The 52,877-nt window shown below is 72.3% G+C and carries 60 protein-coding genes and 3 pseudogenes (1 of these 63 running past the window's edge); 40 read left to right on the forward strand and 23 right to left on the reverse strand.

Annotated features, from left to right (window positions below; all coding sequences use genetic code 11):
* Positions 1-12: 12 nt before the first annotated feature.
* From ACGFMK_RS34520 to mptB, 4 genes are read left to right on the forward strand one after another with little or no spacing between them, the layout of a single operon-like run.
* The gene (locus tag ACGFMK_RS34520) at positions 13-1,008 is read left to right on the forward strand and encodes an ABC transporter permease (protein ID WP_392772483.1); all 996 of its coding nucleotides are present in this window, start codon (positions 13-15) and stop codon (positions 1,006-1,008) included.
* A complete protein-coding gene (locus ACGFMK_RS34525) occupies positions 1,005-1,910 on the forward strand; it encodes an ABC transporter permease (RefSeq protein WP_392772320.1) in 906 nt (301 codons plus the stop codon). Before ACGFMK_RS34520 ends, ACGFMK_RS34525 begins: the two co-directional genes overlap by 4 nt.
* Entirely contained in the window at positions 1,907-3,580 is a 1,674-nt protein-coding gene (locus ACGFMK_RS34530) for an ABC transporter ATP-binding protein (protein ID WP_392772323.1), read from the forward strand. The genes ACGFMK_RS34525 and ACGFMK_RS34530 overlap by 4 nt, the downstream gene beginning before the upstream one ends.
* A 13-nt stretch (positions 3,581-3,593) precedes the next feature.
* Positions 3,594-5,129 carry a polyprenol phosphomannose-dependent alpha 1,6 mannosyltransferase MptB gene (gene mptB / locus ACGFMK_RS34535; protein ID WP_392772325.1) on the forward strand — a complete coding sequence of 512 codons (1,536 nt, stop codon included), beginning with the start codon at positions 3,594-3,596 and terminating at the stop codon, positions 5,127-5,129.
* Positions 5,130-5,144: 15 nt separating this feature from the next.
* Here mptB and ACGFMK_RS34540 read toward each other — a convergent pair whose 3' ends face one another.
* From ACGFMK_RS34540 to ACGFMK_RS34550, 3 genes are read right to left on the reverse strand one after another with little or no spacing between them, the layout of a single operon-like run.
* Entirely contained in the window at positions 5,145-5,558 is a 414-nt protein-coding gene (locus ACGFMK_RS34540; RefSeq protein ID WP_392772327.1) for a TIGR03668 family PPOX class F420-dependent oxidoreductase, read from the reverse strand.
* Positions 5,555-6,460, reverse strand: a complete 906-nt coding sequence (locus ACGFMK_RS34545; RefSeq protein ID WP_392772329.1) for an LD-carboxypeptidase — start codon at positions 6,458-6,460, stop codon at positions 5,555-5,557. The genes ACGFMK_RS34540 and ACGFMK_RS34545 overlap by 4 nt, the downstream gene beginning before the upstream one ends.
* The gene (locus tag ACGFMK_RS34550) at positions 6,457-8,382 is read right to left on the reverse strand and encodes a prolyl oligopeptidase family serine peptidase (protein WP_392772331.1); all 1,926 of its coding nucleotides are present in this window, start codon (positions 8,380-8,382) and stop codon (positions 6,457-6,459) included. Before ACGFMK_RS34550 ends, ACGFMK_RS34545 begins: the two co-directional genes overlap by 4 nt.
* A gap of 76 nt (positions 8,383-8,458) precedes the next feature.
* On the opposite strand from ACGFMK_RS34550, the gene ACGFMK_RS34555 reads away from it, so the two are divergent.
* From ACGFMK_RS34555 to ACGFMK_RS34585, 7 genes are all read left to right on the forward strand, one after another.
* A complete protein-coding gene (locus tag ACGFMK_RS34555; protein ID WP_392772333.1) occupies positions 8,459-9,034 on the forward strand; it encodes a DUF3090 domain-containing protein in 576 nt (191 codons plus the stop codon).
* Positions 9,035-9,036: 2 nt separating this feature from the next.
* Positions 9,037-9,852, forward strand: coding sequence for an SCO1664 family protein (locus ACGFMK_RS34560; protein ID WP_392772334.1), 816 nt, complete (start codon positions 9,037-9,039; stop codon positions 9,850-9,852).
* Complete coding sequence (locus tag ACGFMK_RS34565; RefSeq protein ID WP_392772336.1) at positions 9,852-10,739, forward strand: aminoglycoside phosphotransferase family protein; 888 nt, start codon at positions 9,852-9,854, stop codon at positions 10,737-10,739. The genes ACGFMK_RS34560 and ACGFMK_RS34565 overlap by 1 nt, the downstream gene beginning before the upstream one ends.
* A gap of 51 nt (positions 10,740-10,790) precedes the next feature.
* Positions 10,791-11,603 (forward strand): DUF3097 domain-containing protein, encoded by an 813-nt coding sequence (locus tag ACGFMK_RS34570; RefSeq protein ID WP_392772338.1) that lies wholly within the window; start codon positions 10,791-10,793, stop codon positions 11,601-11,603.
* A gap of 84 nt (positions 11,604-11,687) precedes the next feature.
* On the forward strand, positions 11,688-12,122 hold the full coding sequence (locus ACGFMK_RS34575) for an NfeD family protein (RefSeq protein WP_392772340.1): 435 nt from the start codon (positions 11,688-11,690) through the stop codon (positions 12,120-12,122).
* Between the two features lie 11 nt (positions 12,123-12,133).
* Positions 12,134-12,607: an SPFH domain-containing protein gene (locus ACGFMK_RS34580; protein ID WP_392772342.1), complete on the forward strand. Its 474-nt coding sequence runs from the start codon at positions 12,134-12,136 to the stop codon at positions 12,605-12,607.
* Between the two features lie 88 nt (positions 12,608-12,695).
* Positions 12,696-14,060 carry an SPFH domain-containing protein gene (locus tag ACGFMK_RS34585; RefSeq protein ID WP_392772486.1) on the forward strand — a complete coding sequence of 455 codons (1,365 nt, stop codon included), beginning with the start codon at positions 12,696-12,698 and terminating at the stop codon, positions 14,058-14,060.
* 64 nt (positions 14,061-14,124) lie between these two features.
* Here the strand turns inward: ACGFMK_RS34585 and ACGFMK_RS34590 are convergent, their stop codons facing one another.
* From ACGFMK_RS34590 to ACGFMK_RS34600, 3 genes are all read right to left on the reverse strand, one after another.
* Positions 14,125-15,471 carry an MFS transporter gene (locus tag ACGFMK_RS34590; protein ID WP_392772345.1) on the reverse strand — a complete coding sequence of 449 codons (1,347 nt, stop codon included), beginning with the start codon at positions 15,469-15,471 and terminating at the stop codon, positions 14,125-14,127.
* Positions 15,472-15,553: 82 nt separating this feature from the next.
* The gene (locus tag ACGFMK_RS34595; protein WP_392772348.1) at positions 15,554-15,976 is read right to left on the reverse strand and encodes a hypothetical protein; all 423 of its coding nucleotides are present in this window, start codon (positions 15,974-15,976) and stop codon (positions 15,554-15,556) included.
* Positions 15,973-16,443 (reverse strand): MarR family winged helix-turn-helix transcriptional regulator, encoded by a 471-nt coding sequence (locus tag ACGFMK_RS34600; RefSeq protein ID WP_392772350.1) that lies wholly within the window; start codon positions 16,441-16,443, stop codon positions 15,973-15,975. Before ACGFMK_RS34600 ends, ACGFMK_RS34595 begins: the two co-directional genes overlap by 4 nt.
* A 75-nt stretch (positions 16,444-16,518) precedes the next feature.
* Here ACGFMK_RS34600 and ACGFMK_RS34605 point away from each other — a divergent pair, with 75 nt between their 5' ends.
* The 6 genes from ACGFMK_RS34605 to ACGFMK_RS34630 all read left to right on the forward strand — a co-directional run bounded on the left by ACGFMK_RS34605 (position 16,519) and on the right by ACGFMK_RS34630 (position 20,544).
* Positions 16,519-17,139: a TetR family transcriptional regulator gene (locus ACGFMK_RS34605; RefSeq protein WP_392772353.1), complete on the forward strand. Its 621-nt coding sequence runs from the start codon at positions 16,519-16,521 to the stop codon at positions 17,137-17,139.
* A gap of 80 nt (positions 17,140-17,219) precedes the next feature.
* Positions 17,220-18,743 carry an FAD-dependent monooxygenase gene (locus ACGFMK_RS34610; protein WP_392772356.1) on the forward strand — a complete coding sequence of 508 codons (1,524 nt, stop codon included), beginning with the start codon at positions 17,220-17,222 and terminating at the stop codon, positions 18,741-18,743.
* 26 nt (positions 18,744-18,769) lie between these two features.
* Positions 18,770-19,156, forward strand: a complete 387-nt coding sequence (locus ACGFMK_RS34615) for a VOC family protein (protein WP_392772359.1) — start codon at positions 18,770-18,772, stop codon at positions 19,154-19,156.
* Positions 19,156-19,476, forward strand: coding sequence for a metalloregulator ArsR/SmtB family transcription factor (locus ACGFMK_RS34620; protein ID WP_323328049.1), 321 nt, complete (start codon positions 19,156-19,158; stop codon positions 19,474-19,476). Before ACGFMK_RS34615 ends, ACGFMK_RS34620 begins: the two co-directional genes overlap by 1 nt.
* Positions 19,473-19,910, forward strand: coding sequence for an SRPBCC domain-containing protein (locus ACGFMK_RS34625; protein WP_392772362.1), 438 nt, complete (start codon positions 19,473-19,475; stop codon positions 19,908-19,910). Before ACGFMK_RS34620 ends, ACGFMK_RS34625 begins: the two co-directional genes overlap by 4 nt.
* A 19-nt stretch (positions 19,911-19,929) precedes the next feature.
* Positions 19,930-20,544, forward strand: a complete 615-nt coding sequence (locus tag ACGFMK_RS34630; RefSeq protein WP_392772365.1) for a TetR/AcrR family transcriptional regulator — start codon at positions 19,930-19,932, stop codon at positions 20,542-20,544.
* Here the strand turns inward: ACGFMK_RS34630 and ACGFMK_RS34635 are convergent.
* A complete protein-coding gene (locus ACGFMK_RS34635) occupies positions 20,524-21,300 on the reverse strand; it encodes an SGNH/GDSL hydrolase family protein (protein ID WP_392772368.1) in 777 nt (258 codons plus the stop codon). The two genes, ACGFMK_RS34630 and ACGFMK_RS34635, sit on opposite strands and share 21 nt — an antisense overlap.
* A gap of 99 nt (positions 21,301-21,399) precedes the next feature.
* On the opposite strand from ACGFMK_RS34635, the pseudogene ACGFMK_RS34640 reads away from it, so the two are divergent.
* Together ACGFMK_RS34640 and ACGFMK_RS34645 are read left to right on the forward strand one after the other, a co-directional pair.
* Positions 21,400-21,711: pseudogene (locus ACGFMK_RS34640) on the forward strand (class I SAM-dependent methyltransferase); the annotation flags it as partial.
* A 73-nt stretch (positions 21,712-21,784) separates the two neighbouring features.
* Complete coding sequence (locus ACGFMK_RS34645; RefSeq protein WP_392772492.1) at positions 21,785-22,063, forward strand: hypothetical protein; 279 nt, start codon at positions 21,785-21,787, stop codon at positions 22,061-22,063.
* Positions 22,064-22,222: 159 nt separating this feature from the next.
* Here the strand turns inward: ACGFMK_RS34645 and ACGFMK_RS34650 are convergent, their stop codons facing one another.
* Positions 22,223-22,732, reverse strand: coding sequence for a CGNR zinc finger domain-containing protein (locus ACGFMK_RS34650; protein ID WP_392772371.1), 510 nt, complete (start codon positions 22,730-22,732; stop codon positions 22,223-22,225).
* 25 nt (positions 22,733-22,757) lie between these two features.
* On the opposite strand from ACGFMK_RS34650, the gene ACGFMK_RS34655 reads away from it, so the two are divergent.
* The gene (locus ACGFMK_RS34655; protein ID WP_392772373.1) at positions 22,758-22,922 is read left to right on the forward strand and encodes a hypothetical protein; all 165 of its coding nucleotides are present in this window, start codon (positions 22,758-22,760) and stop codon (positions 22,920-22,922) included.
* Here ACGFMK_RS34655 and ACGFMK_RS34660 read toward each other — a convergent pair whose 3' ends face one another.
* Both ACGFMK_RS34660 and ACGFMK_RS34665 read right to left on the reverse strand, forming a co-directional pair.
* Complete coding sequence (locus tag ACGFMK_RS34660; RefSeq protein ID WP_392772374.1) at positions 22,923-23,969, reverse strand: site-specific integrase; 1,047 nt, start codon at positions 23,967-23,969, stop codon at positions 22,923-22,925.
* A gap of 9 nt (positions 23,970-23,978) precedes the next feature.
* Positions 23,979-24,500: pseudogene (locus tag ACGFMK_RS34665) on the reverse strand (alpha/beta fold hydrolase); the annotation flags it as partial.
* Positions 24,501-24,608: 108 nt separating this feature from the next.
* Between ACGFMK_RS34665 and ACGFMK_RS34670 the strand changes: the two are divergent.
* The 8 genes and pseudogenes from ACGFMK_RS34670 to ACGFMK_RS34705 all read left to right on the forward strand — a co-directional run bounded on the left by ACGFMK_RS34670 (position 24,609) and on the right by ACGFMK_RS34705 (position 29,740).
* Positions 24,609-24,953 (forward strand): YciI family protein, encoded by a 345-nt coding sequence (locus ACGFMK_RS34670; protein WP_392772376.1) that lies wholly within the window; start codon positions 24,609-24,611, stop codon positions 24,951-24,953.
* Positions 24,950-26,152 carry an RNA polymerase sigma factor gene (locus ACGFMK_RS34675; protein WP_392772379.1) on the forward strand — a complete coding sequence of 401 codons (1,203 nt, stop codon included), beginning with the start codon at positions 24,950-24,952 and terminating at the stop codon, positions 26,150-26,152. The genes ACGFMK_RS34670 and ACGFMK_RS34675 overlap by 4 nt, the downstream gene beginning before the upstream one ends.
* A 171-nt stretch (positions 26,153-26,323) precedes the next feature.
* Positions 26,324-26,855 (forward strand): annotated as a pseudogene (locus ACGFMK_RS34680) (class I SAM-dependent methyltransferase); the annotation flags it as partial.
* 192 nt (positions 26,856-27,047) lie between these two features.
* Positions 27,048-27,227, forward strand: coding sequence for a hypothetical protein (locus ACGFMK_RS34685; protein WP_392772495.1), 180 nt, complete (start codon positions 27,048-27,050; stop codon positions 27,225-27,227).
* Positions 27,228-27,432: 205 nt separating this feature from the next.
* On the forward strand, positions 27,433-28,509 hold the full coding sequence (locus ACGFMK_RS34690; RefSeq protein WP_392772381.1) for a hypothetical protein: 1,077 nt from the start codon (positions 27,433-27,435) through the stop codon (positions 28,507-28,509).
* Between the two features lie 24 nt (positions 28,510-28,533).
* Positions 28,534-28,881, forward strand: a complete 348-nt coding sequence (locus tag ACGFMK_RS34695) for an ArsR/SmtB family transcription factor (RefSeq protein ID WP_392772384.1) — start codon at positions 28,534-28,536, stop codon at positions 28,879-28,881.
* Complete coding sequence (locus ACGFMK_RS34700; RefSeq protein ID WP_392772386.1) at positions 28,878-29,306, forward strand: SRPBCC family protein; 429 nt, start codon at positions 28,878-28,880, stop codon at positions 29,304-29,306. The genes ACGFMK_RS34695 and ACGFMK_RS34700 overlap by 4 nt, the downstream gene beginning before the upstream one ends.
* Complete coding sequence (locus tag ACGFMK_RS34705; protein WP_392772389.1) at positions 29,303-29,740, forward strand: YybH family protein; 438 nt, start codon at positions 29,303-29,305, stop codon at positions 29,738-29,740. The genes ACGFMK_RS34700 and ACGFMK_RS34705 overlap by 4 nt, the downstream gene beginning before the upstream one ends.
* Here ACGFMK_RS34705 and ACGFMK_RS34710 read toward each other — a convergent pair.
* Entirely contained in the window at positions 29,706-30,644 is a 939-nt protein-coding gene (locus ACGFMK_RS34710) for an AraC family transcriptional regulator (protein ID WP_392772392.1), read from the reverse strand. The two genes, ACGFMK_RS34705 and ACGFMK_RS34710, sit on opposite strands and share 35 nt — an antisense overlap.
* An 82-nt stretch (positions 30,645-30,726) precedes the next feature.
* On the opposite strand from ACGFMK_RS34710, the gene ACGFMK_RS34715 reads away from it, so the two are divergent.
* Both ACGFMK_RS34715 and ACGFMK_RS34720 read left to right on the forward strand, forming a co-directional pair.
* The gene (locus ACGFMK_RS34715) at positions 30,727-31,548 is read left to right on the forward strand and encodes an NmrA family transcriptional regulator (RefSeq protein ID WP_392772395.1); all 822 of its coding nucleotides are present in this window, start codon (positions 30,727-30,729) and stop codon (positions 31,546-31,548) included.
* A gap of 17 nt (positions 31,549-31,565) precedes the next feature.
* A complete protein-coding gene (locus ACGFMK_RS34720) occupies positions 31,566-32,018 on the forward strand; it encodes a DUF1772 domain-containing protein (RefSeq protein WP_392772397.1) in 453 nt (150 codons plus the stop codon).
* Positions 32,019-32,072: 54 nt separating this feature from the next.
* On the opposite strand, the gene ACGFMK_RS34725 is transcribed toward ACGFMK_RS34720, so the two are convergent.
* Genes ACGFMK_RS34725 through ACGFMK_RS34745 form a run of 5 tightly spaced genes read right to left on the reverse strand, consistent with a single transcriptional unit; the run spans position 32,073 to position 36,037 of the window.
* Positions 32,073-32,558, reverse strand: coding sequence for an AraC family transcriptional regulator (locus ACGFMK_RS34725; RefSeq protein WP_392772400.1), 486 nt, complete (start codon positions 32,556-32,558; stop codon positions 32,073-32,075).
* Positions 32,558-32,893 (reverse strand): YciI family protein, encoded by a 336-nt coding sequence (locus tag ACGFMK_RS34730; RefSeq protein WP_392772402.1) that lies wholly within the window; start codon positions 32,891-32,893, stop codon positions 32,558-32,560. Before ACGFMK_RS34730 ends, ACGFMK_RS34725 begins: the two co-directional genes overlap by 1 nt.
* 1 nt (position 32,894) lies before the next feature.
* The gene (locus ACGFMK_RS34735; RefSeq protein WP_392772405.1) at positions 32,895-33,659 is read right to left on the reverse strand and encodes an alpha/beta fold hydrolase; all 765 of its coding nucleotides are present in this window, start codon (positions 33,657-33,659) and stop codon (positions 32,895-32,897) included.
* A complete protein-coding gene (locus ACGFMK_RS34740; protein ID WP_392772407.1) occupies positions 33,656-34,945 on the reverse strand; it encodes an RNA polymerase sigma factor in 1,290 nt (429 codons plus the stop codon). The genes ACGFMK_RS34735 and ACGFMK_RS34740 overlap by 4 nt, the downstream gene beginning before the upstream one ends.
* A gap of 21 nt (positions 34,946-34,966) precedes the next feature.
* Positions 34,967-36,037, reverse strand: a complete 1,071-nt coding sequence (locus tag ACGFMK_RS34745) for a TetR/AcrR family transcriptional regulator (RefSeq protein ID WP_392772410.1) — start codon at positions 36,035-36,037, stop codon at positions 34,967-34,969.
* An 85-nt stretch (positions 36,038-36,122) separates the two neighbouring features.
* On the opposite strand from ACGFMK_RS34745, the gene ACGFMK_RS34750 reads away from it, so the two are divergent.
* Positions 36,123-37,301: a cytochrome P450 gene (locus ACGFMK_RS34750; RefSeq protein ID WP_392772413.1), complete on the forward strand. Its 1,179-nt coding sequence runs from the start codon at positions 36,123-36,125 to the stop codon at positions 37,299-37,301.
* Here the strand turns inward: ACGFMK_RS34750 and ACGFMK_RS34755 are convergent.
* Positions 37,284-38,060 carry a TetR/AcrR family transcriptional regulator C-terminal domain-containing protein gene (locus tag ACGFMK_RS34755; protein ID WP_392772416.1) on the reverse strand — a complete coding sequence of 259 codons (777 nt, stop codon included), beginning with the start codon at positions 38,058-38,060 and terminating at the stop codon, positions 37,284-37,286. The genes ACGFMK_RS34750 and ACGFMK_RS34755 overlap by 18 nt on opposite strands.
* Positions 38,061-38,139: 79 nt before the next feature.
* On the opposite strand from ACGFMK_RS34755, the gene ACGFMK_RS34760 reads away from it, so the two are divergent.
* The 5 genes from ACGFMK_RS34760 to ACGFMK_RS34780 all read left to right on the forward strand — a co-directional run bounded on the left by ACGFMK_RS34760 (position 38,140) and on the right by ACGFMK_RS34780 (position 44,244).
* Entirely contained in the window at positions 38,140-39,072 is a 933-nt protein-coding gene (locus tag ACGFMK_RS34760) for an ATP-binding cassette domain-containing protein (protein ID WP_392772419.1), read from the forward strand.
* Positions 39,069-39,851, forward strand: a complete 783-nt coding sequence (locus ACGFMK_RS34765; protein WP_392772422.1) for an ABC transporter permease — start codon at positions 39,069-39,071, stop codon at positions 39,849-39,851. The genes ACGFMK_RS34760 and ACGFMK_RS34765 overlap by 4 nt, the downstream gene beginning before the upstream one ends.
* A 44-nt stretch (positions 39,852-39,895) precedes the next feature.
* Complete coding sequence (locus ACGFMK_RS34770) at positions 39,896-42,421, forward strand: DEAD/DEAH box helicase (RefSeq protein ID WP_392772489.1); 2,526 nt, start codon at positions 39,896-39,898, stop codon at positions 42,419-42,421.
* The gene (locus ACGFMK_RS34775) at positions 42,418-43,521 is read left to right on the forward strand and encodes an SWIM zinc finger family protein (RefSeq protein ID WP_392772425.1); all 1,104 of its coding nucleotides are present in this window, start codon (positions 42,418-42,420) and stop codon (positions 43,519-43,521) included. The genes ACGFMK_RS34770 and ACGFMK_RS34775 overlap by 4 nt, the downstream gene beginning before the upstream one ends.
* 144 nt (positions 43,522-43,665) lie before the next feature.
* On the forward strand, positions 43,666-44,244 hold the full coding sequence (locus ACGFMK_RS34780) for a DinB family protein (protein ID WP_392772428.1): 579 nt from the start codon (positions 43,666-43,668) through the stop codon (positions 44,242-44,244).
* 168 nt (positions 44,245-44,412) lie between these two features.
* Here the strand turns inward: ACGFMK_RS34780 and ACGFMK_RS34785 are convergent, their stop codons facing one another.
* Positions 44,413-45,624: an FAD-dependent monooxygenase gene (locus ACGFMK_RS34785; protein ID WP_392772431.1), complete on the reverse strand. Its 1,212-nt coding sequence runs from the start codon at positions 45,622-45,624 to the stop codon at positions 44,413-44,415.
* A gap of 77 nt (positions 45,625-45,701) precedes the next feature.
* On the opposite strand from ACGFMK_RS34785, the gene ACGFMK_RS34790 reads away from it, so the two are divergent.
* Positions 45,702-46,235 (forward strand): TetR/AcrR family transcriptional regulator, encoded by a 534-nt coding sequence (locus tag ACGFMK_RS34790; RefSeq protein WP_392772434.1) that lies wholly within the window; start codon positions 45,702-45,704, stop codon positions 46,233-46,235.
* Here the strand turns inward: ACGFMK_RS34790 and ACGFMK_RS34795 are convergent.
* From ACGFMK_RS34795 to ACGFMK_RS34810, 4 genes are all read right to left on the reverse strand, one after another.
* On the reverse strand, positions 46,232-47,854 hold the full coding sequence (locus tag ACGFMK_RS34795; RefSeq protein ID WP_392772437.1) for an acyl-CoA dehydrogenase family protein: 1,623 nt from the start codon (positions 47,852-47,854) through the stop codon (positions 46,232-46,234). The two genes, ACGFMK_RS34790 and ACGFMK_RS34795, sit on opposite strands and share 4 nt — an antisense overlap.
* Positions 47,838-48,443, reverse strand: a complete 606-nt coding sequence (locus ACGFMK_RS34800; RefSeq protein WP_392772440.1) for a TetR/AcrR family transcriptional regulator — start codon at positions 48,441-48,443, stop codon at positions 47,838-47,840. Before ACGFMK_RS34800 ends, ACGFMK_RS34795 begins: the two co-directional genes overlap by 17 nt.
* Before the next feature lie 63 nt (positions 48,444-48,506).
* Positions 48,507-49,151 (reverse strand): DUF1345 domain-containing protein, encoded by a 645-nt coding sequence (locus ACGFMK_RS34805; protein ID WP_392772442.1) that lies wholly within the window; start codon positions 49,149-49,151, stop codon positions 48,507-48,509.
* Between the two features lie 49 nt (positions 49,152-49,200).
* Positions 49,201-49,758: a helix-turn-helix domain-containing protein gene (locus ACGFMK_RS34810; RefSeq protein ID WP_392772445.1), complete on the reverse strand. Its 558-nt coding sequence runs from the start codon at positions 49,756-49,758 to the stop codon at positions 49,201-49,203.
* A gap of 42 nt (positions 49,759-49,800) precedes the next feature.
* Between ACGFMK_RS34810 and ACGFMK_RS34815 the strand changes: the two genes are divergently transcribed.
* Positions 49,801-50,316: a GNAT family N-acetyltransferase gene (locus ACGFMK_RS34815; protein WP_392772447.1), complete on the forward strand. Its 516-nt coding sequence runs from the start codon at positions 49,801-49,803 to the stop codon at positions 50,314-50,316.
* Positions 50,317-50,874: 558 nt separating this feature from the next.
* Positions 50,875-51,837: a tyrosine-type recombinase/integrase gene (locus ACGFMK_RS34820; RefSeq protein WP_392772450.1), complete on the forward strand. Its 963-nt coding sequence runs from the start codon at positions 50,875-50,877 to the stop codon at positions 51,835-51,837.
* Positions 51,838-51,865: 28 nt separating this feature from the next.
* Here the strand turns inward: ACGFMK_RS34820 and ACGFMK_RS34825 are convergent, their stop codons facing one another.
* Positions 51,866-52,252 (reverse strand): hypothetical protein, encoded by a 387-nt coding sequence (locus tag ACGFMK_RS34825; protein WP_392772452.1) that lies wholly within the window; start codon positions 52,250-52,252, stop codon positions 51,866-51,868.
* Positions 52,253-52,318: 66 nt separating this feature from the next.
* Here ACGFMK_RS34825 and ACGFMK_RS34830 point away from each other — a divergent pair, with 66 nt between their 5' ends.
* Positions 52,319-52,877: the 5' portion of a glycerophosphodiester phosphodiesterase gene (locus tag ACGFMK_RS34830; RefSeq protein ID WP_392772455.1), read on the forward strand. Its footprint extends 224 nt past the window's final position; 559 of the gene's 783 nt are visible here — the first part of the coding sequence; its start codon is at positions 52,319-52,321; its stop codon lies off the right edge, out of view.

The raw sequence follows: 52,877 nt of genomic DNA on the forward strand, positions 1-52,877 counted from the left end.
CACCCCCCGGGGGTGGTCGCCGCCCCGGCCGCCCCCCGCGGCGGGACCGGCACCGCCCGGTTCGTCCTCAAGAAGGTCGTCGAAGCGCTCGTCAGCGTCCTGCTGGTGATCGTGCTGTTCTTCTTCCTGTTCCGGATGCTGCCCGGCGACCCGGTCGCCACGATGATCCGCGACCGGCCCACCGACCCGAAGCAGATCGCGGAACTGCGGGAACGCCTCGGCGTCGACCGGCCCGTGTTCCAGCAGTTCGGCGACTACCTCTGGAAGCTGCTGCACGGCGACTTCGGCACGTCCTACCTGGAGCAGCGCCCGGTCGCCGACATGATCGGCGAACGCCTCTGGCCGACCATCCTGCTGGTCGGCAGCGCGACCGTGCTCGCCGTCGCGCTCGGGCTGTGGCTCGGCACGCGCGCGGCCTGGCGCCGCGACAGCGCGTTCGACCGCACCCAGACCGGCATCGCGCTGACGCTCTGGTCGGTCCCGCAGTTCTGGCTCGGCCTGATCCTGCTGGTCGCGACCAACGGCCTGTTCCCCAGCCGCGGCATGCACTCCCCGGACGCCGCGCCCGACGTCTTCTCCCAGACCCTCGACGTGCTGCACCACCTGGTGCTGCCGTGCGTGACGCTGCTGGCCGTGTTCTACGCCCAGTACATGCTGATCATGCGCTCGTCGCTGCTGGGGGAGATGAACGCCGACTACCTGACCACCGCGCGCGCCAAGGGGCTGAAGGACGACCTCGTCCGCCGCCGCCACGCCGTCCCGAACGCGCTGCTGCCCACCACCACGCTGGTGTTCATGCAGTTCGGCATGGTCGTCTCGGGCGCGGTGTCGGTCGAGGCGGTGTTCAGCTGGCCCGGCCTCGGCCAGCTGACCTACCAGGCCCTGCACGGCCCGGACCTGCCGGTGCTGCAAGGGGTCTTCGTCGTCCTCGCCACCGCCGTCGTGCTGATGAACCTGCTCGCGGAACTGCTCTACCGCGTGCTCGACCCGAGGGTGCGCACCTCATGACGACCACCGAGACGATCGAATCGCCGCGGACGATCGCCTGGCGCCGCCGCCGGCAGGCCGTGGCCCGCACCTGGAGCGAGTTCGCCACCCAGAAGGGCGCGCTCACCGGGCTGATCCTGCTCGCCATCACCGTCGTCATGGCGCTGCTGCTGCCGCTCATCAGCGACGAGAGCGGCCTCGACGTCACCAAGGCGAACGGCGGCGCCCTGCACCCGCCGAGCGGCCAGTACTGGCTCGGCACCGACATCGACGGCCGGTCCGTGCTGCTCATGACGCTCTGGGGCACCCGGATCTCGCTGCTCGTCGGGTTCTCCGCGACCGTCCTGTCCGTGCTGATCGGCACGCTCATCGGCATCACCGCCGCCCACTTCGGCGGCTGGACCTCGACGATCCTGCTGCGGTTCACCGACTTCTTCCTGGTGCTCCCGTCGCTGGTGCTGGCCATCGCGCTCTCGGCCGTGCTCCCGCAGGGCACCACCACGGTCATCGTCGCGATCGGCCTGACGGCGTGGCCCACCACCGCGCGGCTGGTCCGCGCCCAGACGCTGACCATCGAAAGCCGGCCCTACATCGAACGCGCCCGGGCCCTGGGCGGGGGACACCGGCACGTCGTGGGCAAGCACGTCCTGCCCGGGGTGCTGCCGCTCGTGCTGGCCAACACCACCCTGGTCGTCGGCAACGCCGTCATCGCCGACGCCACCCTGGCCTTCCTCGGCGTCGGTGACCCGAACGCCGTCTCCTGGGGCGCGATGCTCGAGACCGCCCTCAACAACGGCGCCGTCACCCGCGGCGCCTGGTGGAACCTGCTCCCGCCGGGCATCGCCATCGTGCTCGTCGTGCTCTGCTTCACCCTGGTCGGCCGGGGACTGGAGACCGTGCTCAACCCGAGGTTGAAGAAGTGACCCCGCTGCTGCAGCTCAAAGATCTCACCGTCACCTACGAGACGGCCGGCGGCGACATCCCCGCCGTGCGCGGGGTCGACCTCACCCTCGACCCCGGCGGCACGCTCGGCGTCGCGGGGGAGTCCGGCTCCGGCAAGTCCACCGTCGCGATGAGCGTGCTGCGGCTGCTGCCGCGTACCGCGAAGATCAGCGGCGAGATCCTCCTCGACGGCGAAGACGTCACCGAGATGAAGTGGGGACGGCTGCGCGCGGTCCGCTGGGCCGAGGCGTCGGTGGTGTTCCAGGGCGCCATGCACGCGCTCAACCCGGTCCGGAAGATCGGCGAGCAGATCGCCGAGCCGATCCGGCTGCACCCGCCGGAGGGCAAGACCCCCACCGACGCCGAGGTCGACGCCCGCGTCGCCGAACTGCTCGCCCAGGTCGACCTGCCCCCGGGCCGCGCCGGCGCCTACCCACACGAGCTGTCCGGCGGGCAGAAGCAGCGCGTGATGATCGCGATGGCCCTGGCCTGCTCGCCCCGGCTGATCATCGCCGACGAGCCGACCACCGCCCTCGACGTCATCGTCCAGGCCCAGGTCCTCGCCCTGCTTTCGCGCCTGGTCGCCGAGCAGGACATCGGGCTGATCATGATCAGCCACGACCTGTCCGTGCTCGCCGCCACCTGCGAGCGCATCGCCGTGATGTACGACGGCGAGATCGTCGAGGAACGGCCCAGCGCCGAACTGATGTCCGACCCGCGGCACCCGCACAGCCAGGCGCTGGCCGCGGCGTTCCCGACCGTCGGCGACCCGGTGTCCCGGTTCGCCCCGGCCACCAGCACCCCGCTGCCGCCGGAACCGGCGTCCCGCGGCGCCGGCACCGAGCCCCTGCTGGAGGCGGAGAACCTGCGGGTGTCCTTCCGCGACCGCACCGGCAAGCGGATCGACGCGGTCGCCGGCGTCGACCTCACGGTGTCGCGCGACGAGATCGTCGCGCTGGTCGGCCAGTCCGGCTCCGGCAAGACGACACTCGCCCGCACCCTGCTCGGCCTGCAGAAACCCGACTCCGGCGTGGTCCGCTACGCCGGGAAGCCGGTCCCGTCCGGCGGCGCCGGGCTCAAGGCCTACCGCCGCCAGGTCCAGCTGGTGCTGCAGGACCCGACCAGCGCGCTCAACCCGGCCCACACCGTCTACGAGGCCGTCGCCGAAGGTCCCCGGATCCACGGCCTGGCCGATGAGCGCGGCGTCGTCCACCGGGCGCTGGAGGCGGCGGAGCTGCGGCCCGCGGAGAAGTACGCCGACCGGCTCCCGCACGAGCTGTCCGGTGGCCAGCGCCAGCGCGTCGTGATCGCCGGGGCCCTGGCCCTGGAGCCGTCCGTGCTGGTGGCCGACGAGCCGGTCGCCTCGCTCGACGCGTCCGTCCGCGGCGAAATCCTCGGCCTCCTGCTGCGCCTGCGGCGGGAACTCGGCCTGGCCGGGCTGGTGATCACCCACGACCTCGGGCTGGCCTGGAACATCGCCGACCGCGTCGCCGTGATGTACCGCGGTGAGCTCGTCGAAACCGGGACCGTCGAACAGGTCCTGCTCGACCCGCACCACGAGTACACGAAATCCCTGCTGGCCGCCCTTCCCGGCGGTACGGCGGCCGGGAAACCCGGCACTGCGGAAAGGTCACCCAGGCCGGTTGTGTAACCTCCGAACGGAAATGGCGACCACCACCGACCCCGCGCAGACGTCCTCGACCGGACTGGCCGAGCGACTCCTCGTGCCCTCGCGATTCCCGTACCGCACGATCGCGATGGGCACGGTCGGCAGCACGCTGCTCATGCTCGCCGCCTTCGGCGCCGGCGGCATCCTGATCAAGGACCCCGTGCTCGGCCACGGCCCGCTCTCGTGGATCCGCTACGGCCACGGGCGCATGCTGGCCAACGCCGTCCTCTACACCGGCTTCGGCCTCGTGGTGTGGGCCTGGGTCCGGCTCGGCCGCTACGTGCTGCAGGGCCGGGTGAGCAGCCGCCCCGTCCTGGTCGCCGCCGGCTGCTGGATGGCGCCGCTGCTCATCTCGCCGCCGCTGTTCACCCGCGACGTCTTCTCCTACCTCGGCCAGGGCGCCCAGCTGCTCTACGGCCTCGACCCGTACGCCAACGGGCCCGCCGAGCTCGACGTCCTGCCGAACGTGGTGCAGAACGTCCACCCGCTCTGGCAGACCACCCCGGCGCCGTACGGGCCGCTGTTCCTGCTGATCTCCAAGGGTGTCGTCGCCGTCTCCGGCGACAACATGATCCTCGGCGTCATCCTGATGCGCCTGGTCCTGCTGGCCGGCCTGGCCGGCACGCTGTGGGCGCTGCCCCGGCTGGTCAAGCACCTCGGCGGCAAGCTCCCGGTCGCGCTGTGGCTCGCGGTGGCCAGCCCGATGATGGTCATCCACCTCTTCGGCGGCCCGCACAACGACCTGATGATGCTCGCGTTCCTCACCATCGGCGTCCTCGCCGCCCTGGAACGCAAGCACGTCGTCGCGGTCGTCCTGGTCACGATCGGCATGCTGATCAAGCCGACCGCGGCCATCGCGCTGCCGTTCATCGTCTGGATGTGGGCCAACCACATGGCCGGCGAGTCGAAGGTCCGCAACTTCCTGCGCGCCGGCGCCGCCTCGGTCGGGCTGTTCCTGCCGGTCTTCGTCGCGGGCACGTGGATCTCGCTGGGCTCGCTCAACCTCGGCTGGTGGTCCGGCCTCAAGGCCCCGCAGCTCATCGCGAACTGGCTGAACATCCCCACCGGCATCGGCGAGGTCTTCTACAACCTCGTCCACCTGATCGTCGACGTCCAGGTCTCGCCGTTCGTCACGGTCGCCCGCGCGGCCGGCATGCTCCTGCTGATCGGCTTCGGCGTCCGCCAGTGGTGGCTCGCCCGCGACGGCGGCAACGAGGCCGTCTACCGCGCCGGGATCTCGCTGCTGGCCGTCGCGATCCTCATGCCGCCGACCCTGCCGTGGTACCTCACCTGGGGTTTCGTGCTGCTGTCGGCGTTCAAGTGGCAGCCGCGGCACCTCGCGATGGTGGTGGCGGTCGTGGTGTTCGTGACGCTGGTCTACTACCCGACGGGCGAGCAGGCCCTCTACGACTGGTGGTTCATCGCCCTGGTCGTCGTGGCCAGCCTCTACTCGGCGGCGTCGCTGCTGCGCCCGGACCCGCTCGGTCTCATCGACGCGTGGCGCCGCCCGGAGAAGTTCCTCCGCGACTGACGGACCTTCAACGGATCAGGAACCGGTCCAGCCCCGCCAGGTGTGCACCAGCGTCGAGACCACCGCGTGCTCCGGCGGCCGCTCCGCGTACTGGTCGTACTTCGCCACCAGCCACGACACCGGCTCCTCGCGGTCCGCGTCGGACAGGACCCTCGCCACGCCGTCCGCACGGGCCCACCACAGGCGCGACCAGTCCTCGTCGTAGCCGTCGGTCAGGAAGCACACCGCCGGGTTCTCCGCGATGTTCGCCAGCCGCCTCAACGCCAGGGAAGACTTCGGTTTGTGGTCCACGGCGAACACCACCTGGTCGCCGTGGACCGCGAACGTCACCGGCACGAGGTGCGGCACCCCGGAAGCCGACGCCGTCGCCAGCCGGGCCACTCGCGCGGCGGCGAAGCGGGAGCGCGCCTCCGCGGAAGACAGCCTCATGTCAGCACGGGGGAGTCGAACGTCAACGTCCCCAGTTCCGTGTCGAGGGTGACCGGCACACCGAGCGGCAACGTCGGTGACGACGCCACGTGACCGAACCCGAACTCGCCCAGCATCGGTACTCCGAGTGGCCCCAGCCGCTCCAGCAGCAGCGCCTCGACGTCCTCCGGTGCGCCACACGCCGCCCACGAACCCAGCACGATGCCGCGCACACCCTCGAACCAGCCGCTGCGCAGCAGCTGTGTCAGCATCCGGTCCAGCCGGTAGACGCTCTCGGTGACGTCCTCCAGCAGCACCACCGCGTCCCGCGCCGACCCGTGCTCCGGCGTGCCGATCCCGCCCGCCAGCAACGACAGGTTCCCGCCGGCGAGCGTGCCCGATGCCCGGCCGGGCACCAACGGCGACGCCGCCGCGCCCCGCACCACCAGGTTCCGTTCCGGCTCGAACAGCGTCCGCCGCAGGTGCTCCACCGCGAAGTCGTCGAACAGCACGCTCGCCGGCATCGGGGAGAACAAAGTGGACAGTCCCAAGTGGACGTCCACGGCCCGGTGCAACGCCGTGATGTCGCTCGACCCGGCCAGCACCTTCGGTCCCGCCTCGCGCAACGCCGCCCAGTCGACCAGGTCCAGCATCCGCTGCACGCCGTACCCGCCGCGCGCGGCCAGCACGCACCGCACCCCCGGGTCGCACCACGCATCGGTGAACTCCGCCGCCCGCTCGGCGTCCGAACCGGACAGGTACGGCGGCGACCCCGCCGAAGCGCGCACACACGGCCCGATCCGCAGCTCGACACCCCAGCCGCGCAGGACCGGGATCGCCTTCTCAAGCAGATCGGCGGGCACCGGACCGGCCGGCGCCACCAGGGCGACCGTGTCGCCCGCCCGCAACCGCGGCGGCCTCATCGCGCCAGCTCCAGCCGCGCCACACCCGGCGCCTCGAACCCGAAAACCTGACCGTAGAAGGACAATTCGGCCTCCATCGCCGCGACGATCGTCTCCGCGCGGCGGAACCCGTGCTGCTCTCCGGGGAACCGCTGGTAGGCGTACGGGATCCCGCGCCCGGCCAGCCCGGCCACGAACCGGTCGGCCTGCTCCGGCGGGCAGATCCGGTCCTCCAGGCCCTGCTGGAGCAGCACCGGCCCGGCCAGCGCCCCGGCGTTCGCCAGTGGCGACCGGTCGACGTACCGCTGCCGGTGCGCGGGCAGTTCACCGACCAGCCCCTCCAGGTACCGCGACTCGAAGTCGTGCGTCTCGCCGCCGTCGCCGGTCCACCCGGCGAGATCGAGGATCGGGTACTGCACCGTGCCCGCGCGGTAGGTCGTCGTCGTGGTCAGCGACGCCGCCGCGGTGAACCCGCCGGCGCTGCCGCCCCGCACCGCCAGCCGCTCGCCGTCGGCCAGCCCGGCCGCCACCAGCGCCTCGGCCACCGCGACGCAGTCGGCGACGTCGACCACGCCCCACTGCCCGCGCAGCCGCTCCCGGTACGCGCGGCCGAACCCGGTCGACCCGCCGTAGTTGACCGCCGCGACGGCGAACCCGCGGCTGGTGAAGTACGCCAGCTCCAGGTCCAGCACCGGCGGGTGCTGGCCGGTCGGCCCGCCGTGGACGTGCACCAGCAGCGGCGGCAGCTCCCCCTCGGGCGCGGCGAACTCCGGGTTGGACGGCGGGTAGAGCACCACCGGCACCGTCTCGCCGCCGGTCGTCGTGAACACCCGCTCGTCCGGCACCGGCACGTGCGACACGGCCAGCTCCGGCTGCTCGGTCAGGTCGGTCAGCAGGTCGGCGCCGATCGCGTAGTGCACGACCGCGGCCTCACGGATCGGCCCCACCGCGACCCCGGCGACCCCTCCGTCGTGCGCGGCGAACCCTGTGCTCGACCACGCCGTCAGCTGGTGCGCCACGGTCGTCACCGAGCCGTCCGCCTCGTCGAGCACCGCCAGCCGCCCCGACACCAGCACCGCGTGCCGCCCGCCGCCCAGCGGGACGAACCAGCGCGCGCCCACCTTCCACAGCGGCCCGCCCAGCTCCTGCTCCACGGGCGCGAGGTTCGTCAGCGTCCCGTCGAGCCCGACCCGGTGCAGGTTCCACCAGCCGTCCGGGTCCAGCAGCGCCAGCAGCGTGTCCGCCGACTCCCACTCGACCTGGCAGACGGACACGTCCGGGCCACCCGCGACGACCCGGTGCGGCCCGAAGGTCCCGTCGTCGAGCACGGGAGCGACGCACAGCTCGGTGCCGTCCCACGGCATCGCCGGGTGGTCCCAGCCGAACCAGGCGGCGTGCCGCCCGTCCGGGGACAGCTTCGGCACGGTCAGGAAGTGGTGGCTCGCGCCCAGCACCCGCTCGGCGCCGTCGGCCACCGCGATCGCGACCAGCTCGCGTTCGATGTCGGCCGGGCGCTCGCCGACACTGCGTTCCCGGACCGCCCACACCTCGCCGGGCAACCCGGGACGCAGGTCGCCGTAGCGGACGCCCTGGGGTTGCGCGGGCTCCGGAGTGAGCGCCACCACACCTTCGGGCCGCTGGGCGTACACCCGCTGGTCGGCCCAGTGCGTGAACACCACCACACCGCCGGCGACGGCCCACGGCCGCCCGCCGTACTCGTGCAGCCGGTTGCGGACGTTCCACGGCGCCGGGAGCACGTCCTCGGTCCCCCCACCCGGGAGGGCCCGTACCAGCGCCACGCGACCCTGCTCACCTGGCCTTGCTTCGGCCCACCACACCTCGTCCCCGACGACGTCGAGCCACTGCGGGCCGCCGCCGGCGGCGGCCACGTCGGCGGCGGTGATGGGCGAGGACCAGGTTCCGTACGGCGAGATCCGAGACACCCCCAGAGGCTAGCGGCCCGCGAAGGTGGGGCGGCGGATGCCGATCATGCGCCGGTGGCCTAGGGTCGTTGGTGCTATGTCTCGCGTAATCCACGTCTTCCGCCAGCCGGATCGCTTCGTCGCCGGCACCGTCGGCGAGCCCGGCGACCGCACCTTCTACCTCCAAGCCTCGGAGGACGTGCGGACGATCAGTGTCACCATCGAAAAACAGCAGGTCGTCGTCCTCGCGGAACGGCTGGGCTCGCTGCTCGAGGAGGTCGCCAGCCGCTTCGGCGCCGACGTCCCCGAAGACGCGCCCGACGACCTCGTCGACCTGGAGCCGCTCACGGTGCCGGTCGAGGAGGAGTTCCGCGTCGGCACCATGGGCCTCGGCTGGGACGCCGACAGCAGCGCCGTCGTCATCGAGCTGCTCGCCATCACCGAGGGCGAAGTCGACGAGACGGTCGTGCTGGACGACACCGACGAGGGCCCGGACGCCGTCCGCGTCTTCCTCACCCCGGCCGCCGCGCGGGCCTTCGCCGAGCGCGCCGACCGCGTCGTCAACGCCGGCCGCAAGCCCTGCCCGCTGTGCGGCGAGCCGCTCGACCCGGCCGGGCACATCTGCCCCCGGCAGAACGGCTACCGGCGCGACACCGACGCGAGCGAAGACTGACCATGGCCGACACGCCGGCGGAACAGCCGGACCCGGCCGACCCGGCGTCCCGCGAGCTCGTCACCCACGGCCGCATCGACGTCGAAGGCCGGCTGGTCGACGCCTCCAACGTCACGCTGTTCTGCGCCATCGAGCTCGACGGCGTCACCGGCACCGTCGTGTACAAGCCGGTGTCGGGGGAGCGGCCGCTGTGGGACTTCCCCGACGGCACGCTCGCCGGCCGTGAGGTCGCCACCGCGATCGTCGCCGAGGCCAGCGGCATCGGCTCGATCCCGCCGACCGTGCTGCGCGACGGCCCGTTCGGCCCCGGCATGGTCCAGCTCTGGATCGAGACCACCGAGGACGACCTGGTCGACGTCCGCGCGCCCGAAGAAGTCCCCGAAGACTGGCGGGTCGTGCTGCACGCCCACGACCGCGTCGGCGAGCCCGCGGTGCTGGCCCACGCCGACCACTCCGGGCTGCGCGATCTCGCCGTGCTCGACATCGTCGTCAACAACACCGACCGCAAGGGCGGGCACCTGCTGGCCGGCGTCGACGGCCACGTCTACGGCGTCGACCACGGCATCTGCCTGCACACCGACCCCAAGCTGCGGACCGTGCTCTGGGGCTGGATCGGCGAGCCGGTGCCGCCGGACACCGTCGAGAAGCTCCGGAAACTGCGCTCGGAACTCGACGGCGGCCTCGGCACCACGCTGGCCGAGCACATCACCAAGTTCGAGATCCGGGCGCTGGCCGAGCGCACCGACCTGCTGCTGGCCGAAGGGATCTTCCCCGAGCCCGGCGACGACTGGCGCGCGATCCCCTGGCCGCTGTTCTGATGCGGCCCGACGAGGTCATCGACGACGACACCCGCGCGCGGCTGCTCGACCGGTTCGGCCCCATCGCCGGGCCGTGGTGCGACGAGCTGCCCGCTCTGGTCGAGCGGCTCACCGCCGCCTGGGGCCTCGAGATCCGCGAAGCCCGCCCGGGCAACACCGGCCGCACGCTGCTGTGCACCGGCCCCGGCGGCGACCTTCAGGTGCTGAAGCTGACCCCGGACAAGGAGGTCGCCCAGTCCGAGGCGACCGCCCTGCAGACCTGGGCCGGGTGCCCGCGTGTGGTCAACGTGCTCGACGTCGACTTCGAAGCCCACGCGATCCTGCTCGAAGGCCTGGTCCCCGGCACCCAGCTGACCGGCCGCGACGTGCCGTGGGCCGAAATCGGCGACCTGATCAACCAGCTGCACAGCGTCGAGCCGCTGGGCCCGTTCGGCAAGCTGGCCGACGGGATCGACTTCATCTTCAAGCTGTCCGAACGCCGACGCGCGGAATCGGCGGCCGCGCAGTACCTGACCGCGGAGCTGCTGGACAAGGGCCGCGAGCGCGCCATGGAGCTCGCCACCAGCGGCCCGGTCGCGCTGCTGCACGGCGACCTGCACCCGGCCAACGTCCTCGACGCGGGACCCGGCCGCGGGGTCGTCGCCATCGACCCGCGGGCCGGCTTCGGCGACCCGGCGCTCGACGCCGTCGACTGGATGTTCGTCCCGATGCGGGCCGGCGGCACCGTCGAAGACGGCATCAAGGCACTGGCCCCGCACGTGGCGGACTTCGACGCCGAGCGCGTCCGCGCCTGGTGCGTCGCGATGGCCCCGCTGGTCGCGCTCTCGCCGTTGCGCCGCGGCGAGCGCACGCCGTTCACCGACGCCGTCCTGGAACTGGCCCGCTGACCGGCGTGGCGTCACCCACCGGAGTCACTCCGGCCACTACCTTCGCTGGTCGTGCGCTCCCACTCCTATGACGACGTGCTCGCCGGCCGACGCCGCAAGAAGGTGCCGGAAGTCCCCGCCGACCCCGGCCTGGTCGTCGAAGACCCGGCCAGCGGCTACTGCGGCGCGGTGGTGAAGATCGAGTACGGCAACGTCGTGCTCGAGGACGCCAAGGGCCGCCACCGCGTGTTCCCCCTCGAACCCGCCGGGTTCCTGCTGGAGGGCAAGCCGGTGACGCTCGTGCCGGTCAAGACGGTGAAGGCGCCGGTCAAGCAGGTGTCGGCGTCCGGCTCGGTCAAGGTACAGGGCCTGCAGGCGCGGGTCGCCCGCGATTCCCGGATCTGGGTCGAGGGCAAGCACGACGCCGAGCTGGTCGAACGCGTCTGGGGCCACGACCTGCGCGTCGAAGGCGTCGTCGTGGAACCCCTCGACGGGGTGGACGTGCTTTCCGACCGGGTCGCCGAGTTCGGCACCGGCCCCGGACGGCGCCTCGGTGTACTGGTCGACCACCTCGTCCCCGGCAGCAAGGAGTCGCGGCTCGTCGAGGCCGTCCACGACGAGAACGTGCTGGTCACCGGGCATCCCTACATCGACGTCTGGGAGGCCGTACGGCCCGAGGCGGTCGGCATCAGGGCGTGGCCGAAGATCCCGCGCGGCACCGAGTGGAAGCAGGGAATCTGCGACGCGCTCGGCTGGGGGCAACCTTTCGAAGGCTGGCAACGTGTCTTGAGCGGGGTGAGCAGTTTCCGCGACCTCGAGACCCCGCTCATCGGGGCCGTGGAGCGGCTCATCGACTTCGTCACGGAGCCGGCGGAAGAGGGCTGAATGTCTGATTTGTCCAAGGTCACGCGTGGGTTACGTCCCGTCACTCCGCCGGTGCCAACCGGCGCGATCTGAGAGCATGAAGCCATGGCATGGGCACTGGTCTGGTTGATCGTCGGCATCGCCCTGATGATCGCCGAAGTCCTCTCCGGCGACTTCGTGCTGATCATGCTCGGTATCGCCGCGTTGTTCGGCGCGGGCGCCGACGCGCTCACCGGAAACCTGTTGATCGACGTCGTCGTGTTCGCCGTGACCTCGGTCGGGATGCTCGCGCTGGTCCGGCCCGCGCTGAAGCGCCGGTTCCTCGCCGGCTCCGGCCACCGCACCGGTATCGACGCGCTCATCGGCGCCCGCGCCGTCGTGGTGTCCACAGTGGATTTCGAGACGGGGCAGGTGAAGCTCGCCGGGGACGTCTGGTCCGCGCGCAGCATTTCCGAACAGCACGAGCCCATCGCACCCGGGACCGCGGTCACCGTGGTCGAGATCGCCGGGGCCACCGCCGTCGTGTCGGCCGAGCTGTGAGCCTCGGCCTGGTGCGCGTGCCCGAAGGCCGGGCCGCGGTGATCGAGCGCCTCGGGCGGTTCCGCACCGTGCTCGGCCCCGGCCGGCACTTCGTGACCCCGTTCGCCGACAGCGTCCGGGCCCGCGTCGACCTCGGCGACCAGATCCTGTCCTGTCCGCCGCGAGCCGTCGAAGCGGGTGACGGGCACGAGGTCCTCGTCGGGTTCGAGGTCACTTTTGCCGTCACGGACCCGCGGCTGGCCACCTACGAAATCGGCAACCCGGCCATCGCGATCGAACAGCTGGCCCTGACCGCGCTGCGGCGGGACGTCGGCCTGACGACCGCCGAGCGCGCCGTCGCCGCACCGGAGGACCTGCACCGTACAGTGTGGACGGTCCTGCACGACACCACCGGACGCTGGGGAATCACCACCAAGGAGCTCGAGCTCACGGTGAACCCGCCCGCAGCGCCCGAAACGCCGTCAACCGCGCAAGAATGGTACTAGGTAAGGAGAAGGTCTCTTGGGGACAGCAGCGCTCATAGCCGTCATCGCGGTGGTCCTGTTCGTGATCATCGTGGTGGCCAAGGCGATCATGGTCGTGCCGCAGGCGCAGTCGGCCGTGATCGAGCGGCTGGGCCGGTTCCGCACGGTGGCGTCGCCGGGCCTCACCTTCCTGGTTCCGTTCCTGGACAAGGTGCGGGCCCGGATCGACCTGCGCGAGCAGGTCGTCTCGTTCCCGCCGCAGCCCGTCATCACCGAGGACAACCTGACGGTCTCGATCGACACCGTCGTGTACTTCCAGGTCACCGACTCGCGTGCCGCGGTCTACGAGATCTCGAACTACATCGTCGGTGTCGAGCAGCTGACCACCACCACGCTCCGCAACGTGGTCGGCGGCATGAGCCTCGAGCAGACGCTGACCTCGCGCGACTCGATCAACACCCAGCTGCGCGGCGTGCTCGACGAGGCGACCGGCCGCTGGGGCATCCGCGTCGGCCGCGTCGAGCTCAAGGCGATCGACCCGCCGCCCTCCATCCAGGACTCGATGGAGAAGCAGATGCGCGCCGACCGGGAAAAGCGCGCCATGATCCTCACCGCGGAAGGTCAGCGGGAATCCGCGATCAAGACCGCGGAAGGCCAGAAGCAGAGCCAGATCCTCTCGGCCGAAGGTGCCCGCCAGGCCACCATCCTCGCCGCCGAGGCCGAGCGGCAGTCGCGCATCCTGCGGGCGCAGGGTGAACGCGCCGCGCGGTACCTGCAGGCGCAGGGCCAGGCGAAGGCGATCGAGAAGGTGTTCGCCGCGATCAAGGCCGGCCGCCCGACGCCGGAGGTGCTGGCCTACCAGTACCTGCAGACGCTCCCGCAGATGGCGCAGGGCGACGCGAACAAGGTCTGGATGATCCCGAGCGACTACGGCAAGGCCCTCGAAGGCTTCGCCCGTGCGCTGGGTGCCCCGGGCGACGACGGCGTCTTCCGCTACGAGCCGGCGAAGGACGACGACGTCCCGGCCAAGCCCGACCTCGAGGACGAAGAGGTCGCCGACTGGTTCGAGACGAAGAGCGACCCGAAGGTCGCCGAGGCCGTCGCGGCCGCGGAAGCCGTGGCCCGCCAGGAGGTCCCGGCGCTCGGGGTGCCGAGCGGCGCCCCGCCGGCGCGGCCGCAGATCCCGCGCCCGTCGCAGCAACAGCAGCAGCCGGCCCCGGAGATCGAGGCGGACGAGGACCGCGGCACCGAGATCGCGCCCGCACCGCCGAAGCAGCCTTCGACGCCGCCGGCCGGCCTGCCCCAGCCGCAGTCGCCGCTGCAGTCCCAGCAGCCGCCGCAGGGGGGCTCGTACCAGCAGGGCCCGCCGCCGCAGACCCCGCCGCCGGGCCAGTACGGCGGACCGCAGAACCCGGGCAGCGGGCCGTTCCCGCAGCAGCCCCCGTTCGGCGGCCCCCAGGGCCCGCGCCGCTGACGCAGTGGTCCGTGAAGGCCACATTGAGGGACTCGGAGTCCCTCAATGTGGCCTTCACGGCGTTTCAGGCGCGGCGGTAGACGCTCGCGTCGTCGATGTCGGCGTGGGAGCGGTCCTTCAGCCAGATCACGCAGAACACCGAGACGATCGCCGACAGCACGATGTAGCCCGAGATCGAGTACGGTGTGCCGGTCTGGTGCAGCAGCCACGTCGCCAGCAGCGGCGCCGGGCCGCCCGCGAACACCGACGCCAGCTGGTAACCCAGGCCCGCGCCGCCGTAGCGCAGGTGCGTCGGGAAGCTCTCGCCGATGAGCGCGGCCTGCGGCCCGTACTGCAGCGCGTGCGGGATGAACGACACCACCACGATCACGAACACCAGCGCGTGCCCGCCGCCGGTCAGGATCGCGAAGTAGGGGAACGCGATCAGCCCGGTGAGCACCACCCCGGTCAGGTACACCTTCTTGCGGCCGTACCGGTCGGACAGCTGCGAGAACAACGGGATCATCAGCAGCTCCAGCGCAGCGCCGACGAGCACCGCGTTGAGCACGAACGTCTTGCTGAAATCGTGCCGCGCCACGACGTAGATCAGCACGTAGCTGGTGAACAGGTAGAACGGCATCTGCTCGCTGAACCGCACGCCGGAGGAGAGCAGGATTTCGCGCCAGTGCTGGCGGATCGCGTCGAGCACCGGGGTCTTCGCGGTCTCGCCCTTCTCGACGAGCTTCGCGAACATCGGCGTCTCGAGGATCTTCAGCCGGATCACCAGGCCGATCGCGACCAGGATCAGGCTCGCCAGGAACGGCAGCCGCCAGCCCCAGGAGTCGAACGCCTCGGGGGAGAGCGTCGCCGAGAGCAGCGTCATGCCGCCGGTGCCGAGCACCAGCCCGACCGGCACGCCGATCTGCGCGAAACTGCCGAGCAGCCCGCGCTTCTTCTGGTCGCCCCACTCCATCGCGAGCAGCACCGAGCCGCTCCACTCACCGCCGATCGCGATGCCCTGGACCAGCCGCAGCAGCACCAGGATCAGCGGCGCCGCGAATCCGATCGCCGACGTCCCGGGCAGCAGGCCGACCACACCGGAGGAGACGCCCATCAGCAGCAGCGTGACGATCAGCGTCGTCTTGCGGCCGATCCGGTCACCCCAGTGTCCGAAGATCGCGGCACCGACCGGGCGGGCCGCGAACCCGACCGCGTAGGTCGCGAAGGACTGCATCGCCCCGGCGTACGCGCTCGACGCCGGGAAGAACAGGTGCGGGAAGACCAACGCCGCGGCGGTGTTGTAGAGGAAGAAGTCGTACCACTCGATGGTCGTGCCGATCGCGCTCGCCAGCGCCGCACGCCGTACCTGCACCCGTCCCGATTTGCTGTCCGGCTCCACCTTGTGAGTGATTTCATTGTCTCCGAGGACCATCTCGCAACACCTCCGGTGACCGACGTCACACGACAGTGTGACGGTTCTCGACGGTTTCGGCGATCGATGGCCCGGAAGTTGTTCACTCCGTGAAGTACCGACGTGCCGCCGGCGGGGCCCACAGCAGGACCACGACGGCGACCTGCACGGCGCCCACGAGCGGGATGACGACGTGGAACATCGGCGACGACGACCACGAGAAGACGCTGAACACCACCGACAGCAGCTGGGAGACGGTCGTCAGCCGCCGGGTCCACGGCCTGCCGCCCGCGAGCTTCCACGCGAGCAGCAGGCAGACGACCAGCAGGACGCCGTGGAAGACCGCGCCCGACGTCACCGCGATGGCGGCGGACCGCGCGACCTCGTCGGCGCCGAAGTCCGGGTGCTGGGCCGCGATCTCGTCGCGCAGCGCGTCCTGGCGGGCCCACAGCACCACCGCCACGACGACATGACTGAGCGCCACCAGGACCAGCAGCCCCCGTGCCCACCGGACAGGCGCGATCACGGCGTGCTCCGGCGCCGGCGGGGAACCGGTCGTGACCGCGGTGGCTCGCCCCGACGGGCCCACGCTTCGTTCAAGCGGGTGATCAGCAGCCGCGCGGTGGCGACGTCCTCCTCCGGCCAGTCGGCGACGACTTCGGCGAAGACCGCCGCGCCCGCTTCGACGGCCGCGTCGATTTCGGCGCGGCCGGAGTCGGTCTGCCGGACGAGGAACGTGCGCTGGTCGTCCGGGTCGGGCTCGACCACGACCCGGCCGGACTGTTCGAGGGCGGTCAGGTGGCGGCTGGTGGCGGACGCGGTGAGCCCGAGTTCGGCCGCGATCGTGCCCGGCCGCAGCGGGCCCCGGGCGGCGATCGTGCCCAGGATCCGCAGCCGGGTCAGGTCGAGCTGCCGGGAGATCCGGCGGTGCCCCTGGTCGATGAGATCCATGACGGCCCGCGCCAGCTCGGCACGTTCATTTCGTTGCGGCATGAAACGAGCCTACCCGACTTAAAATTGCCGAATCTGCATGTTTGCAGATTCGGCAAGTTTCTGTACCGTGGAGCCATGGACCTCGACCACGGCGGGCTGCGCGAGCGCAAGAAGCAGGAGACCCGCGTCGCGCTGAGCTGGGCGGCCATCCGGCTGACCGTCGAACGCGGGCTCGACAACGTCCGGGTCGAGGACATCGCCGCCGAAGCCGGGGTCTCCACCCGGACCTTCAGCAACTACTTCGGCAGCAAGGGCGAGGCCATCGCGGCTCGCCAGTACGACCGGTCTCGGGCGATCGCGGCGGCCCTGCGTGAGCGCCCGGCCGGGGAACCGCTCTGGGAAGCCATCACCCACGCCGTGTTGTCCGGCTTCGCCCTCGGTGAGTCCGTCGGCGGGCACGCCCCGGACCAGACCTGGCTCGAAGGCGTACGGCTGATGGTCGCGGAACCCGCGCTGCAGGGGGAGATGCACAAAGCGCTGACCGCGGGGGAGGCCGAGTTCGCCCTCGCCGTCGCCGAACGCACCGGGACCGACGCGGCCACGGACGTCTACCCGCAACTGGTGGCGGCCGTGATCGGCGCCGCCCACCACGTCGTGATCCAGCAGTGGCTCGGCACCGAGCCGCCGCCGTCGATGGAAGCCCTCCTGCGGGACGTGTTCGGCCGGCTCGCCGCCGGCCTGCCCGAACCGCGCTGACCTTTTCGCACCACCTGGGGCGCCCGGCACCCGCCGGGCGGGTTCGTCGTGCCCTTTTCCTTTCCGACAAGGAGTTTGCCATGGAAGACGTCGTCATCGCCGGAGCCGGCCCCAACGGCCTCATGCTCGCCTGCGAGCTGGCCCTCGCCGGAGTCCGCCCGGTCGTCCTGGAGCAGCTGCCCGAACCGAGCGCGGTGCCCCGCGCCAACGGGCTCGTCGGCCAGGTCGTGCGCCTGCTCGACCGCCGTGGCCTGCACGAGCGGCTGGCCGGCCCGATCGGCCCGCCCACGCCCGCCTTCGTGTTCGGCGCGATGCGGCTCGACCTCACGCTCGCCGAGCCCAACCCGCTGAACATCCTCCCGGTCCCGCAGCGGCAGATCGAAGCCGTGCTCGGCGGGCGCGCCGCCGAACTCGGCGTCGAGGTCCGCCGGGGCCACGCGCTGACGGGCTTCGCTCAGGACGACCGGAAGGTCACCCTCGAGGTCGCCGGGCCGGACGGGCCGTACGAGCTGACCGCGCGGTACGTCGTCGGAGCGGACGGCGGCAAGAGCGTCACCCGCAAGCTCGCCGGCATCGGGTTCCCCGGCGTCACCGAGGACCGCACGATCTCCTACAGCGCGAGCGCCACCGTGCCCGCGGAGCTGATCGACGCTGAAACCGGCGGCCTGCGGGTGCCGGGCCACGGCGTGATCCCGCCGCTGTTCCACTACCGCACCGAACACGGCCTCTTCGTCTACGCGACGCTCGCCACCGGCACCGGCGTCACCACCATCGAGTGGGCCGACGACGAGGACGACGACCGCCCGGTGACATTCGACGAGGTCCGCGCGAGCGTCCGGCGGGTCCTCGGCTTCGACCTGCCGATCGGCCCGCCCGAAGGCGACGGCCCGCACCTGCTGCGCCGGCTGAAGGGCCGCAACACCCGGCTCGCCGACCGGTTCCGCGACGGCCGCGTGCTGCTGGTCGGCGACGCGGCGCACGTCCACTCGGCGATCGGCGGGCCCGGGCTCAACCTCGGCTTGCAGGACGCCGCCGGTCTCGGCTGGAAACTCGCCGCCGAGGTCCAGGGCTGGGCTCCGGTCGGCCTGCTCGACACCTACGAGGCCGAACGCCGCCCGGTCGCCGAACGCGTCGTCATGCACACCCAGGCGCAGTCCGCTCTCATCGCGCCGGGCCGTGAGGTCACGGCGCTGCGGCAGCTGTTCGGTGAGCTGCTGCGGCAGCCGAGCACCGTCCAGCACATCGCGGATCTGATGTCCGGCGCCGACGTCCGTTACGAGCCGGCCACCAGTCACCCGCTCGACGGCCGGTGGGCTCCGGATCTGGTGCTGGACAACGGAGTCCGGCTCGCCGAGCTGACCAGGACGGCCCGGCCGCTGCTGCTGGACCTGACCCCGGCGGCCTCGCTCGGCGACGAGCTGCGAGGCTGGACCGACCGCGTCGACGTCGTCACCGGGAAGGCCGCTCCGGACGCGACCGCGATGCTGATCCGGCCCGACGGGTACGTGGCCTGGGCGACGAGCGCGGTGGAGCCCGGCGACGCCGATCGCAAGGCGCTGCGCTCGGCTTCGGAGCGGTGGTTCGGCACCCCCGTTGACATGTAGGAGATATCCTACGTATTGTCGGCCGCATGACGATCACCCACGTGCAGTTCCTGACCCTGCCCGTCGCCGACCACGCCCGCGCACGGGATTTCTACGTCGGGAAACTCGGCTTCGAGGCGCTCGTCGACCGGCGCACGCCCGAGGGCGGCCACTTCGTGATGGTGGCCCCCAAGGGCGCGCGGACCGGCCTGGTGCTCACCGACCAGCAGGTCACCGGGATCGAGGCCGGGCCGCGGCACTTCCAGCTGCAGACCACCGACCTCGACGCGGACGTCGCCGCGCTGCGGGCGGCCGGGGTCGAGGTTGCCGAGCCGGAGGAGCGGCCGTGGGGCCGGGCCACGTCGCTGCGGGACCTCGACGGCCACGGCATCGGCCTGCTCGAGGCGTCCGACTTCGGCAACTGGCCGCGCTAGTGCCGGTCAACGACGACGTCTTCGCCGCGCTGGCCAGCCCCGCGCGCCGGGAGGTGCTGCGGCTGCTGCTCGACGGCCCGATGGCCGCGGGCGCGATCGCCGAGCGGTTCGCGATGGCCCGCCCCAGCCTCTCGGAACACCTTCGGGTGCTTCGGGAAGCGGGCCTGGTCGACGAACAGCGGCAGGGCCGCAACCGCGTCTACCGTCTGGAAGCCGCTCCGCTCGAAGAGGTCGCGGACTGGCTCACCCCGTACGAACGCTTCTGGCGGAGCAAGCTCGCCAACCTGCGTGACCTGCTCGACGAGGAAGAGGACCTGTGACCGACGACGACCCGACGGCGATCCACGTCGACCAGTTCCTCGCCCACCCGGCCCGCAAGGTGTGGCGCGCGCTCACCGAGCCGGACCTGCTGGAGCGCTGGATCGACATGCCCAACGACATCAAACCCGTGGTGGGCCACCGGTTCGAGCTGCTGGCCGAGCCGGTGCCCGCGGCCGGGTTCGCCGGCGGCCCGGTGGAGTGCGAGGTCCTGGAGGTCGAGCCGGAACGCAAGCTCAGCATCCGCTGGGGTCCGCAGTGGACGGTCACCTGGCGGCTCGAGCCCGAAGGCACCGGCACCCGGCTCTTCCTCAGCCACGAGGGCTTCGACCCCGACGACGAGTTCCAGCGGATGTCGCGGCGGATCATGGGCGGCGGCTGGCGCTCCCACGTGCCGCGGGCCCTCGCCCGGCTGCTGGACACGCTGCCCGGGTAAGCACGGCTACCATCGGGTGGTGACCCCCGCCGCCGCTGATCCCCACGCGTCGAAGCCGCTGCGCGCGGACGCCCGGCGCAACCGGGCGCGCGTGCTGGACGCCGCCGAGACCGTGTTCGCCACCAAGGGCACCGGCGCGCCGACCGAAGAGGTCGCCCGCGCGGCCGGCGTCGGCATCGGCACCGTCTTCCGGCACTTCCCGACGAAGGAAGCCCTCCTCGAAGCCGTGCTCTACAACCGGCTGCAGCGGTTCGTCGACGAGGCCGAAACCGTCGTCGCGGCGGACTCCGCCGACCCGGGTGGCGCTTTCTTCACGTTCCTGACCAGCTGGATCGAGATGTCCAGCGCGAAGAACGCCTACTTCGAAGCGCTCACCGCGGCCGGGGTCACCGTGCCGAAGGCGGAGTCCGGCATCGGCGCCCGGCTGATCGAGTCGCTGGGTGTGCTGCTCTCGCGGGCGCAGGGCGCCGGCGCGGTCCGCGACGACCTCGTCGTCGGCGAGCTGATCACGGTGATCATCGGCACCGCGCGGGCCGCCGAGTACGCCGGCCCGGACGCGCGCCTGCGCGACCGGGCCGTGGCGATCCTCTTCGACGGGCTGCGCCCGCGCGCGTCAGCGGGGGAGAGCCGCTGAGCCGACCGGCTCCAGCGCCGGCCGCTTCGCGGTCATGGTGTCCCCGGACGACTCGCCGCGCAGGCGCCGCCGCACCCACGGCACGGCGTGCTCCTGCGCCCAGCGCAGGTTCTGGCTGCGCCGCTCGGCCGGGCTGAGCACTTCGCGCGGGCCCAGCTCGGCCGCGGTGAGCTGGTGCGGTACGTCGAGGACGTCCAGCACCGCCATGGCGACCTCGGTGTGGCCGGAAGCGTTGAGGTGCAAGCGGTCCGGGGCCCAGCGCCGCCGGTCGCGCAGCTGCCGCATGGCCCACATGTCCACCAGCAGCGCACCGTGGCGGGCCGCGATGCCGCGGACGTTCTCGTTGTAGATCGCGACCCGGCCGCGGATGGTGCGGAACAGCGGGTCCTCGACGCCGTCGACCCCGGTGAACAGCACGAGCCGGGCCCCGGTCGCGCGGATCCGGGCGACGGCGGCTTCGTAGGCGTCGGTCAGCGCGTCGACGTCGACCTTGGGCCGCATCAGGTCGTTGCCGCCCGCGTAGAGCGTCACGAGGTCGGGCTCCATCGCCAAGGCCGGCTCGAGCTGCTCGGCGAGCACCTGCCCCATCAGCTTCCCGCGGATGGCCAGATTGGCGTACCGGAAGCCCGGCTCGTGGGCCGCGAGCTCCTCGGCGACGCGGTCGGCCCAGCCGCGCACCCCGTTCGGAGCGGCCGGATCGTCGTCCCCGACGCCCTCGGTGAACGAGTCCCCCAGTGCCACTAAGCGCTTGCTCATGTGATCCAGTCTAAGCAGCGACGCCGATCACCCGAGACCCGGTTCCGCCCGTCGCGGAATCCCTGGCTCGGCGTCCGCGCGAGCCGGTACACGGGAAGCATGACGGCTTACGACGCGATCGCCGAGTGGTACGAGACGTCCTTCCTGGCCGGGCAGCGCGAAGATCCCCTCGCCATCCGGCCTGCCGTGCGAGAGCTGCTCGGGCCGGGCGACGGGCCCTGCCTGGAGGTGGGCTGCGGGACCGGCGTCCACTCGGAGTTGATCCGGTCCCTCGGCTGGACCCCGCTCGGGGTCGACGTCTCCGAAGGCATGCTGCGGTACGCGTCCGGCCGGTTGCCGGTCGTGCGGGGTGACGCCGGGGCTCTGCCGTTCGCGTCCGGGTCGCTGCCCGCCGGCGTGGCGGTCATGGTGCACACCGACATGCCCGCGTACCCGGCCGTGCTCCGCGAAGTCGCCCGCGTCCTGGCGCCCCGGCGGGGTGTTCGTGCACGTCGGCGTGCACCCGTGCTTCTGCGGCGGGTTCGCCGACCGCTCCGACGAACGCGCCGTCGTGATCCGGCCCGGGTACCGGGAGGCCGGCTGGACGACGGCGTCGTGGACCGACCAGGGCCTGCGCGACAAGGTCGGCGCCGCGCACCTGCCGCTGCCCGAACTGCTGCACGCGGTCCTCGACGCGGGCCTGACGTTCGAGCGGTTCGCCGAGGGCGGCGAGCCCAGCCCGATGGTCCTCGCCTGGCGAGCGGAAAAGTCTCCGGCCGGATGACGACCTCGAAGTCGTGGCCCATCCGGTACGAGCCGCGTCGGTGGCCGAGAGACCGGGCTGACGTTCTACGGGCGGCGAAGTCACCGTGAGGGAACCGGGGAAGCACTTCGGCGGCACCGATGTCCGCGATGGGGAGACGTGGCTCTCGAAGGTCTTCGCCTAGGCGGTGAGCTGCCGGGCGCGGTGGTCGGCGACGTGGACGCGGGTCGCGCAGCGGGTCGAACAGAACCGGCGGCGGCCGTTGCGGGAGGTGTCCACGTACGCCGTTTCGCAGCCTTCGCGGCCGCAGATGCCGAGGCGATCCGGCGCCTCGCACACCAGGTGGGCGAGGCCGCCGGAGGTGTAGGCGCGGACGCGGCCGACCGGGCCGGCGTCCTCCTCGGAGTAGTGCAGGTGCGGCGGTTTGCCGTCGTGACTGGTGATGTACGGCCGGCACGCCGACTCCGCGAGCAGCGCGTTGACCAGGCTGACGCGCTCGGCAGGCATCGCTGCGAACACCGGGCGCAGCCGGGCGGCCCAGGCGCCGATGCGAGTGGCCTCGTCGTCGGTCAGCGCGGTGATGGACATGCCGTTGCGGACCATCGCGTCGACCAGCTCACCCGCCGGCCCGGCGTTGACCAGGTCGGCGGCGACCTGCGCGGCCGGACCGCCGTAAGGGTTGAAGTGCACTAAGTCATTACAGCACGATCGGGGCATGGACATCCACCGCTGCCCCCGCTGCGGCTGGCCGCTCGCCGACCTGCCCGTGGCCCAGCCCGTTTCCCGCCGGCTCGAGTACGTGCGCTGCGTCTGCGGCAGCTGGCTCGCCCGCCTCGACGGCCAGGTCGTCGGCGCGACGAAAGGGCAGCTGACCCGGTGATCAGAGGTCGAGCACGCCCGCCGCGTTGTCGTCCCACTGGTCGACGCGGCGGATGTACTCGTACAACGCCCGGCTGCCGCGCACCCAGCGGCCCTGATCGGCGATCGCGAGGTCGTCGGCCCCGGCCCGGCGCGCCTCGGTGGCGAACCCGGACCGCAGGGAGTGCCCGGTCACCGGGTACGGCAGCCCGGCGCGGACGCCGGCCCGGGTGAGGATCTGGTTGACGCCGGTCGTGCTCAGCGCCGGCACCCCGACGTTGCCGTGCCGGTCGACCCGGCGGAACGCGGGCCCGTCGCCGATCCCGGCGCCCGAGCGCCACGCGTGCCACGCCCGGACCGGATCGGTGTCCGGGCTCTCCCGGCGCGGCACGACCATGGCACCGGTGCTCTTGCCGTGCCGCACGGTCACCGACAGGCCCCGGTCGTCGACCGGCTCGACGTCGGTGACCAGCAGGTTCGCCAGGTCCGAGCACCGTGCGGCGATCGGGAACCCGATCAGCAGCATCGCCCGGTCACGGGCGCCGGCGAGGGTGTCCGGGCAGGCGCGCGACATCGCCCGCAGGTCGGCGAGCGTGACCATGGTGGCCTTGCCGCGGCCGCGCTTGACGCCTTCCCGCGCGAGCCGCTGCCGGTACCCCTTCAGCGCTCGCCACGCCGCGCGGCTCGCTTCGGTGTCGATGACGACCCTGTGGTGCCGCAGCCCGGCGAGCGCGCCGGTCAGCCGCCGTTCGATCGTCGACGGCGCCGCCGGCGCGGCCCGCTCCGGCACCTCGGGCACGGCCCGTTCGTCCGGGCGCAGCGTCCGGCCGCGTTCGAGCCACACGACGAACCCGGTCAGCGCGCCGATCGACGCCGACAGCGGCGGAATCCCGGTCTCGGCCGTGTAGTCCTGCCACACCTGCCAGTCCTGCGCGTACGCCTTGAGCGTGTTGGGCGGCCGCTGCCCGTCGACGTGCCGCGCCGCGGCCTCGTCCAGCAGCGCGAGCCGGTCTTCCGGGCTCGCGGCGGCCAGGGCCGCGTCGGTCACCGGTTCCAGGTCGCCAGGCACGCGCCGAGGTTACGGGATGTCGATCTCCGCGGGCAGGAACCCGCCCACGGCGTCGGCCACCGCTTCGGGGCATTCCAGCGGCTGGATGTGCGGCGCGCCGGGCAGCACCGCGAACCGCGCCCCGCCGTCGACCGGGATCGACGCGTCCGCGCCGCCGGCGATCGCCGCCCAGGTGGCCGGATCGAACGAGGCGACGCACTCACGGGCGTACCGCACACCCTCGCTGTCGACGGCGAGCTCGGTCGCGGTGAACCAGCGCCCCAGGGCCAGCTCGACCAGCGCGGCCATGCCTCGGTCTCGGCGATCCGGGGCGCGCTCCTCGATCGCCTCGGGTACGGGCCGGTCTGGCGCGGCCATCAGCGTCAGCGATGCGAACCGTTCAGGTGCGGCGACCGCGACGGCCTGCGCGATCGCTCCGCCCAGCGACAACCCGGCGACGTGCGCGGCCTCCACCCCGAGCGCGTCCAACACGGCCACCAGGTCGGCGGCGGTGGCGGCCATGGTGAACGGCTTGGGTGCGTCGCCCGGCGTCCCTTGGCGAGCCGGTCGAGCACCGGTCCAGGCCGAGGGAGTGCACCAGCAGCACGGCGGGTCCCCGCGTACCGCGGACGGTCACCGTCCTCATGCCATGATCCTGCCGTGACGCACTACCTGCTCAGCATCTACCAGCCCGACGGCCCGACCCCGCCGCCGGAAGTGCTCGCCGAGGTCACCAAGAAGCTCGACGCGCTCAACGCCGACCTCAAGGCGGCCGGGGCCTGGGTGTTCGCCGGGGGACTGCACCCGCCGTCGTCCGCCACCGTCGTGCGGGCCGCGGAGCCGCTCGTCACCGACGGGCCCTTCGCCGAAGGCCGCGAACACCTCGGCGGGTTCACCATCATCTCCGCGCCCGACCACGACGCCGCCCTCGCGTGGGGCCGCCGGCTCGCCGACGCCGTCGCACCCCTGCCCGTCGAGGTGCGGCCCTTCAACGACGGCACATGAGCGTCGAACGCGTTTTCGCCGAGGAGTACGGCCGGGCGGTGTCCGTGCTGGTGCGCGTCTTCGGGAGCATCGACATCGCCGAGGACGCCGTTCAGGACGCGTTCGCCGAGGCCGTCCGGCGCTGGCCGGAGACCGGCGTGCCGCCGAGTCCGGCCGGCTGGATCATCACCACCGCCCGCAACCGGGCCATCGACCGGCTGCGCCGCGAGGCCGGGCGCGAGGACAAGCACGCCCAGGCCGCGCTGCTGCACGCCGAGACCGAGCCAGTCGAGGAGGGCGCCGTCCCCGACGACCGGCTCCGCCTGATCTTCACCTGCTGTCACCCGGCGCTGGCCCGCACCGGTCAGGTCGCGCTGACCCTGCGGCTGCTCGGCGGCCTGACCACCGCCGAGATCGCGGACGCGTTCCTGGTCGGCGAACCCACCATGGCCCAGCGCATCGTCCGCGCGAAGAACAAGATCCGCGACGCCGGCATCCCGTACCGCGTCCCCCAGGCCGCCGACCTGCCCGGCCGGCTGTCGGCGGTGCTCGCCGTGCTCTACCTGATCTTCACCGAGGGCTACACCGCCAGCGCCGGCGACGAACTGGTCCGCGAAGACCTCTGCCGCGAGGCGATTCGCCTCACCCGGGTGCTGAGCAGCCTGATGCCGGACGAACCCGAGGTCTGGGGCCTGCTCGCGTTGATGCTGCTCATCGACTCCCGACGCGCCGCCCGCACCACCGCCGACGGCGACCTCGTCCTCCTCGCCGACCAGGACCGTTCCCGGTGGGACGCCGGCCAGATCGCCGAGGGCCAGGAGATCGTCCGCCGCTGCCTGCGACGGAACCAGCCGGGCCCGTACCAGGTCCAGGCGGCGATCAACGCCGTGCACAGCGACGCCCCCACGGACTGGGCACAGGTCAAGCAGCTCTACGACCAGCTCCTCGTGCTCACCCCGACCCCGGTGGTGGCGCTCAACCGGGCGGTCGCCGTCGCGGAGGTCGACGGGCCCGCCGATGCCCTGGCCCTGGTTGACGCCCTCGACCTCGCCGCGTTCCCCCTGTTCCACGCGATCCGCGCGGACCTGCTCGACCGCCTGGGCCGCACCGAAGACGCGATCACGGCGTACACGACGGCGATCGAGCTGACCGGCAACACCACGGAAAAGGCGCTGCTGCAACGGAAACGGGCTCAGGCCGCGGCCACACCCCAGAGGTGACCCCACGGTCGAGAACCCTCGCCCCTGCGGCACCCACGCCTGGCGGAGTGATCGAGTCCCAGCCCGAGTGAGGGATCTCCTGCCGCAGCGCGATGGCGACCCAACGGTCGCGAGCCCGCGCCCTAGGATCGCCTCGCGCACGGGCAGGCACGGCGAAAGACGGGGCAGCACATGACTTCCACCAGGCACGACGGCGACACCTGGGACCTGGCGTCCAGCGTCGGCACGACCGCCACCGCGGCGGCCGCGGCCCGGGCGATCGCGACCCGTGAGGATCGGTCGCTCATCGACGACCCGTTCGCCGAGCCGCTCGTCCGGGCGGTCGGCGTCGACCTCCTGACCCGGCTGGCCAGCGGTGAGCTGCCTCCCGGCGACCTGGTCGAGCAGTCGGCGATCGACGTGGCCAAGGTCCGGACCAGGTTCTACGACGACTTCTTCCTCGACGCGGCGAACGCCGGCATCAGGCAGGCCGTGATCCTGGCCTCGGGGCTGGATTCCCGCGCGTACCGGCTGGCCTGGCCCACCGGCACCGTGGTGTACGAACTCGACCAGCCGCAGGTCGTCGAGTTCAAGACCCGCACTCTGGCCGAGCTGGGCGCCGCGCCCACCGCCGAGCGCCGGGTGGCCGCGGTCGATCTGCGTGACGACTGGCCCGCCGCACTCCGCACCGCCGGCTTCGACCCGGCCGACCGCGTGGAGCGCCGAAGGCCTGCTGGGTTACCTGCCGCCGGAGGCGCAGGACCGCCTGCTGGACACCATCACCGCACTCAGCGCGCCGGGCAGCCGGGTGGCCACCGAGAGCAGGCCCAACCCGAAGCCGGGGGACGAGGAAGCGACGAAGGCGAGCCTGAACCGCACGGCCGAACGCTGGCGTGCGCAGGGTTTCGAGGCCGACATGGCGAAGGTGCGTTACTTCGGTGAGCGCAACGAGGCGGCTCCCTACCTGACCGGCCTCGGCTGGAGCCTGGAGGGGAGGACCATCCGGGAGCTGCTGGCCACCCACAACCTTCCGCTGAAGGACGACGACCTGCGGATGGGCGGCGTGCTCTACGTCAGCGGGTCTCTCTCCAAGTAAGCGACCTGCCCCCTCCGGAAGGCTTCCGGAGGGGGCACCCAGTTTTTCGAGGGCCTCCCAGTGCCCCTCAAGTCCCCGGCGGGCCATCGGGCTCATCTGAGTTTGGATATGTGACCTTATCCAAACTCAAGCACGTCTTCGTCTATCTTCTGATTTAGAACGGTAGCTTCTAATTCTGATTAGAAGGTTTGATAGGGTCTCGATCATGACGGAAGACGCTGGTCAAGCCCGGGTTTGCGAGTACCGCCGCTGCGGAGCGGCACTGCCACCCGCTGTGGGCCGGGGGAGCCGGGCTCGGTTCTGCCAGGACGGGAAGACCTGGGGACGGCGGAACCTCACTTGCCGCGATGCCGAAGCGGTCCTGGCGGACGCCGAGTCCCTCCGGGAGAGCGACACCGCGCTCGACGACACCGCCGTCACGGCGCTGGCGGGCCAGGTCGACCGGGTGCTGGAACCGGCGCGCGGGCTCGTGGAGACGCTGACGACCCTGCGCCACCAGCTCGAGGCCACCACCGCCACCGCCCTCGCCGAACGGGACGCCGCCCTGGCCGAGGCCGACGAGCACCGTCTCCAGCGCGGCCGGGCCGACGCCGAAGCCGCCCAGGCCCGGGACCTCGCCGAAGAGGCCACGCAGCAGGCGGCCGTCGCCGAGAAGGAAAAGACGGCCGCCGTCCGCGAGCGTGACCAGGAACGCGCGGTGCGGAAGGCTGCTGTCCAGGAGCAGCAGCGGGCCGAAGGGCAGCTGGCCGCCGTCCGGGACGAACTCGCCCGCGTCGCCGAGCGGGCCGAAGCGTCCGCGGCCCTCGCCGGGGAACGGGCCACGACGATCGCCACCCTCACCGCCGAGCTCACGGCCACCTGCACCGCGCTAGACGAGGAACGTGCCCGCAGTCAGGACGCCAACCTCCGAGCGCAAGCCGCGACCGCCCGCGCCGAGGCCGCCGAAACCCGAGCAGAAGCCGTCTCACAGAAGCTCGACGCCGCACGTGAGGAGCACGCGAAGGCGCGCGAGGACACCGCGAAGGCCAGCCAGGAAGCCGCGGCGCGCGCTCAGGCCGAGGCCGGACGCCTCCGGGCCGGCTTCGACCAGCGGCTCGCCGAGGTCCAGGCGGCCCACGAGCAAACCGTCCGATCCATGCACGAGACCACCACGAACCTGGGCGCCGAGCTGCGCACCTGCACTGCCCGGGCGGACGCCGCCGACCATCGCCTGAGCCAGGTACGTGCAGCCCTGAAGGACACAGACGTTCCGGCAACACTTAAGCAGTTACTTGACCAATGAGCCGAGCGAACTTAACTTAAGTAGATGCTTAACCATGACGAGGCGCTGGACCTGGTGTTCCGCGCCCTGGGGGACCGCACCCGGCGGGCCCTGGTGGAGCGGCTCGTGCGTGGCCCGGCGTCGGTCAGTGAGCTGGCCGCTCCGCTGACCATGTCGCTCGCCGCCGTCGTGCAGCACCTGCAGGTGCTCGAGACGGCCGGGATCGTGCGCTCGGAGAAGGTCGGCCGGGTGCGCACCTGCCGGATCGAGCCGGAGGTGCTGCGCGCCGGCGAGCACTGGCTCGGGCACCAGCGCACCGCGTGGGAAGGCAGGCTCGACCGGCTCGGCGACGTCCTCGACGGGCCCGGCACCTCCGAAGGGAGCACGACATGACCGTCACGCACGCCACGTTCACGTTGGAACGGACCTACACCGCACCGCTGTCGCGGGTGTTCGACGCCTGGGCGGATCCCGCCGCGAAAGCCCGCTGGTACGGCGGGGAAACGCACGAGCTGGACTTCCGCACCGGGGGCCGCGAGGTGACCACGGGAACCGCGCCGAACGGCACCAAGCTGGCGGCGACCTCGACCTACCACGACATCGTGCCGGGTGAGCGGATCGTCTACTCCACCACGCTGACCGGCGGCGACACCCTCGCGACCGTCTCGACGACCACCGTCGAGCTGGTCCCCGACGGCGACGGCACCCGCCTGGTCCTCACCGAACAAGGCACCTTCCTCGACGGCGCGGAGGAACCCGCCTGGCGTGAGCAGGGCACCGGCGACTGGCTGGACAAGCTGGGCGAGGAGCTGAAATGACCCCCACGGCGCTGATCGAGTCCCGCGTAGCGGCCGTAGCGGCGAAGGACCTCGACGCGCTCCTCGCCTGCTACGCCGAGGACGTCACCCTGTTCGACGCGGTCGGTCCGCTGCGCGACACAGGCCGGGACGCGGAGCGGGCTCGGCTTCAGGAGTGGTTCGGCGCCTACCGGTCGGCGATCGAGCTGGACATCCGCGACCTGGACGTGGTCGCCGACGGCGACGTCGCCTTCGCGTCCTACCTGTTCCACGTCCGCGGCACGATGCTCGACGGAACCGACGTCGCGATGTGGGTCCGCTCGACTGCCGGCCTCCGCCGCGACGACGGCGGCGGCGGCGGCTGGAAGATCGTCCACGAGCACAGCTCTGTCCCGTTCGACGGCGCCACCGGCGAAGCGCTCACCCGGCTGGCACCCGGTACTGCTGCGGGCTGACGCCGAACTCGCGCTTGAACGCCGCGCTCAACGCGAACGCGCTGCCGTAGCCGACCTGGTGGGCGACCGCGCCGATCGTCGCGTCCCGGTGCTGGCGCAGCAGGTCCGCGGCGAGGGCGAGCCGCCAGCCGGCCAGGTAGGCCATCGGCGTTTCGCCGACCGTCGCGGCGAACCGGCGGGCCAGTGCGGCACGGGAGACGCCCGTGTTGGCGGCGAGCTTGGCGACCGTCCACGGTTCGGCCGGTTGGTGCTGCAGCAACCGCAAGGCCTGGCCGACGATCGGGTCGTCATGGGCGCGGTACCAGGCGGGTGCGCTGGTGTCGGGCCGGTCGAACCAGGCCCGCAGCGCCGCGATGAGCAGCAGGTCCAGCAGCCGGTCGAGGACGGCTTCCTGGCCGGGGACGTCCTTGCCGATCTCCCCGGCCAGCAGTCCGACCAGCGGGGTCGGCCAGTCGGTGGCGCGCAGCACGATCAGCACCGGCAGGGCCGCCAACAGCCGTTTGCTGAGCTCGCCTTCCATGCCGTAGGTACCGGTGAGCAGCACGACCGGGCCGTCGGTGCCGTGGCCCCAGGTCCGGACGCCGAGGTCGGCGTAGTCGGTGAGGTGCCCGCCGTCGGGCGTGCGGCATTCCTGCCCGGGCAGGATCAGCGCCTGCGGCGGCGTCTCGGGGTGGTCGGCGACGAGGTAGGGGTCCGGGCCGCGCGCGATCGCGACGTCGCCTTCGCGCAGCAGGACGGCTTCGCCGGCGTCGGGCACGATCCACGCTTCGCCGCGCACGACCGAGACGACGGTCAGCGGCGCCTGGTCCTCGATCCGCAGCGACCACGGCGGGGTCAGCACCGACCGCAGCAGGAACGCGCCGTGCGCGCGGGGGCCGTCGAGCAGAGCGGCGAGCGGATCCATGCGCCCGAGTGTAGACGATGAAACATGCTATCGAGTCTCTGAACCATGGAGAGTCTCACCGTGGCCCGGTTGACTCACAGCCATGACAACGAACTTTCTTGTGGTGGGCGGCACCGGCAAGACCGGGCGCCGGGTGGCGGACCGGCTGCGGGAGCGCGACCTGCCGGTGCGGATCACGTCGCGGCGGGGCGCGCCGCCGTTCGAGTGGGCCGACCGTGACACCTGGGGCCCGGTGCTCAAGGGCGTCGACGCGGTCTACCTGACCTACTACCCCGACCTGGTCGTGCCCGGCGCGGCCGACGACATCCGGGCGTTCACCGCGCTGGCCGTCGCCGAAGGCGTGCGCCACCTGGTGCTGCTCTCCGGCCGCGGTGAGGAGGAAGCCGAGGCGTGCGAGCAGATCGTCGCCGACGCCGGCACCGGCTGGACGGTCCTGCGCTGCAGCTGGTTCGCCCAGAACTTCAGCGAGCACTTCCTGCTCGACGCCGTCCGGAGCGGCGAGATCGCCCTGCCCGCGGGCGCGGTGACCGAGCCGTTCCTCGACGCCCGTGACATCGCCGAGGTGGCGGTGAAGGTGCTGACCGAGCCCGGGCACACGGGCCGGCGGTACGAACTGACCGGGCCGCGGCTGCTGAGCTTCGCCGACGCCGCCGCCGATATTTCGGCCGCGTCGGGCCGGGATGTCCGCTATGTTCCGGTTTCCGCGGAGGACTACGCGGCCGCGGCCGTCGAATACGGCGTCCCGGCGGAGGAGGCCGGCGCGCTGACCGAGCTGTTTTCCCGGGTGCTCGACGGGCGCAACGAGTCGGTGACGCACGACGTCGAGCGGGTGCTGGGCCGTCCGGCGACGGATTTCGCCGAGTTCGCGCGGGACGCGGCGGCGACCGGGGTCTGGGCCCGGTGAAGGGGAAGGTGACACCGATGTCGACGGTGGTGCTGGTGGCCGCGGTGGTCGCGGCCGGGTTGCTCGCGGGGCTGTTCTACGCCTATTCGTGCTCGGTGATGCCGGGGCTGGCGCGCGGTGACGACAGGACGTTCGTCGAGGCGATGCGCGGGATCAACGTCGCGATCGTCAACCCGGTCTTCATGCTCACGTTCCTCGGGGCGCCGCTGCTGGCGGGTGTCGCGATCTTCCTCAACCCGGGGCCGCGGCCGTGGGTGATCGCGGGGTTCGCATGCCTGGCGGCGATGCTGGTGATCACCGGGGCGCTGAACATCCCGCTCAACAACGCGCTGGAGAGCGGCGGAACCGACTACGCGGCACTGCGGGCGCAGTTCGAGACGTCGTGGGTGCGCTGGAACGTACTGCGCACCATCGCGAGCACGGCGGGCTTCGGCTGCCTGGTCGCCGCGGTGCTCACCCGCCGTGGCTGACCGGTCGTGAGTGCGTAACAGTGTTAGAACACTGTTACGCACTCACGAGGCAGGTCAGTCGGCCAGGCGGAAGAGCAGGTCGGTGACCCACTGCGCCGGGTCGGGCACCTCCAGCGGGTTGGTGCGCAGCACTTCCAGGCGGCAGCCCCACTCCTCGCCGTCGGGGCCCTCGGTGCGGTCCCACGTGACGCCCTCGGCGTCGCCCCAGGTCAGCACCGACTGCGTCGCGGCGGCCAGGCCGTCCGGAGCGCCGACATAGGTGTCGAGGACGTACTTCCCGGCGGGCAGCTCGCCCGTGAACGCCGGTTCCGCCGGGGCGAAGTCACCCTCGATCGGGACGCCGGCCTCGACGGTGAAGCGCATCCCGGGGTGGATGACGCGGTAGCGGAAGAATGGCGCCCCGGCCAGGGTGATCCCCTGGCCGGCCAGGGTGCCGATCAGCGGCGGGAGCCGGTCGGCGATCCGCGGGAACTCCGGGATCCCGAGGGTGGCGCGCTCGGCGACGTAACGCTGGGCGGGCCGGTCCACGATGGACGGCATCAGGCGAACTCCTCAGGCGGCCGGATGGGACGGACCTCGATACTGCCGTAGGTGGCCGCCGGGTGCTTGGCCGCGATCTCGAGGGCTTCGTCGAGGTCGTCGCAGTCGAGCACGACGTAGCCGCCGACCTGTTCCTTGGCCTCGGTGAACGGCCCGTCCGTCAGCAGGACTTCGCCGTCGCGGACGCGGATGGTGGTGGCTTCCGACGGCGGGCGCAGGCCGCCCCCGCCGCGGATCTTGCCACGGCGTTCGAGGTCTTCACCCCAGCCGTCGCAGCCGTCGTACTGGTGTTCCTCGGCGGTCTCGTCGCCGCAGATCATGAGCAGGTACTGCACTTCAGTGTCCTTCCAGGACTTCGCGCAGGTGTGCGGCGAAGGCGGCGGGTTCGGCGAGGAACCCGCCGTGGTCGCCGGGAAACGGTTCGGCGGTCAGGCCGAGGGCGGCGGCGAGACCCAGGCCCGCTTCGTGAGCGGACTGTCCGACGCTCTTCTCGCCGACGGCGACGACCAGGCGGGTGGTCACCGCGCGGAGGGCGTCGAGGTCCGGGTCGTAGGCGCCGACGGCGGCCATGAGGTGGCCGAAGAAGTAGGTGAAGTTGCCTTCGGCGCCCGGGTCGAGCGGTGGGGCCGGGTCGACGCCCACGAGCGCCATGAACGCGGCGAAGGCCGGGCCGATGCCCTGTTCGCGGTACAGCGCCGGGATGTCGGGCCCGTCGAGGGCACCCGCGGGCAGGTAACGCGTGACCGGGGGTTCGTGCAGGACGACCGTGCCGACCTGGCCGGGGTGGCGCACGAGGTGTTCGAGCATCGTGATGGCGCCGCCGCTGTTGGCGAAGACGTCGGCGGGGCCGATCTCGGTGAGCAGCCGGTGCACGTCGTCGGCGTGTTCGCGGACGACGTCGTCACCCGGTTCGCCGTCGAGCGGGCTGCGGGACAGGCCGCGCGGGTCGAACGTGACGACGGTGTGGGTTTCGGCCAGCAGCGGCCGGATCGGCGTGAACACCGAAGCGTCGGCGGGGCCGCCGGGGACCAGCAGCAGCGCGGGACCGCTGCCGGTGACGTCGTAGGTGAGCGTGGCGCCGCGGACGGCGAGGGTGGTCATGGCGTTTCCTCCGGAGGTCGGGGTTCGCTCTCCCGACGATCGGGCCCGCCCGGGACCGACACCGCTTCGGAAATTCTCCGGGTGAGGTAGCTGCGCTCGGCAGCGGTCGTGGCCAGCTCGCGGGCCGTGGCGTACCAGTGCGCGGCTTCGGTGTGGCGGCCCAGCCTGCGGAGGAAGTCGGCACGGGTGGCCGGCAGCAGGTGGTAGCCCTCGAGCGGGACGGCCAGCTCGTCGAGCAGCGCCAGCCCGGCGAGCGGGCCGTCGGCCATGCCGACGGCGACGGCCCGGTTGAGTTCGACGACCGCGCTGGGGACGAACCTGCGCAGCTCGCGGTAGAGCCCGGCGATCTGGGCCCAGTCGGTGTCGCCGGGTGTTGCCGCGGTGGCGTGACAGGCCGCGATGGCCGCCTGGATCTGGTACGGCCCGGGGTGCCGTCGCCGCAACGCCGTCTCGAGCAGCTGTGTGCCTTCGGCGATCAACGCCGTGTCCCAGCGCGTGCGGTCCTGTTCCTCCAGCGGGACGAGCACGCCGCCGGGGCCGACGCGGGTCGCGCGGCGGGCGTGCTGCAGCAGCATCAGCGCGAGCAGGCCGAGGACCTCCGGTTCGTCGGGCATCAGCCGGGCCAGGACACGGCCGAGGCGGACGGCTTCGGCGGCGAGGTCGGGCCGCAGCAGGTCGGGTCCGGCGCTGGCGGAGTAGCCCTCGTTGAACGTCAGGTACAGCACGCCGAGCACGGCGGCGGTGCGTTCGGGCAGCAGGTGCGCGGGCGGGACGCGGTAGGGGATGCCGGCGTTGCGGATCTTGCGTTTCACCCGCACCAGCCGCTGAGACATGGTCGCTTCCGGGACGAGGAACGCGCGGGCGATCTCGGCGGTGCTGAGCCCGGCCAGCGTGCGCAGGGCGAGCGCGACCTGGGCTTCGGTGGCCAGCGCCGGGTGGCAGCAGGTGAAGATCAGCCGCAGCCGGTCGTCGGGAACCCCGCTGTCGTCGTGGCCGGGAACCTCGGGTGTTTCGGGGACGTGCATGCGGCCGGCCTCCCGGAGCTTGGCGGCGCCGAGGGTTTCGCGCCGGAGCCGGTCGGTGGCGCGGTTGCGCGCGGTGGTGGTGAGCCAGGCGCCGGGTCGTTTCGGGACGCCGTCGCGGGGCCAGGTGCGCAGGGCGAGCGCGAAGGCCTCCTGGGCGCACTCCTCGGCGAGGTCCCAGTCGCCGGTGATCCGGATCAGCGTGGCCACGACCTGGCCCCACTCCTCACGGAACGCTTCGGCGACCGCGGTCTCGACGTCCACCACCACTCCTCCCGGTTGCTGTCACCGTCCCGACGAACGGCCCGGCCCCGATTCGACAGCTACGGCGTGGCAGGCGCCGAAGCCCTCGGCGCGCGCGACGATCCGGCCGCCTTCGACGCGGACGGCGGTTTCGGTGGCGTCGCTGACGGCGGTGACCCCGGCGGCCGCGGCCAGCGCGCCCCCCGCGTCGGAGACGATCCGCAGGCGCGGCTCCCGCGGCGCCGGGAACGCCTGATCGAGGCACACTCGCAGGTCGGCGACGGCGAGCCGGGCCAGCGAGGCGAGTTCGCCGGGGTCGCTGGTGACCAGCGCGACGGTGACGTCGGCCCCGGCGCGGACGGCTTCCTCGAAGGCGGCGGCGCGGTGCAGGCCGAGGACCGTGACGACGCCGTCGCCGGGGCGCACGGTTTCGCCGGTGAGCTGGTCGAGCGCGGCGGGCGGGTCCCACGGCCCGTCGACGGCCCGGGCGTGGGGCGTGATCGGCGGGGTGTCCGGCCAGTCGTCACCGAGGTCCAGCTCCAGCAGCCGGGCGCAGGCGGTGACGATGTGGAACGGCTCGCCGAAGCCGGGCGCGGCGGCCGCGAGCTGGCTCGCGCCGTACAGCGTGGTCAGCGCGGCTTCGGCGACGCGCACCAGGCGCCGCCCGGGTGCGAGGCGTTCGAGGGCGAGGCCGAGCAGGATCGCGTCGATCCGCATGAGCTGCGCGAACGGCCGGCGGGTGTGCTCGTCGGCGAGGATCTCCGGCAGGAGCTCGCGGGTGAGCCGGGCTTCTTCGCTGTCGCTGTCGGTGGCCAGGGGGAGGCGGGCGACCCAGGCGCGGGCGAACGCGGCGAGGGCGTCCGGCGCGCTGGGGTGCGACGGCGGCGTGGCGAGCCGGGGTGCGTGTTCGGCTAGGTCGGCCAGGACGGCGAAGTAGAGCGCGCGTTTGCCGGGGAAGTTGGAGTAGACCGCGCCGCGGGTGAGCTCGGCGCGCTCGGCGATGACGTCGATCTTGGTGTCGCGGAAGCCGCGCCGGGCGAACTCGTCCCGGGCCGCGGCGAGCACCTTCGCTCGGTTGCGTTCCTGGGTTGCCGCCCTGCTGAGTCCGGCCATCGTCCTCCTTGCCTCGGTGTTGCCGGTGAAGATACCGTGACCATCCAGATGATCAGAACATCTGATCTGAACATGTGGAGTTTCGATGATCCCCGAGATCGACCTGACCGACTTCAAGGTGCTCACCGACCCGTTCACCGCCTACGACCAGGCCCGCGAGGCGAGCGCGGTGGCCCGGCTGGTGATCCCCGGCTTCGGCCCGTTCTGGGCGCTGACCCGCTACACCGAGGCTCGCGCGATGCTGGCCGACCCGCGGTTCGAGGTGAAGCCGGAGAGCTTCATGCGCCCGCCGGGCATCCCCGAGCACTGCCTCGAGTACATGCGGACGATGGCCGAGCAGGACGGTGCCGAGCACCTGCGGCTACGACGGCTGGTGGCGCCCGCGTTCACGCCGAAGCGCGCCGCGCAGTTCCGCCCACGCCTGGCGGCCATCACCGACCGGCTGCTCGACGAGCTGCCGTCGCACGCCGAGAACGGCGTCGTCGACCTGATTCCGTACTTCGCCCGGCCCCTGCCGATGGACGTCATCTGCGAGCTGGTGGGCATTCCCGCGGCGGACCGACCGGCCTGGCGGGAGTACGGCGCCGCGGTCGCCGGCGGGATCGGCCAGGACTTCGCCGCGGCTATCCCGGTGATCGTCGAGGGCGCGAAAGGCGTCGTCGCGCGCAGCCGGGCCGAGCCGGGTGACGACCTCATCGGCGACCTGGTCCGCGCCCAGGCCGAGGACGGTGACCGGCTCACCGACACCGAGCTGGTCACGCTCGTGTGGCACCTGGTGCTGGCCGGGCAGACGCCGGTGAACCTCATCGCCAACGCCGTCGAAGCCCTGCTCACCCACCCGGACCAGCTCGCCCTGCTGCGCGACGATCCGGCGCTGTGGCCGGGTGCGGTGGAGGAGCTGATGCGGTGGTGCAGCCCGCAGCTGCTGACCACGCCGAGGTTCGCGCGCGAGGACGTCGAGATCGACGGCACGCTGATCCGGGAAGGTGAGCGGGTGACCGCGGCGATGGTGGCCGCCGACCGCGACCCGCGGGTGTTCGACGGGGCCGACCGGCTCGACGTCACCCGGTCCGGGCCGGCGCAGCTGGGGTTCTCGCACGGCCCGCACTTCTGCCTGGGCGCGTCGATCGCCCGGGTCCAGACGGAGGTGGCGCTGTCGGCGCTGTTCGGCCGCTTCCCCGACATCGAGCTGGCCGTTGAAGACGTTCCACGCACACCGGACGGCGGGACCTGGCGGCCGTCGGCGCTACCGCTGACGCTCTGACACCAGGGCCTCGATGCCGTCGAGGACGCGGGCGAGACCGAAGCGGAAGCTGTGCGCGGCGTCGGACGCGGCGTTGTGCGTCTCGCCCGCGGCCTGGCCGACCCGCGATGCCAGGGGGAAGTTCGCCGCGTCGGCGGCCGGGATACCGGCCAGCACCGGCGCGGCGCGCTCCCACCACTGCAGGTCGGTCAGGCCGCTGGCGCGGACCAGGCGCGCGGCGTCGACGGAGGTGCGCGCGGTGGCGCGGACAAGGCCGTTGACGATGGTGATCACGGAGTCCATCTCGACGTCGTCCAGGCCGATGCCGTCGATCGCGCGTAGTTCGTGCTCGTACCGGGCGAAGCTGTGCGGGCCCAGGACCGAGCGGGTGGTGGCGGCCTCCAGCAGCCACGGGTGCCGGTGGAAGTGGTCCCAGGCCGCTTCGGCGATGGCGGTCAGCGCCGCGCGCCAGCCGAGGCCGGGTTCCGGGACGGGCAGCTCGCCTCGGACGTGGTCGATCATCAGCTCGAGCAGCTCGTCCCGGCCGGGAACGTAGGTGTAGAGCGACATGGGGGAGACGCCGAGGTGCTCGGCGACGTGGCGGATGGTGACCGCGTCGAGGCTGTCGGCGTCGGCGAGGGTGATACCGGCCTTGACGACGTCGGCCGTGGTCAGCTTGGGCTTCGGGCCACGTCGCGGAGGCCCGGGAACACCCCAGAGCAGCTCGATCACCCGTCGCGGGTCGGTACCGCCGTCATCCTCGGTGTTCACGTCGGTCATTCTGCCCACCGAATCCTCGTACGTTGTACAGAGTTGTGCTAACCTCTTCTTCGTACACAGTACAGAGTTAAGGGGGAAGATGACTCTGCAGATCCAGGCCGAGGGACTTCGCAAGCGCTACGGCGACGCGTACGCCCTCGACGGGTTCGCTCTGTCCGTCCCGGCCGGCACCCTGCACGGCCTGCTGGGACCCAACGGCGCGGGCAAGACCACCGCCGTCCGCGTACTGAGCACGCTCCTGCGGCACGACGACGGTGTCGCGCGCGTGGCCGGGTTCGACGTCGCCACCGAACCGGCGAAGGTCCGCTCGGCGATCGGGCTGGTCGGCCAGCAGGCCGCGGTCGACGAACTGCTGTCCGGACGCCAGAACCTGGTGCTGTTCGGCCGGCTGCACCACCTCGGCCGCCGCGAGGCCACCCGCCGCGCCGACGACCTGCTGGAGCGGTTCGACCTGGCGGGCACCGGTGCGAAGCCGGTGTCCGCCTGCTCCGGTGGCATGCGGCGACGGCTGGACCTGGCCGCGTCGCTGCTCGCGGCGCCGCGGGTGCTGTTCCTCGACGAGCCGACGACCGGGCTCGACCCGCGCAGCCGCATCGAAGTGTGGAAGGCGGTGCGGTCCCTGGTCGACGACGGCACGACCGTCCTGCTCACCACCCAGTACCTCGAGGAGGCCGATCGCCTGGCCGACCGCATCTCGCTGGTCGAACACGGCCGCGTCATCGCCGAAGGCACCCCGGCGGAGCTGAAGGGATCGCTCGGCGCGACCCGGATCGAGCTGGTGCTGACCGATCCGGACGTCATGGGCGCGGCGACGGCGCTGCTCGCCCGCGTCACCGGGACCGAGCCGGTCGCCGAGGAGCTGCGGGTGAGCGCGCCGGCCGAGCCGTCGATGCTGACCGACGTGGTGCGCGAACTGGCGGCGACCGAGCTGGCGTTCGCCGACGTGGCCCTGCGGCACCCGACGCTCGACGAGGTGTTCCTGCAGCTGACCGGGACGGGGGTGGCGCGGTGAACTGGGCGATCACGGACGGCTGGACACTGACCCGGCGCTACCTCGCGCACCTGGCGCGGCGCCCGGCCCGGCTGGCCACGGTGGTGGCGTTCCCGATCCTGATGGTGCTGATCTTCGCCTACCTGCTCGGCGGCGGGATGACCGTGCCGGGCGGCGGCTCCTACCGCGAGTTCCTGATGCCGGGGATGTTCGGCATGACCATGGCGTTCGGGCTGTCGGGGACGATGATCGCGGTGCTCGACGACGCGGCCAAGGGCGTCACCGACCGGTTCCGGTCACTGCCGATGGCGCCCTCGGCGGTGCTCACCGGCCGAGTGGCCGCCGACCTGGTCAACGCCGTGCTCGCGCTGGCCGTGCTGCTGGGCTGCGGCTTCGCGGTCGGCTGGCGCCCGCACGGCAGCCTCGGCGAGACGCTCGCCGCGCTCGCGCTGCTGCTCCTGCTGCGAACGACCCTGGTGTGGGCCGGGATCTACCTGGGCCTGCTGACCACGGACCCGTCGATGGTGACGCTCGCCCAGACGCTGGAGTTCCCGTTCGGGTTCCTCTCCAGCGCGTTCGTCGCGACCGCGACCATGCCGGCGTGGCTGGGAACCGTGGCCGAGTGGAACCCGTTGTCCTCGACGGTGACGGCCGCGCGGGTGCTGTTCGGCAACCCGGGAGCCGCGGGCACGTCCTGGGTGAGCACGCACCCGGTGCTGATGGCGGTGCTCTGGCCGCTGGTCCTGCTCGCGGTGTTCGTGCCGTTGTCCGTGCGCCGATACGGGAGGCTGGGGAACTGAACGCCGATTTCCGGCCCGGGGAACCCCCTCGGGCCGGGCACATCCTGCTCGACGCACGACGACTGTCCATAACGGACGGTCTCCGCGAACTGCTCGCCACCGAGGACACCGAACCGTCCGCGGTGTTCTGGGCGACGGCGGCGAAGGCCGCGCTGCGCCTGGTCGCCGTGGGACGGCTGCTGCCGGGTGTCACCGACGCCGGGCACGACGCCTGGCGTGTCGGACCGCTCGAACCGGCGGAAGCGGCGTGGCTGCGGGACCTCGCCGCCGCGATGCCGGTGGACGAGCGGGCGCCGGGTCCGCTGCTGCGGGCGTTTCTCGACGCCGTCGCCGACACCCTGCCCCGCACTCCCGCCGCGGCGAAGGCCGCTGGGACCCGGCTGTTCGCCGCGGTCGCGCCCCAGCGGGCCGACGCCGTCCGCGACTGGGCGGACGAACTGGCCGCGGGCCTCGACTCCGGCATCCGCGTGTCGCTGCGCGTCGAGGCGCCCGACGGGTTCGACGCCGGGCGCTACCGGGCCGTGGTCCAGGTGCGCAGCCTCGCCGACCCCGGGCAGGTCGCGGACGCGGCGGAGCTGTGGGAGACCGGCCGGTTCGGGCCGCGCGCCCGCATCGACGTCGTGCTGGCGTTGCGGCGGGGTGCGCAGGTGTGGCCGGCGTTGAGCCCGCTGCTCACTTCGGCCGTCCCGGACGAGCTGGCGCTCGTCGGCGACGACCTGACCGAGCTGGTGACGGCCGCGGCCCCACGGCTGGCGGCGACCGGGATCGACGTGCACTGGCCCGCCGAGCTGGCCGGTTCGCTGAGCGCCCGCGCGGTGGTCGTCGCAGGAGACACGCCGAGGGATCTGCCGTCGTTCTTCGGCGGCGGGCGGGCGCTGGCGTTCGACTGGCAGCTCGCGCTCGGCGGCGAGGTGCTGACCGAGGCGGAACTGGACGCGCTCGCCGAGGCACGGCGTCCGGTGGTGCGGTTGCGGGACCGCTGGGTGCTCGTCGACCCGGCGCTCGCGGCGAAGGCCCGCGAGCGGACGCTCAAGCCGCTGACCCCGGTGGACGCGCTCGGTGCCGTGCTGACCGGCACCACCGAGGTCGACGGCGAACCCGTCGAGGTCGTCACCGAGGGCTGGCTGGCCGATCTGCGGGAGCGGCTGTCCGCGCCACCGGAACCGCCGGTGCCGCCGTCCGGGCTGGCCGCGTCGCTGCGGGACTACCAGCTGCGGGGGCTGCAGTGGCTGGCGACGGTCACCGAGCTGGGCCTCGGCGGGTGCCTCGCCGACGACATGGGTCTCGGCAAGACGGTCACGCTCATCGCGCTGCACCTGCACCGGGCGGCCGGGCCGACTTTGGTGGTGTGCCCGGCTTCGCTGCTGGGCAACTGGGAACGCGAGATCCGGCGGTTCGCCCCCGGTGTGCCGGTGCGGCGATTCCACGGCGTGGCCCGCTCCCTCGACGACGTCGAGGACCTCGACGGCTTCGTCCTGACCACCTACGGGACGCTGCGGACCGATCCCGCGCCGCTGGCCGCCCTCCGGTGGGGGTTGCTGGTCGCCGACGAGGCCCAGCACGTCAAGAACCACCGCTCCAGCACGGCGAAGGCGTTGCGGCTGGTGCCGGCCTCGGCGCGGGTGGCGCTGACCGGCACGCCGGTGGAGAACACGCTCTCGGAGCTGTGGGCGATCCTCGACTGGACGACCCCGGGGCTGCTCGGGTCGCTGGCCGAGTTCCGGGCGCGCTGGGCGAAGCCGATCGAGGCGGGTGACCCGGCGACGGCGGAGCGGCTGGCCCGGCTGCTGCGGCCGTTCCTGCTGCGGCGGCGCAAGTCCGACCCGGGCATCGCGCCGGAGCTGCCGGCCAAGACCGAGACGGACCGGCCGGTGGCGCTCAGCCCGGAGCAGGTGGCGCTGTACGAGGCGGTCGTGCGGGAGATGATGGCCGGCATCGCCGCGAGCGACGGGATGGCGCGGCGCGGCCGGATCGTGAAGCTGCTGACGGCGTTGAAGCAGATCTGCAACCACCCGGCCCAGTACCTCAAGGAGCCGGGCGGCCGTTCCGGGAAGCTGGAGCTGCTCGACGAGCTGCTGGACACGATCCTCGCCGAGGGTGGCGCGGTGCTGGTGTTCACCCAGTACGTCGCGATGGCCCGGCTGCTGGAGCGGCACCTGGCCGAGCGTGGGATCGGGACGCAGCTGCTGCACGGCGGCACGCCGGTCCCGCGCCGGGAGGAGCTGGTGCAGCGGTTCCAGGACGGCGCGGTGCCGGTGTTCCTGCTGTCGCTCAAGGCGGCGGGTACCGGGCTGAACCTGACCCGCGCGGACCACGTCGTGCACTTCGACCGCTGGTGGAACCCGGCCGTCGAGGACCAGGCGACCGACCGCGCGTACCGGCTCGGGCAGACCCGGCCGGTGCAGGTGCACCGGCTCGTCGCCGAAGGCACCATCGAGGACCGGATCGCGGCGATGCTGCGGGAGAAACGGGCCCTGGCCGACGCGGTGCTGGCCGGCGGCGAGGCGGCGCTGACCGAACTGTCCGACACCGAGCTCGCGGAGCTCGTCGAACTAAGGAGCCGCGGATGACCGACGAGCGCGTGCGGGGCTTCCCCGCGTTCGGGCCGACCGGGACGCGCGGGCGGTTCGCGACGTCGTGGTGGGGCCGGGCGTGGGTGAGCGCGATGGAGGACACGGCGCTGGACCTGCGGCAGCTCAAGCAGGGCCGCCGGTACGCCGCGGCCGGGCTGGTCGGGCCGATCACGGTGAGCCCGGGCCGGATCGCGGCCGTGGTCGATGACGTGGACAGCGCTGGCGGCGGCCCGTACCGCACCCAGCTGAGCCTGGCGGAACTGTCCGAAGAGGACTGGGCGCGGTTCCTCGACCGAGTCGCGTCGCGGGCCGGGCACCTGGCGGCGCTGCTGGACCGCGACATGCCGCCGGACCTGGTGGCGGCGGCCGACGACGCCGGCGTCCACCTGCTGCCGGTGATCGGCGACCTGGACCCGGAGTGCGACTGCCCGGGCTGGGAGCTGCCGTGCAAGCACGCGGCGGCGTTGTCGTTCCAGGCGTCGTGGCTGCTCGACGCCGATCCGTTCGTGCTGCTGCTGATGCGTGGCCGGGGCGAGCGGGAGATCCGGGAGGAGCTGGAGAGCCGGACCGCGCCGCCCGCGGCCTTCTCCGCCGACGTCGACCGGACGCCGGGGGAGCTGCCCGACCTGGCGGAGTTCCGGCCGTCGGGCGCGCCGTCGATCCCGGCCGCGCCGGGGGTGCCCGCGGAGGCGTTCGCGCTGCTGGTAGCCAATGCCTCCGCGCAGGCCCGGGCGGTGCTGGCGGGGGAGCCGTGGCCGAGCCGCCGGCAGGACACGGTCCGCATGGCCGCGCAGTTCCCGTCCGCGCAGCTGGGTGAGGGGCCGGAGTTCGACCGGGCGGTCGCGGCGTGGACGCACGGTGGCCGCGCCGGGCTCGACGTCCTCGACACGACGTGGACACCGCCGAAGCCGGTGGTGGCGGCCGCGCGAGCCGCGCTCGCCGACGTCGAGCCGGTGTTCGAGCGCAACCACTGCACGCTCGGCGAGACGCAGCTGCGCTTGGACCACCACGGCCGATGGCACCCCTACCGCCTCGAAGACGGGGTGTGGTGGCCCGCCGGGGCGCCGGAGACCGACCCGGGTCTGCTGCTGGGCTGAAATTCCCGGTATCCAGCGCGGACCTCGCTGTCTCCTGTCCCGTGACGGCGGCTTCCGCCGGGTCACTGGGGGTGCGGGCGCGCGGGCTCTCACCCGTGCGCCCGCCCGGTCTTTTTGTCGGTGCCCCGCGCTAGCGTGCGCGGCATGGACCTCTCCGCCGATCTGCACCGCTACCTCCAGGAGTCGCGCGAAAGCCTGCTCGCGTCGCTCGACGGGCTGAGCGAGTACGACATCCGCCGGCCGATGACCCCGACGGCGACCAACCTGCTGGGCCTGGTCAAGCACGTCGCGAGCGGCGAATTCGGCTACCTCGGCGACTGCGTGGGCCGCCCGGCACCGGTGCGGCTGCCGTGGGTGGAGGACGAGTCGGTCTGGGACAGCGCGGACATGTGGGCCACCGCCGAGCAGACCCGCGAGGAGCTGGTCACCCTCTACCGCCGGGCGTGGCAGCACTCCGACGAGTCGATCGCGCAGCTGCCACTGGACGCCCCGGCGACGGTCGCGTGGTGGCCGGAGGAACGCCGCCGGACGACGTTCGGCTCGCTGCTGGTGCGGGTCATCGCGGAGACCGCCCACCACGCCGGGCACGCGGACATCGTCCGCGAGCTGCTCGACGGCCGCCCGGGCCGCGACCACGACGACGCCGGCGACGCCGGGTGGTGGGACCGGCACGTCGCCCGCGTCCAGGAGGCCGCCGACCAGCACGCCGGGCCGGGGTCGTGAGTGTTCAGGAGGGTTAGGGCGGACCCGTATTCGGTCACCCACTGGCCGGGGTCCGCGGCTCGGTCGCGGCGTGTCGGCTATCCCGCACGGGCCGCGACCAGCACGAGGCGTAGGTCGGCAAACGCAGCTCTGCCCAGAACCCTCGGTGCCACTCACGACCCCGCGGGCTCAGCCGACCGGGGTGACCGCGTAGTCCTTGACCTGCATCGAGTCGTGCATGCGCACGCCGCCGGTGTTGAGCTTCGCGATCGCCCGGGTCACCCCGGCGGGCAACGCCGAGATCAGCTGCCCGCCGCGAGCGAGGGCCCAGACTCCGGCGCGGGAACCGGGGATCAGGCTCCGGGCCGCACCCAGCGCGAAGGCCCGGCTCTTCCGCACCAGGTCACCCATCTCCCGTTCGTAAGCGGCGAACGCGCGCGTGTGGTCACCGCCCGCCGCCGCCAGTTCGCCGGCCAGGACGTACGCGCCGAGCACCGCGAGGCTCGTGCTGCCGCCGACGGCCGGGCCCGGGCAGTACCCGGCGTCGCCGACCAGGGTGACGCGGCCCTTCGACCAGGTGTCGCGCTGCAGCTGCGTGATCGAGTCGAAGTAGAACGTGGGCTCGCCGTCCAGCTCGGCCAACCAGCCGTCGACCTGCGGATGCATGCCGGCGAAAGCTTCCCGGAGCAGTAGCTTCTGCCGGGCGGCGTCGCGGTGGTGGTAGTCGAGGGGTTCGTCGCGGCGGAAGAGGAACACCGCGCGGGCGTCGTCCATGTGCCGGGCGCGGTAGATCGCCGCGGTGCGCCCGGCGCCGAGGTGGGCGACGGTCTGGCCGTCGAGGCCGAGGGTGTCGGGCAGCGACAGCACCGCGAGGTAGGCGCCGATGAACCGGGTCTGCCCGGCTTCCTCGCCGAACACCAGGCGTCGCACGTTCGAATGCAGCCCGTCGGCCCCGACGACGACGTCGAACTTCCGCGGTGCGGCGTGCTCGAAGGTCACCGAACCGTCGGGGGAGACGGCGGTGATCGAGTCGCCGAACAGGTACTCGACGTCGTCGCGGCCGGCGTCGTAGTAGATCTCGCTGAGGTCGTCGCGCATGATCTCGACGTGCCGGTCCGAGGTGGCCTGGAAGATCTTCGACAGGTCGACCCGCGTCGGCCGCCGCGCGCCTTCCCGGTGCAGCGTCATCCGGGTGGTCCCCGTCGCCAGCGCCTCGACGTGGGGGAGCACGCCCATCCGTTCGGTGATGTCCATGGCCGGGCGGAAGAGGTCGACGGCGTGGCCGCCGGTCTTGCGCAGCGCCGGCGCGCGCTCGACGACTGTGACGTCGAAGCCATACCGGGCGAGCCAATGGGCCAGCACCGGACCCGCGATGCTGGCGCCCTGGACGAGTATCCGCATGAGTACCTCCCTGACTTAACGGTAGGTAAGTTGTAGCACGAGTCCTTACCTATCGTTAAGTCAGTTATGCTGTGACGGTGCCGAAACCCTCCGACACCAAGCAACGCATCCTGGCCACCGCGCGCGACCTGTTCACGCGCCACGGCGTCCAGCGCACCAGCCTCCAGGACATCGCCGACCGCCTCGGCATCACCAAGCCCGCGCTCTACTACCACTTCCGGTCGCGCGAAGACCTGGTGCGCAGCATCGTCCAGCCGCTGCTCGACGACGGCGAGAAGTTCCTGGTCGAACAGGAGGCCCGCGGCGACGCCCCCGTCCAGGAGCTGATCGAGGGCTTCTTCGACTTCAACTACCGGCACCGCGAAGACGTCATCATGCTGCTCACCGAGACGCCGACCCTGGCCGACCTCGGGCTCATCGACAAGGCCCTCTCCTGGCGCACCCGGCTCACCGAGCTGATCAGCGGCCCCGAGCCGACGCTCGAACAGGCCGCTCGCGCGATCCTCGCCCTCGGCGGCCTGCAGGACGTCTGCATGCAGTTCCCCGACGCCCCCGTCGACGAACTGAGGGCCGCGGCGGTCGCCGCGGCCCTCGACGCTCTCGGCCGCTAGCGCACCGCGGCGCGCTCGATGATCGCGCCCGTGTCCACGCCCACCGGCAGCGTGCCGAAGGCGATGCCCCAGTCACCGCCGAAGCGGGACGCGCAGAAGGCGTCCGCGACCGCCGGGTGGCCGTGGCGCACCAGCAGCGAACCCTGCAGCACCAGAGCCAGCGACTCCACCAGTCGCCGCGCGCGGTACTCGATCCCGTCCAGGTCGGTCAGCTCCTTGCGCACCCGGTCGACCGCGTCGTCCAGCCGCGCGTCACCACCGGCGGCCCGCTCGACCTCCTCGAAGAACGCCGCCACCGACTCCGGCTGACGGCCCATGGCGCGCAGCGCGTCCAGCGCCGCGACGTTGCCCGAGCCCTCCCAGATCGACATCAGCGGCGCCTCGCGGTAGAGCCGCGGCATCCCGGACTCCTCGACGTAACCGTTGCCACCGAAGCACTCCAGCGCCTCCGCCGCGTGCGACGGCGCCCGCTTGCACACCCAGTACTTCGTCACGGCCAGCCCGAGCCGCCGGAACGCCTGCTCCTGCGGATCACCGGGCCGGTCACCCGCGGCCGCGAGCCGCATCGCCACCGTCGTCGCGGCTTCGGACTCCAGCACCAGGTCGGCCAGCACGTTCGCCATCAGCGGCTGGTCGACCAGCGCCTTGCCGAACGCGTACCGGTGCGTCGCGTGGTGCACCGCGCGCACCGCCCCCAGCCGCATCCCGGACGCGCTACCGAGCGCGCAGTCCAGCCGGGTGTTGTTGACCATCTCGATGATCGTGCGAACCCCGCGGCCTTCTTCGCCGACCAGCCAGCCGACCGCGTTGTCGTACTCGACCTCGGACGACGCGTTGGACCGGTTGCCCAGCTTGTCCTTCAGCCGCTGCAGCCGGATCGGGTTGAGCGAGCCGTCGGGCAGGACGCGGGGGAGCAGGAAGCACGACAGCCCGCCCGGCGCCTGCGCCAGCGTGAGGAACATGTCCGACATCGGCGCGGAGGTGAACCACTTGTGCCCGACCAGGGTGTAACTGCCGTCGGCCGACGGGGTCGCCGTCGTGGTGTTCGCGCGGACGTCCGAGCCGCCCTGCTTCTCGGTCATCGACATGCCCGCGATCAGCCCACGCTTGGTGCTCGGCTCCCGCAGCCCGAAGTCGTACTCGGTCGCCGCCAGCAGCGGCTCGTACCGCGCCGCCAGCTCCGGGTTCGCCCGCAGCGCCGGAATCGCGGCGTAGGTCATCGAAATCGGGCAGCTGTGCCCGGCCTCGACCTGACCCCAGACGTAGAACTTCGCCGCGCGCGCCGCGTGGACACCTGCACGCGGGTCCCGCCACGGCGTCCCGTGCAGCCCGTGCTCCACCGCGACCGTCATCAGGTCGTGCCAGTGCGGGTGGAACTCCACCTCGTCGATCCGGTGGCCGTAGCGGTCGTGCGTGCGCAACACCGGCTCGTTCTCGTTGACCAGCCGGCCCCAGTCCTGCACCAGCTCGGTCCCGGCCAGCCGGCCCAGCTCGTGCACCTCGGCCGCGGCCCACCCGGCACCGGCCCGCTCGAGCCCGTCGAGCAGCGCCGGGTCGTCGGCGACGTCGTGGCCGTTCAACGGCGGGACCTGGTTGACGACCTCATGCGTGGCGGGCATCGGAACCTCCTAGAGCGCGAATGACGAACGTGCGCAGCGCGGCGACGTCCTGTTCGTTTCCACTGGTCAACGGTCCGATCAGGACCTCCGCGGCGGCCCCGACCAGCGCGGCGGCGGTGAGCCGGCCGTCCTGCGGCGGCAGCACCCCGTCCCGCACGCCGGCCGCGACGTGCTCGGCGACGACGTCGGTGAACGCGCGGCGGAACTCGAGCCGTTCGGCGTCGATGAGCGCGTCGACCGGCTCGGCCAGCAGGGCGTAGGCCTGCCGCGGTGCCTTGAGCGCCCGCTGGGCGAACGTCTCGAACACGGCCAGGACCCGCTCGGCGGGATCCCCGAGCCCGGCCGAGGCCGCCCGGACCGCCTCGACCTCCCGCGTCACGACCTGCCGGAACACGTGCACGATCAGCTCGGCCTTGGTGGGGAAGTGGCGGTACACACTGCCGACGGCCACCCCGGCCCGGTCGGCGACCGCGGCGACCGAGCACCCGCCGTAGCCGTGCTCGGCCAGCTGCTGGGTCGCGGCGGCGACGATCGTCTCGCGCTGCGCGTCGAGGCGTTCCTGCACCTTCGGGGTGCGGCGGTAGGGCACGTCAAGAAGTGAAGCACTGATTCATTGCTTCAGTCAACGCTCCGGTACCCGATCCCCCCGCCATCACTTCCCGGTGATCACGCCCACCGCGATCCCCAGGATCGCCGTGTTGTAGACGAACGACAGCACGCTGTGCGTCAGCACGGTGTACCGGATCGGCCGCGCCCGGACCTCCACATCGGACGTCGCGAACGACGTCCCCACCGTGAACGCGAAGTACGCGAAATCCAGCAGGTTCGGCCGCTCCGTCGCCGGGAACCGCAGCCCCGGCCCGGGAGCGGCCTGGTAGTGCAGGTGCGCGTACCGGTCCGCGTACCCGAAGTGCAGCAGGATCCACGCCGCCAGCACCGCCGGCACCCCGCTGATCTGCAGCACGAACGCCATCTCGTCGTCCTCTTCGGCGATAGTGTTCGCCACCAGGATCAGCCCACCCGCCGTCATCCCGACCACACTCACCACCAGCGTCGCCGCGAAGTTCCACCGACGCCCCAGAAGACTGTGCAGCCACGACGGCTCAGCCTCGTCCTCCACCAGCCGGTACCGCCGGATCCGCACCCACCGCGACACGATCGCCACCAGCGCGAACACGTCCCACGCCAGCAGGAACACCACATCCAGCCCGGTGTTCGGCGCGATCAGCCACCCCAGACCCAGCAACACCAGCAGGAACTCCGCACCCTGGATCCAGACCCGCCGCAGACGCCGCATCGCGCGAAGCTAGCGGTCTCGCGCGCCGGCGGCACCCGGGATCACCTGGTCAGGTGGCCCGGGGGACCAGCGCCACCAGGTACCGGCAGGGGAGCGACCCCGGGTTCGCGAACACCCGGTCCCGCGCGGACCCCAGCACCAGGCAGTCCCCGACGTCCAGCTCGTGCACCTCGGCGCCCTCACGCATCCGCAGGTGCCCGTCCAGCACCCAGATCTGCTGGCGCAGGAACGTGCTCGCCGGCAACGGCACCTCGGCACCCGGCGGCAGCTCGATCTCCACCAGCTCCAGCGGACGCCCGGACGCGGGGGAGAGCGACCGCCGCCGGTACCCGCTGTCCGGATCCACCCACACCGGCTGCTCCGCCGCCCGCACCACCCGCCGCTCGTCACCCTCGGCGCGCGCGATCAGCTCCGACAACGTCAACCCCAGCGCGGCCGACAGCTTCGCCAGCAACGCGGCCGTCGGCTGGACGTCACCCCGTTCGATCTTCCCGATCATCGCCCGGGACACCCCGGAGTTTTCGGCCAAGACAGCGGAGGAGAGGCCGCGCGACGTCCGCGCGGCGTGCACGGTCGCCGCAAGGCGAACGGTCAGGGGATCGGTCATGGGGTTGATACTATACGACTATCTATGGCTACCATATGAGCCATGAAGATCCGAGACGCCACCGAAGACGACGCGGCCGCCTGTGCCGCCATCTACGCGCCGTACGTCACCGACACCGCCATATCCTTCGAAACCGAACCACCGGACACCGACGAAATGGCCCGCCGCATCGCCGGCGCCCACGCCTGGTTCGTCCTCGAAGAAGACGGCCAGGTAGCAGGGTTCGCCTACGCGCACCCGTTCGCCGAGCGCGCCGCGTACCGGTGGTCGTGCACGACGAGCATCTACCTGGAATCCGGCCGACGCCGCACAGGCGCGGGGCGAGCGTTGTACGAGACGTTGTTCGAGAGACTGCGCGAGCGCGGGCTCCGGCGAGCGCTGGCCGGGATGACGTTGCCGAACGACGCGAGCGCCGGACTTCACCGCGCACTGGGATTCGAACCGGTGGGCGTCTACCGCAGGGTGGGCTGGAAGCACGGAGCCTGGCGAGACGTCGCGTGGGTCCAGAAGGACCTGTCGGACGACGAGGGAGCGCCAGATCCCGATTACTTGACATAATGTACATTATCGGCACTAAGGCACACGCTGCGGAGATCACCCAAGAGGGGTGAAAGAGCCGGTGTGCGCGGGAGTTCTTCGCCAGGACGGCTTCTCCTGGGAGAACACCCGGGAGCGGACGCGCTGCCCGGGCGCATCGCGCCACAGGGGCCTCCAGGGAGTCCCTCCAGCAGGCCGGCGGGGTCGCGGAGAACATCCCCCTGGAGCTGCACTTTCGATGTCCTGCCACTCGACCCTAAAACGTCACGGTGACGAAACTAGACTGGGCAATATCAGGTCGAACGCGAGCCGACGGACCTTCAACGCCCTGCCCAGGCGACGCTCAGCTCTCGACCCGCCCGCTGTCGACCCGGGTCGACAGTCGAACATGTGTGCGCATGCCCCGCCGTACGCCGATTGGGCATCCGAAGGCTTGAAATGGCCGTCAGGCGGGATCCCGGATCCCCCGGGAGCGGATGCCCAGCGATTCCGACATTTCATGCATAATGGCAATTATGCATGAAATCGGACGGCACCCGGTGAACGGAATTGTCGGTGCCGTACGGTACAAGATCCACCATGAAGGTTTCCGAGGCCCAGCAAGCCTTCTTCGCCGCGCGCCGGCCGCGCAAGGACTCGCCGCACACCACTGACGCCTACCGGCGGGATCTGGCCGGGATCACCACTCTCCTGGTTTCGGAGCTCGGGCGGCCGGCCGAGGATCTGGAGGTGGCGGAGCTGACCGGGCAGGCGCTGCGGTCGGTGTTCGGGGTGTTCGCGGACGGGCACGCGAAGAGCTCGGTGCTGCGGGCGTGGTCGACGTGGAACCAGTTCCTGACGTTCTGCGTGGCGGACGGGCTGCTGGCGGGCAATCCGATGGGTGCGGTGGCGCGGCCGCGGACGCCGGCGTTGACGCCGAAGCCGTTGCGGGGTGAGGAAACGCCGGAGCAGCTGCTGTCGGCGGCGGCCGCGGGTTCGCGGCGCGCGCGGGACCCGTGGCCAGAGCGGGACGTGCTGGTGATCGCGCTGGGGCTGGTGGCGGGGTTGCGGGCGGCGGAGATGCGGGCGCTGACGCCGCGGTCGCTGGTGGGGCGCGCGGGTGAGCTGCGGTTGCACGTGAAGGGGAAGGGCAGCCGGGATCGGTCGATTCCGGTGCAGCAGGTGCTGGCGGAGCTGATCGAGCGGTACCGGGAGTCGTGCCGGGTGCGGTTCCCGAGTGTGCGCTTCTCCCCTGGTTCACCGCTGTTGCTGGATCGGTCGGGTGAGCCGATCGGGCGGGGTGCGCTGGAGTACCTGGTGAAGTCGTGTTACCGGGGTGCGGGGTTGCACGACCGGGTGCCGGTGGGCGCGAACCTGCACGCGTTGCGGCACACGTTCGCGACGCGGCTGGCGGAGGACGGGGCGACGGCGTCGGAGATCATGGCGTTGCTGGGGCACGCGAGTTTGGCGACGAGTCAGAACTACATCGAGGCGACGGGCCGGGAGCAGCGGGCGGCGGCGGCGAGCAACCGGACGTACCGGGCGCTGGACGGGCTGGGGTGAGCGGGGTCGCGTGCGACGTCGGTCACGGTCAGCGGAGTTGTTCGAGGTCCTTGGCGGCGCGGGCGATCTCGTCGGCGAGGCCGCGGAGCTCGGCTGGGTCGGCTCCGTCGTCGGCGGCGGTGACGATGTCTTCGGCGGCGCAGCGGAGCTGGAAGAGGCGGTCCTGGAGGGCGGCGATCTCGGTGTCGGAGAGGACGACGGCGTCTTCGGGGAGGCCGCTGCGCTGCAGGGCGGTGCGGCGTTCGTAGGCGCGCTGGCGGCAGGACTGGCCGCAGTAGCGTCGGCGGCGGCCGACGTTGCCGCCTTCGGGGAGGCGGCGGCCGCACCAGCCGCAGTGCTTGGGTGCGCCGCGGCGGGCCGGGACGAGGTCCTCGGCGGGCGGTGCTGGCTGGGCTAGTTCGGCGGCTTCCCTCACCCGGGAGACCCTAGCTGGCCACCGCTTGCTCATGCCGGGGCCATGCCGGACGTGCACACTTGGGGCATGGGCTCGTCTTTTCCGTATCTCGCCGATCCGCTCCCCCGTGCGTTCGCCCACCGTGGGTGGCACCTGGACGAGCTGGCCGGGCTGGAGAACTCGTTGCCGGCTTTCCAGCGGGCGTTCGCGGAGGGGTACCGGTACATCGAGACGGATGTGCACGCGACGTCGGACGGTGTGGTGGTGGTGCACCACGACACGCACCTGGACCGGACTACGGACGGCTCGGGGGCGATCGCGTCGCAGACGTGGGAGCAGCTGAAGGGCGTCAAGGTCGGGGGTAAGGCGGCGCTTTCGCGGCTGGAGGACGTGCTCGAGGAGTTGCCGGAGGCGCGGTTCAACATCGACGTGAAGGCCGATCAAGCGGTGCGGCCGTTCGTCGACGTGCTGGAGCGGGCGGGGGCGCACGACCGGGTGGCGGCGGCGTCGTTCTCGGATGCGCGGCTGGCGCGGTTGCGGAAGCTGGCGGGGCCGAAGCTGGTGACGGCGGTCGGGCCGCGGTCGGTGCTGGCGCTGTGGGCGCGCGGGAAGCTGCCGATCCTGCCGTTGCGGCGGTTGGTGGCGG

This window comes from Amycolatopsis sp. NPDC049252 (assembly GCF_043197175.1).
GTDB lineage: Bacteria > Actinomycetota > Actinomycetes > Mycobacteriales > Pseudonocardiaceae > Amycolatopsis.

Excerpts from the sequence above, each read along its gene's own strand:
- ACGFMK_RS34525 (WP_392772320.1), top strand. The coding sequence starts at position 1,005 with ATGACGACCACCGAGACGATCGAATCGCCGCGGACGATCGCCTGGCGC.
- mptB (WP_392772325.1), top strand. The coding sequence starts at position 3,594 with ATGGCGACCACCACCGACCCCGCGCAGACGTCCTCGACCGGACTGGCC.
- ACGFMK_RS34540 (WP_392772327.1), bottom strand. The coding sequence starts at position 5,558 with ATGAGGCTGTCTTCCGCGGAGGCGCGCTCCCGCTTCGCCGCCGCGCGA.
- ACGFMK_RS34545 (WP_392772329.1), bottom strand. The coding sequence starts at position 6,460 with ATGAGGCCGCCGCGGTTGCGGGCGGGCGACACGGTCGCCCTGGTGGCG.
- ACGFMK_RS34555 (WP_392772333.1), top strand. The coding sequence starts at position 8,459 with ATGTCTCGCGTAATCCACGTCTTCCGCCAGCCGGATCGCTTCGTCGCC.
- ACGFMK_RS34560 (WP_392772334.1), top strand. The coding sequence starts at position 9,037 with ATGGCCGACACGCCGGCGGAACAGCCGGACCCGGCCGACCCGGCGTCC.
- ACGFMK_RS34565 (WP_392772336.1), top strand. The coding sequence starts at position 9,852 with ATGCGGCCCGACGAGGTCATCGACGACGACACCCGCGCGCGGCTGCTC.
- ACGFMK_RS34575 (WP_392772340.1), top strand. The coding sequence starts at position 11,688 with ATGGCATGGGCACTGGTCTGGTTGATCGTCGGCATCGCCCTGATGATC.
- ACGFMK_RS34585 (WP_392772486.1), top strand. The coding sequence starts at position 12,696 with ATGGTCGTGCCGCAGGCGCAGTCGGCCGTGATCGAGCGGCTGGGCCGG.
- ACGFMK_RS34590 (WP_392772345.1), bottom strand. The coding sequence starts at position 15,471 with ATGGTCCTCGGAGACAATGAAATCACTCACAAGGTGGAGCCGGACAGC.
- ACGFMK_RS34600 (WP_392772350.1), bottom strand. The coding sequence starts at position 16,443 with ATGCCGCAACGAAATGAACGTGCCGAGCTGGCGCGGGCCGTCATGGAT.
- ACGFMK_RS34605 (WP_392772353.1), top strand. The coding sequence starts at position 16,519 with ATGGACCTCGACCACGGCGGGCTGCGCGAGCGCAAGAAGCAGGAGACC.
- ACGFMK_RS34610 (WP_392772356.1), top strand. The coding sequence starts at position 17,220 with ATGGAAGACGTCGTCATCGCCGGAGCCGGCCCCAACGGCCTCATGCTC.
- ACGFMK_RS34615 (WP_392772359.1), top strand. The coding sequence starts at position 18,770 with ATGACGATCACCCACGTGCAGTTCCTGACCCTGCCCGTCGCCGACCAC.
- ACGFMK_RS34635 (WP_392772368.1), bottom strand. The coding sequence starts at position 21,300 with ATGAGCAAGCGCTTAGTGGCACTGGGGGACTCGTTCACCGAGGGCGTC.
- ACGFMK_RS34655 (WP_392772373.1), top strand. The coding sequence starts at position 22,758 with ATGGACATCCACCGCTGCCCCCGCTGCGGCTGGCCGCTCGCCGACCTG.
- ACGFMK_RS34675 (WP_392772379.1), top strand. The coding sequence starts at position 24,950 with ATGAGCGTCGAACGCGTTTTCGCCGAGGAGTACGGCCGGGCGGTGTCC.
- ACGFMK_RS34685 (WP_392772495.1), top strand. The coding sequence starts at position 27,048 with ATGGCGAAGGTGCGTTACTTCGGTGAGCGCAACGAGGCGGCTCCCTAC.
- ACGFMK_RS34690 (WP_392772381.1), top strand. The coding sequence starts at position 27,433 with ATGACGGAAGACGCTGGTCAAGCCCGGGTTTGCGAGTACCGCCGCTGC.
- ACGFMK_RS34695 (WP_392772384.1), top strand. The coding sequence starts at position 28,534 with ATGCTTAACCATGACGAGGCGCTGGACCTGGTGTTCCGCGCCCTGGGG.
- ACGFMK_RS34700 (WP_392772386.1), top strand. The coding sequence starts at position 28,878 with ATGACCGTCACGCACGCCACGTTCACGTTGGAACGGACCTACACCGCA.
- ACGFMK_RS34705 (WP_392772389.1), top strand. The coding sequence starts at position 29,303 with ATGACCCCCACGGCGCTGATCGAGTCCCGCGTAGCGGCCGTAGCGGCG.
- ACGFMK_RS34710 (WP_392772392.1), bottom strand. The coding sequence starts at position 30,644 with ATGGATCCGCTCGCCGCTCTGCTCGACGGCCCCCGCGCGCACGGCGCG.
- ACGFMK_RS34715 (WP_392772395.1), top strand. The coding sequence starts at position 30,727 with ATGACAACGAACTTTCTTGTGGTGGGCGGCACCGGCAAGACCGGGCGC.
- ACGFMK_RS34720 (WP_392772397.1), top strand. The coding sequence starts at position 31,566 with ATGTCGACGGTGGTGCTGGTGGCCGCGGTGGTCGCGGCCGGGTTGCTC.
- ACGFMK_RS34725 (WP_392772400.1), bottom strand. The coding sequence starts at position 32,558 with ATGCCGTCCATCGTGGACCGGCCCGCCCAGCGTTACGTCGCCGAGCGC.
- ACGFMK_RS34735 (WP_392772405.1), bottom strand. The coding sequence starts at position 33,659 with ATGACCACCCTCGCCGTCCGCGGCGCCACGCTCACCTACGACGTCACC.
- ACGFMK_RS34745 (WP_392772410.1), bottom strand. The coding sequence starts at position 36,037 with ATGGCCGGACTCAGCAGGGCGGCAACCCAGGAACGCAACCGAGCGAAG.
- ACGFMK_RS34750 (WP_392772413.1), top strand. The coding sequence starts at position 36,123 with ATGATCCCCGAGATCGACCTGACCGACTTCAAGGTGCTCACCGACCCG.
- ACGFMK_RS34755 (WP_392772416.1), bottom strand. The coding sequence starts at position 38,060 with ATGACCGACGTGAACACCGAGGATGACGGCGGTACCGACCCGCGACGG.
- ACGFMK_RS34760 (WP_392772419.1), top strand. The coding sequence starts at position 38,140 with ATGACTCTGCAGATCCAGGCCGAGGGACTTCGCAAGCGCTACGGCGAC.
- ACGFMK_RS34775 (WP_392772425.1), top strand. The coding sequence starts at position 42,418 with ATGACCGACGAGCGCGTGCGGGGCTTCCCCGCGTTCGGGCCGACCGGG.
- ACGFMK_RS34780 (WP_392772428.1), top strand. The coding sequence starts at position 43,666 with ATGGACCTCTCCGCCGATCTGCACCGCTACCTCCAGGAGTCGCGCGAA.
- ACGFMK_RS34785 (WP_392772431.1), bottom strand. The coding sequence starts at position 45,624 with ATGCGGATACTCGTCCAGGGCGCCAGCATCGCGGGTCCGGTGCTGGCC.
- ACGFMK_RS34795 (WP_392772437.1), bottom strand. The coding sequence starts at position 47,854 with ATGCCCGCCACGCATGAGGTCGTCAACCAGGTCCCGCCGTTGAACGGC.
- ACGFMK_RS34805 (WP_392772442.1), bottom strand. The coding sequence starts at position 49,151 with ATGCGGCGTCTGCGGCGGGTCTGGATCCAGGGTGCGGAGTTCCTGCTG.
- ACGFMK_RS34810 (WP_392772445.1), bottom strand. The coding sequence starts at position 49,758 with ATGACCGATCCCCTGACCGTTCGCCTTGCGGCGACCGTGCACGCCGCG.
- ACGFMK_RS34815 (WP_392772447.1), top strand. The coding sequence starts at position 49,801 with ATGAAGATCCGAGACGCCACCGAAGACGACGCGGCCGCCTGTGCCGCC.
- ACGFMK_RS34820 (WP_392772450.1), top strand. The coding sequence starts at position 50,875 with ATGAAGGTTTCCGAGGCCCAGCAAGCCTTCTTCGCCGCGCGCCGGCCG.